This is a genomic window from Hominiventricola aquisgranensis, assembly GCF_040096225.1.
Classification (GTDB): Bacteria; Bacillota; Clostridia; order Lachnospirales; family Lachnospiraceae; genus Hominiventricola; species Hominiventricola aquisgranensis.
Window position 1 is genome coordinate 57,672 of the sequence record NZ_JBBMFC010000005.1, and the last position, 57,671, is coordinate 115,342.

Consider the following 57,671-nt stretch of genomic DNA (forward strand, 5'->3'; position numbering starts at 1 on the left):
GCAAAGATAACTACATCTGCAAATGCAAGTGCCTCATCTACCGGAGTAACTTTTAATCCACGCTCTTTTTCGATACGCTCTACTGCAGGCGGGAAAGTCTCAACTAATTTGACATCAAATTTGTCCGGGAATTTTGTTACCAGGTTGTTAGATGTACGGGTACCCATTTTTCCGCCAGCACCAATGACTGCTACTTTGATCTTTTCCATTTTTATGCCTCTTTCTTTTAATAAGATATTATTTGATAGGAATTACTTTCCTAAAGTTTCTTTTACAGTTGCTGCGATCTTCTCCGGAGCATATCCGTAAGCATCAGCAAGCTCTTTTGCCGGACCGGACTCTGCAAAGTCAGTCAGTGCGATTCTCTTAACCTTAACCGGCTGATTCTCAGTTGCCAGGCGGCTGATGTAAGAACCAAGTCCACCATTGATATTGTGATCTTCAACGGTTACGATCTGGCTGGTCTTAGCCATAACATCAAGGATCTTGGACGGATCTTTGCCGTACAGGATATTGATATCTGCAACAGTTACGTTGATTCCCTGCTCTTTCAGCAGATCTGCTGCTGCAAGTACACGATCAAGTACATAACCATTAGAGAACAGTACTGCATCTGTGCCATACTCTTTCCAAACGGTGATACCATCTTTGGAGAATGGAGCATCTTTTGCATATACATCAACTTCACGTCCGCTGCCGCCACGGATATATACCGGACCCTGGATCTCTGCTGCATATTTAACAGCCTCGTATAACTGTTCCGGATCTGCCGGGGTCAGAACAGTGAAGTTCGGGATGCTGGTTACAAATGCCAGATCCTCGTAGAACTGATGGGTAACACCCTCACGCTCTCCACCAAGGATACCTGCGTTAACACCGATGAATTTTACATTCAGATCAGTATAACCAACGAATGTACGCATCTGCTCTCCAGCTCTCATGGTAAGGAATCCACAATAGGTTCCAACGAACGGAAGCATTCCTGCGGAAGCAAGTCCTGCAGCTACATCAACTGCGCACTGCTCTGCGATACCACATTCGATGTAACGATCCGGATAAGTCTCTCCAAAAGGAACTGCTCTCATAGCTTTCAGTGAATCCGGGAATACTCCAACTACTTTATCATTCTCTGCTGCCATCTCGTACAGTGCTGCAGCAAAAGCTTCTCTCGTACCCTTAAACTCTGCCATTATTCCTCACCTCCAAGTTCTTTCTTGGCAATCTCCCACTGCTCATCAGTCGGAACACCTTTATGCCATGCATTGTTGTTCTCCATAAAGCTCAGGCCCTTACCTTTGATACAATCACAAACGATTGCGTGTGGTTTTCCTTTGTAGCCCTTAGCGATTGCTACTGCTGCTTTGATTCCATCAATGTCATGTCCGCTGATTTCCTGTGTATGCCATCCGAAAGCTCTGAAGCGATCTGCAATGTTGTTCTGTCCTACAGTGAAATCTACGCTCTTGTAAGACTGCCATCCGTTACGGTCAACAAATACTACCAGATTGTCAAGCTTACGGCCAGTTGCCATATTCACGCCTTCCCAGCAAACACCTTCCTGAAGCTCTCCATCACCACAGATAACATAGGTGAAATAATCTTTTTTCTGAATCTTGGCTGCTGCTGCCATTCCTGCTCCGATTGCAATTCCATTTCCAAGAGAACCAGATGTCATATCGATTCCTTTGGTGCTGTGCATTGACGGATGTCCCTGGAATGTAGAACCAAGTGCACGAAGATGGAAGTGCTCTACCTTCGGCTCAAAGTATCCTTTCTCATTCAATGCTGCGTACCAGATCGGGCAAGCATGCCCTTTGGAAAGGATGAAGCGGTCACGATCTTCCCACTCCGGATTTTTCGGATCAACGTTCATAGCGTCAAAGTAAAGTGTTGCAACGATGTCTGCGATGGATAATGCCGGACCCGGATGACCGTCTTTTCCTTCATACACCATACGCACTGCTTCGAGACGAAGCTTGTTGGCAAGTTTTTGTAACTCCTGTGTGTTCACTTTCTCTTCCTCCTTTAGAATAATTTAATTATTAAATTTTCTATTTTCACATCATCATTCAACAATCAATTTATGTCTTTTGTTTTAAGTTTGTTGTTAAACATCTGATGTTTCCTGTTGATGCTAATATACACCACGCTGTCAAATATGTCAATTGTATTTCTAATCATTTTTTCATTTTAGATGTTTTGCACAATTTACGCATACCCTTTTTATACACAATGCCGTTTAGGTTCTGTTAAGACGCCAGCTGTAATTCATCCACTTTTTTATCTTCTATGTTCTTACCTTCTTTCTACATCCATTACCCTAAAAATGAGTAAAAAAATAGTCATCTGGATGGTTAGTCCAAATGACTTATGCAACTATCGCTTATCCTATAATATTTCTTTGCCGTACATTTCTAATAATTAATCCGCTTTAATCGAATACGCATTCACTCTAGCCGTAGTTCTACATCTGTTTCTTCCTGTATGAATCTTTTTATTCTGCCATCGCTTTTACGCCTTTTAGCATACCTAAACATCTGACTCTCATCTATAATGTATGAACCAAATGCTTCTTCATATATTGTCGGGAACTCTGACTCGCTAAACGTCGCTTTTATCAAGTTCTCCGAAAAGATATCTACCAGCATTTTTTCTAAATCAGTATGCCATACCTCATTTTTCCCTTTTGGTGATTCTGTTAGAAGATTTCTTACAACAATCATATCATCTCTTCTGTAATTGAAGAAATCATCTTCCGTCGGGTTTATAAGTATATTACCCGCATACTCTTTCTTCAAACGCTCAAATGCAGAAGTGCTAAGTTCCTTTTCTACAAACACAAAAATTACATTATGTGCAATCTGGTGGTTAAGAAAACAATTCATTTGATACAGTTCTGAAATTCTAAAATCCAAGTCATAAAATTCATCATTCAATATTTTTGCTATATGGATCGACAAATCAGAATAATCATATTTATAATCTCTTAAATTTCCCCTGACGCAGTATGCATTCCGTCCGACACGTGCTATTTCACCAGATTGCAGATATTTTTTCAGATGTTTTTCCATTATGTGAAAAGATAAATTATTAACTATGTCTATAAGACTTAAAAAGACCGTTACTCCATAGATGTGATTGCTCATCTATGGAGTAACGGCCCATGACTACAGGTTCTTTAATCGCTTCTCGTTTTCTTTATATAAATTGATTTGATTTGCTGTCATATTCATAATCAATTGAACGTAGCTTCTCTTCTATTTTCCTAGAATCCAGTTCTTTATCCTTACATAAAGCTTCAAAGTCTGGATAAAAATCACGTAATTGTGTATTCACAAAACTTAACAGCATCACAGGATCTTTCGGTATCATATCAGTTTTCCTCCTTCTTTCAATGATACCTCTTATCATGGGGAATTTTTCCAAAAATGTCAAGCGTCGAACAGATGACAGTTTCCTTCCGCATCAAAAGGAATTTCCTCAAGTTCAGAAAGGATCTCAAACCTTGGATCATTTTTCACTTCATCCAGCAGTGCTTCAGAAACCCATATTTCATTCAGATCCAGAGTGTTCTTTATCGCGATCACTTTTTCTTTTCCTTTCTCTACACGACAGCATAAACGCAGCATAACGCCCACTGCCTCTTGATCCGTCTGTGCCACGATCGGAATCTTTACGATCGGAGTTACCATTTTTGATGTAAATGCATTCATATACATCTGCCGGAAATCCGCTTTTGCCAGCAGTTTCTGCGGAATTACATCTGCAAGTCCCATTCCCACAGCATTTCCATGAGATTCCTCTGAAACATCCAGAAGTGCCATTCGCTGATAATCCGGGCCGCCTGTCATTCCCGGAACCGCAAATCTTCCCATGATGTTCGGATCCATACCATCACCGCTGTAATTCTTTCCTGTCTTGTTCACCAGCAATGCATCAAAATGATCAATCATGATCTTAGACATCCACTCATTTGCTTTCACCAGCAGTTCTGCTTCTCTCTGCTGGAATGTAGCACCTGGAATCGCCTCGATAAGTGCTGTATCCTCATATGCATTTTCAACAATTCCCAGACCAAACATCAGCTTTGCCTTTTTTCTGATCACATTGTATGCATCTGGCAACAAAGTGGCAAATTTATCTGCACCATAAGAATGCAGAGACTCAGCACCTTTCTGCTTACCGGCTCCGATTGCCATCATCTTCATCAGACCACTTTCTGTCTTTCCACGGAAGGCCGTATGACATTTAATACGGTTCACCGGAATGATTCCATCCGCAGCCAGTGCATTGCGGTCAAAATAGATCTTTACGCCATAATCTGTCTCGCCCACAAGTTCCGGATCCATATTGCATCGAATCTCGACTCCCATGGTCTCCTCTGTGATTCCATAAGACTCCAGCAGCAGTCGCTGACCTTTTTCCGTAGCTCCTCCATGGCTGGCCATTGCCGGTACAATAAACGGCTCTGCACCTCTTTTTTTCAGTTCCTGGATCAATGTATAAATAATGGTGTTAATATGCGCGATTCCTCTGCTTCCAGCAAGAACTGCAATCTGCATTCCCGGTTTGATCAACTGATTGATTTCCGGCTTTGCCACTTCTCTTCTTACACATTCTTCCACATCATCCACACTTGGACAATCAAAAACCTGTTTTACCTTTACCATCTTTGGAAAGCTTTTATAATCCAGATCTCCAAACATGTTTTCTCCAAATGTTACTTCCATGTTTCCATCCTCCTACACAATTGCAATCACACGAACTGGTGATCCGGTTGCTCCTTTTATTTTCAAGGGTGATGCTATAATGCTGCATCTTGGTTTTCCAATCTTCTCCAAATTTTTAAGATTCTCAATAATATAAATGCCATTTGGTAGAAATGTCCTGTGTCCGATAAACTCAGATGTTGACAGATCATATGGATCTATGAGATCCAGATCCATACTCTCTACTCCGACCAGACGAATCTTTTTCTCCAGAAAATAATCTGCCACACTTCTGGTGATATAGGGCCATTTTCTGTTCAGGAATTTTTCCTCTGGATCATTTAATTCCCAATATCTCGAAAATCGTGTCATAAGAAGAACTGCATCACCTTCACGAATAGTTTCTCCGGATTCTTTTTCCCATTTTTCCACATCACTTCGCTCAATGGGTGCACCATCTTCCAGATGACGCAGATCTACTACCACTGCTGTTCCCATAATGACTCCGGGATCTACCTGCTCCACTGTGATACCATCCTGTACAAAATGAAACGGAGCATCAATATGAGTTCCGGAATGAGGACAGAATGTAATCTTCTCAACATTAATCACATTTCCTTCATCCATTCGCTTGAAAAATTCAAGTTTAGGATCTGGAAAACCAACCGGTGCCGGGATTCCCGGTTCCAGCATCTGGCTCAGATCGACAATACGGTCTCCAACAATTTCATATCTCATGCGTTTTCCCTTCCTTTCCTGATCTCTGCATTTTTCTCATCCTTGATCTTAGTTGCGCGGTTCCGCTTGGTGATCACAGCCCAGGATACCGCAACGATCAGCATTAAGCCCTGAAGCAGCGGCTCAACAAAATATGCCGCGCCCATCTGCTGCAAGCCGGATACTACCGTTGCCATCAGAAGAACAGAGCAAACAGTTCCCCACACATTAGACTTACCTGACTTAAACGCAACCGAACTCATCAATGCACCGGCAAATGAATTCATCAGGTAATTAGGTCCTACGGAAGTCTGTCCTACACGAAATACGGATGCCATCATAATAGATGCCATAGCTACGATAACTCCGGAACATACAAATGCCAGCAGCATATATTTCTTGGAAGAAATACCTGTCAGATTTGCCGCTTTCTCATTGGATCCCAGAAAATACAGGCAGCGGCCAGCCGGCAGAAATTCCATACAGATGTAGACAATGATCGCAATCATCATTGTAATAATAAATGTTGTCGGAATAATTCCCCATGTTGAGTTAATACTTAAAAATGCCTGGGGAAGACCTGAACCCAATACCTGCTTTCCGTCTGTGTACCAGTACGCAATACCATACACTACATATCCGACACCAAGCGTTGCGATGAAAGAATGGATTCCGATCCTGGTAATCAGAATACCATTGATCAGTCCGATCAGTGCTCCGCATACCAGAATGATCATAACAACCACCGGCCACGGCAACCCCTGCTGGCAGATCAGTCCTACCGTCAGAATATGAAGCAGACACGAACTGTATCCCGCAGACAGATCAAAGTGTCCTGCTGCTATGGGAATGGTTACTGCGATTGCCAGCAGCACTACAATTGCCTGATAATTTAAGATTGATTTTAAATTATATAAGGTAGGAAATGAATTGGGCAGTAAAATAGAAAATACAATAATTACACCTGCCAATATGATCAGCAGATTGTAAGTATTAAATATGTAGCTTAAACTGATTCCTTTTTTCTTCAACGTCGTTTCCTCCTTAAGCCTCAAACTTCAGTGCGCCTGCAGCAAGACCATTCAAATATGGCGCATTTATCTTTTCACCGGTTACTTCTCCTATTACACCGCCTCGGTCAAACAACACTACGCGATGTGCAATATTACATACTTCTTCCACATCAGACGAAATTAAAATAACGCCTTTTCCTTCCTGCAGTAACAGCTGCATGAATTTATAAATGTCCATCTTGGCACCAATGTCGACACCTATGGTCGGCTCTTCAAAGATCAGGATCTCACTTTTTGCCTCAAACCATCTGGCCACCATTACTTTCTGCTGATTTCCACCACTTAAGGTTCCGATTGCAGCTTCTTCATTCGGCGTTTTAATAGAAAATTCCTTGATGGCTGCCTTGCTTGAATCGCTCTCCTTTTTGGGATTCAGAATACAAAAACTTTTTTTATAAATTGCATATGGATTGGCATACAGATTTTCTTTTACGCTCAGGTCTGCCGCCATTCCCTCCTCTTTACGTTTGCTGGATACAAATCCTATATTGTTTCTGATGGCATCTGATGGTTCCTTGATCTTCACAGGTCTTCCATGGATCAGAATTTCTCCACTGTCCTTTGGCTCCACTCCCCAGATACATCTTCCCACTTCATGATGTCCTGCTCCGCGCAGGCCAAATAATGCCAGGATCTCTCCCCTTTTCAGCTGTATATTTACCGGACCTACAAACGTCGTATTCAGCTGTTTCAGTTCAAGCAACACATCTCCAGAGGCCGCTGCAGGTTCTGTCTTCTTTACAGATTCGATTGCTTTTCCAAGCAGATCATAGACCAACTGTTCCGGTGTCATATCACATGTATTTGATGTTTTTACCAGCTTTCCATTTCTGAGAACCGTAATTTTCTGAGATATTTCAAATATTTCATCCAGTCTGTGACTGACATAGATAATCGCAATGCCCTGTTTCTGAAGCTGCTTCAACATTTCAAACAACTTGTCAACATCCTTTTGAGGCAGTGTAGCCGTCGGTTCATCCAGAATCAATATATCCGTCTTATTGATCAGTGCTCTCGAAATGGCCACCATAGATTTTTCTGCTGCAGATAAAGACGATACTTCTGCATCCGGATTGATCCCACAATCCAGCTTTGACAATACCTGCATTACCTTTTCCCGTGTTTTTTTCCATGAAATAAACAGACCATTTTTCTGGTAGCCTACAACCTGTGCAATATTTTCAGCAACACTCATCTCATCTACCAATCCAAGATCCTGATGCACCACAGACAATGAAAGCTTATTTACATCAAGTCCGATATTGTTTCCTTTATATATAAACGTTCCTTCGGTGCAGTCATATACACCGCATAAAATCTTGATCAACGTCGATTTTCCAGCTCCGTTTTCTCCCAGAAGTGCATGAATCTCTCCTGGATAGATATCGATGCTCACATCGTCTAACGCCTTTGTCTCTGTAAAGGTCTTGGAAATATTTCTGATCTGCAAAAGCGGATCTTTTCCTGTATTCATATAATCTTCCTCCTTCTAACACAGGGAGCCAATAAATAGCTCCCTGCGAAAATCATCTGTCAATGTTGTTGTGGAAGATTAATTAACTCCCCATATCTTTGCATATTCATCTGCAAAATTGTTGCTCGGAACAAATTCATTATTGTCTCCGCCTTCTGCTGTAATGTTGTCAGCGGTAACAATAAATACATTCATATCAAATACATACGGATCCGAATTATTGAAGAAACGGTTGATCTCATCCACTGCAATATAACCGATCAGACTTGCTGATTCAGGAATGGTCGCAGCCTGATATTCACCATTTCTGATTCGATCGTATGCAGCGCCGTCTCCATCAGATCCCACCAGAATAATATCATCCGTAGACACACCTGCACTTCTCAAGGATGCAACAATATAATCATAATAGCAGTCTGCAATCGACAGTACATAGATCGGTTCATCCGTTCCATAAGTACTGATCCAGGAAGAAGCTAATGACGGCATATTTGTTGCGATCTCAGACAGTGGAGAATTGACTACATCAAGAAGTTCCATTGTCGGGCACTCTTTGATCCGCTCTTCCATAGCTTCTGCTTTCTCACGGGCAATTGCATACTGAGAATCATATAAGATGATCACTCTTCCGGTTCCGTTGCTTTTGGCAATCGCGTAATCAGCCAGTGCATGACCGATCTGTGTACCGGTCGTTGTGATATTATAGTACAGATTCAGATTCTCAGCCGGTCCGCTCGTCGCACAGGAATGAATTCCAACTGTCGGGATTCCCGCTGCCATTGCATCTTCAATACTTGCCTGCAGAGACTCCGCATCTGCCGAAGTTACGATAGCACCTGCCCCAACGGAAATCGCCTGGCTGAATGCCTCGATCTGTCCCTGAGTGGTTCCTTTTCCATCAAGTACAGAGCAATCCCATCCGATTCTGTCACATGCTGCTTTTACAGCATCACCCCACGCTGCTTCAGATGGATTGGCGGAATTGGCATTGATCATAACGATGGACTTATTCTCTGCTGCTTTTGGTCCGTCAGTCGGTCCATACCACTCGCTCTGCGTACCTGTACTGTTTTCTATATTTGCAATCGCAGCTTTCAGAACTTCATCATCTGTCTGTTCTGCACTGTCTGTCTGTGTCTCTGCTGTCTCAGTCTGTGCCGGTTCGGTGTCTGTTGCTGTGGAAGTCTCTGATCCTGCATTACTGTTTCCACATGCCATTGTGCCAACTACCATTGCTGCTGTTATAAGAAATGCAAGTACTTTTTTCTTCATTTGTTTTCCCCCTTTTAATATGTTTTATTCGTAGTTTCAATTTACCAAGACAGCTTTTAACTGTGCATTATACGCCTGTGCCCATTAACCCCGGAAGGAACAGTGATAGCTGTGGGAACAGTGCAATACAAATCAGTACGATAAGTAATACCCCTAAAAACGGCATGGTTGCTTTTGCGATTCTGGTAAATGCAACTCCTGAAATATTTGCCAGCGTATAGGTTACAAGACCAACCGGCGGAGTGATTAGACCAATCATCAGTACCAGGATCATAACAACACCAAAATGTACCGGACTATATCCCATGGATGTAGCGATTGGTAATAATACCGGTGTCATAATGGTAATAGCTGCAATCGTCTCCATAAAGCATCCCACGATAAGCAAAATACCCATGGACAAGAAAATAAATACGGTCGGCGAATCGGATAAGGACAGAAACCAGTTTGCCGCAATCTGCGGAATTCTCTCATATGTAAGTACCCATCCGAACACTGCGGATGATGCAATGATACATAATGATACGATGGTCTGCTCTGCCGTGTTCAGAAGAAGTGCCTTCAGATCCGATAATTTCAACTGCTTATAAACAACAAAGCTCAGAAATCCTGCATACAAAGATGCAACAATCGCTGCTTCCGTCGGAGTAAATTTACCACTCCAGATTCCTCCGATAATAATTGCCGGTGTCAGCAGTGATAAGAAACCTCTCTTGGTTGCGATCCAACGCTCTTTCCAGGTAGCTTTCGGATCTTTTTCATAGTTTTTGATCTTTGCCCAGATATATACGACCACGCACATGGATGCTGCCATCAGAAGTCCTGGAATAATACCTGCCATGAAAAGCCCGCCGATGGAACAGCCTGCAGATACTGCATATACAACTGCCGGAATACTGGGTGGAATTACCGGCCCAATGGTGGAAGAGGCTCCTGTTACAGCCAGTGTAAAATCATCATCAAAATGTGCATCTCTCATGGCTTTGAGCTCCAACTGTCCAAGTCCTCCGGCATCTGCCACTGCAGCACCACTCATACCGGCAAAAATCACGCTCGCCAATACATTTACATGTCCAAGTCCTCCGGTAAAATGTCCTACCCATTTCCGGCAGAATGTAAACATTCTGTCTGTCACTCCGCCGTTGTTCATCAGGTTTGCCGCCAGAATAAAGAAAGGAATTGCGAGCAGTGTAAATGAATTAGGGCCTGTACAGAATTTTTCAACAATAATCCGGGCTGAAATATCATTTACAATAATGTAAAGTGCAGAACTTCCCAGCATGCAAAAGCAGATGGGTACGCCTATCAACATCAGGACAAAAAATGTGACTAAAAAAACAACCATCTTTATTTTTCTCCTTTCACCTGTTTAACAATGTCCAGTGCAATCTGAATCAAACACAGAACAAAACTTGTGGGAACGACAATCGCCACATATCCCATATGAATCGGAATTGTTGCAGCTTTTTGTGAACACTGAGATACAAAATACTCCCAAGATGGTCCCAGTAAATAGATGAACAGGAGAATCAGAATAATGTCTCCGACGATCAGCATCAGTTTTTTGATTACTGGCGGCATTTTTTCTTCCAGTAATTCCATCCGAATATGAAGTCCTTTTCCAATGCCGTAGCACATTCCAATAAATACGACCCATACAAAGATGTATTTCGCAAGTTCTTCACTCCAGGTCAGTGCAAAAAAGAAGAGCCGGAAAAATACCTCTAACGTCATTATAACTCCCATCGCAGCGATTCCGATGACCATAAACCAGCCTTCTATCTTATTTAATGCATCTTCGAATTTTAAAAGCATTTTTCCCTCCAACATTTTTTGCTTCAAGGAACAGAAGTCTCGCTTCTGCTCCCTGAGTTCAAAAATCGTTTATTTTACTTCTGTTGCGGAAAGAGCATCGTATACGCCTTCGCCCCATACAGACTCATTCTGTTTGATGTAATCAGCAAGTGCAGCTTTGAAGCTGTCGATATCAACATCATTGTTGATCTCCATGGAATCGCCATTTGCGATCTCATCGATCATAGAGTTCTCATATTCAACCATGCTTGCGGTAATCTCCGGCATGTACTTAGCCACGCACTCATCAAGAATCTGTGCAAGTGCCGGATCCAGCTTTTCATAGGAAGCAGAAGAGATAAACAGTGGGCAGTTCTGTACAGAATGATAAGTCATGTTCATGTAACTGCATACTTCCTGGAATCCCTGGCTCAGGATCGTTGCAACCGGATTTTCCTGACCATCCACAACACCGGTCTGCAGTGACAGATATACTTCAGATAAGTTCATCGGAGTCGGCGATGCACCCAGCGCCTGCCATACTGCCACAGAGTTTTCCTGACTCGGTACACGAATCTTCATACCTGCCAGATCACTTACATTGCTTACCTTCTTATTAGTAGTAAGCTGACGAGTTCCATAATAGATTGGGCTTAACATCTTGATTCCAGATGCCTCTTCATAGGAGTTCCACAGTTCCTGTCCAACTTCAGACTCATTCGCTGCCATCATCTGATTCACATCTGTGAAAATGAACGGAGCATCCATAACCATAACCGGCTCGTAATCCTTACCTGCTTCTGAAATACCCATAACCGCCATATCAACGGTTCCATTCTTCAGACCTTCATGAATCGATGGCTCATCACCTAACTGTGCTGCTGAGAAATGCTTGATCTCCAGTTTTCCGTCCGTTGCTTCAGAAACCTTCTGAGCAAAATCATCCAGACCAATGGTAAATGGATGTTCTGCCGCATAGATATGTGCCAGTGTCAGTGTAGCCGGTTCCACATTAGACAGGTCAACCGCATCTGTTGAAGTATCGTCAGTCTCCGTTGCTGCCTCTGTCTCCTGCTCCTGTGCCGGTGCTGTTGCAGCAGTATCTCCTGATTTGGATAATCCACATGCCGCCATGCTCATCGCCATTGCTCCAACTAAAAGTAATGCAAGTGTTTTCTTTTTCATTTCGTTCCTCCTGTTTTGTTTTCATCTCTCATTTTCTTCTGACAAATTATTTAGCGCTTATTCATCTGACAGACATCTGATGTTTTACATATATCATATATTATTTTAGTTGTCAATATTATATCAGAAAAACAGATAAAAAATATGTTGATTTGTTAAATTTTAACGTTAATGCATTAATGTTTTTGTGCTTTTTCACGAATATCATTCTCTTCTCCGTATTATTCATTTGACATCTTATCTTTTGCATGCTAATATTGAAATAAAAAGTATTGTATTTGATAAATAAGAACATATTAGGAAAAAGGTAATTACTATATGGACGTTCATAAACTTTTTAAAACTAATAAACGAGAATCCGCTGTGGACATTGTCGTCAATAATATCAAACAGCTTCTCGTCGAGCAAAAACTAAAGCCAGGAGACCGACTCCCAAATGAGTTGGAAATTTCTGAAGGACTTGGTGTCAGCCGTGGTTCCGTCCGGGAAGCCATGAAGATTCTCTCCGCATTTGGACTTGTAGATGTCAAAGTCGGCAATGGAACTTATGTATGTGAGAAGCCAGGATCCACCCTGATGGATTCTCTTCTTCTGAGTTTTTTTGTCACTAATCCGGATCCGGAAAAGCTGTATGAACTCAGACAGGTGATTGAGATTGATGTTCTGGAAATGATACTAAGACATTATGATGAAAATACTGCTGAGAGAAAAGCGCTGAGGGAAAACCTGAATTTACTTGGAAAACTGATAGACAAGAATCTGTCACTGGAACAGCTGAAAACCATAGACCTGGAATTCCACCATCTGATGGGAAGCTGTACAAAGAATGTTCTGATGGAGCGGATCTACAGTATTGTTCTTGATTTTATGGAACCGACAATCACCGCTACCCTAAAAACTCACCATGGTGAGATCACTTACCAGGAACATCAGAAGATCCTGGAAGTTATTGAAACGCAGGATTATGATCGCATTCATGATGTCATCACAGATTCTGTGAACACCTGGTCAACACGCCAACAAGCTTCTAATCTTTAACCCTATTAAAAATCCCGTGAACTGCACTCGGCATTCACGGGATTTTGCTTTTCTCATATTAGTCTTTGATCACTCTGACTGCTTTCACTGGACTACGATAACTTACACCAGAGATCGTGATGCCCACACGCGGGTTGCTGGCATGTACAACCTGTCCACCACCCACGTAGATTGCTACATGGTTGATACCTGAACGGTTGCCATAGAATACCAGGTCTCCCGGCTTCAGCTCAGACAGACTGATCTTGGTTCCACAGTTCGCCTGTGCACGGGATGAATGTGGAAGGCTGATACCATAATTCCGGAATACAGAAAGTACAAATCCGGAACAATCCGCTCCCTTAGTCAGACTGGTTCCTCCCCATACATATGGATTACCAATATACTGTTTTGCAAAGTTACTGAGTGCCATCCGCACATCAGATACACCTGCTCCATACATGACTTCAGAAATCGTCAGTGCTTCATCAAGCTTGGCACCTACATTTACATAATCTTTGAAAAGATATCCTTCCTCACCGTCCAGATCAATCTTGACCCACTCATCCAGCTCTTCCAGAACATCAAAGCTCTGATCGCTTCCTACAATATCCAGCACTTCGCTGTCAGTGCTCGGCTGGGTGCGAACCTTCAGGCCTTCTGTGTTCACATCTGCTACTGTCTTCAGCAGAGAACCTGCTTTCTCCAGTGCCTCGCTTCCGGTGAGCACATATTCTGCCTTAATGTATCCTTCTACTTTTCCAGATTTGATCTGCAGCCATTCGCCCTCTTCTCCAAGCACGTCACAGCCTGCATTATTACCGATCTTTCCAACGATCTTTCCATCTGTTGAGGCACTGTCTCGAATGTTTACTTTTCCTTCAGATACGGTCACGATTCCCAGATTGCTGTATCCGTCCAGGTGAAAGGCATCCAGAACGGTCTGATTCATTGCATTTTCAACATCCGTAGTCTCTGCCGCATCCATATCTGCAGAAAGTCCGATCTGTGAACTGATCCCCAGTGCAGCAGATGCCTGTGCATCCATAGGTGCTGCAGTGAATGCCACAGCTCCAGCCAGTACCAGTGCAAATCCTCCTGTTATAATCTTATGGTAAATGTTATTCATATTGATTCTCCTATACTATCATCACATCATTCAGAGTCCATTCGCAAAATCACCTCTTCAAGGCTTTCCTTTTGCTCACATATAGTTCTGAATTATTACAGAATTGTTACATTTCGAATACGATTCTATAACAAATACGAGGATTTGTCAAGTAAAGCCGGCATTTCTGCCGGCTTTTCAGATTTTAGATTTTATTTGCTCATTTTATCGACTACGGACATGAGCTCGTCGATTTTTTCATCTCCATTGCCCTCCAGGATTGCTGTTTTCAGGCAGCCTTTCATGTGAGCACGGATAACTTCGTTATTTACCTTTTTCAGAATGGCTTCAGTGGCAGTCACCTGGGCGGAAATATCCATACAATAACGGTCCTCCTCCACCATCCGAAGGATTCCGTCAATCTGCCCTCTTGCTGTCTTCAGCAGCCGTTCAATTTTCTTTCTGTCAGCCTGCATGCATCTACCTCCCTGTGGCCCCAGCAGATTACTCGATTCCGGTAACTTCGTATCCGGCGTCAACCACCGCCTTTTTCAGTTCTTCATCAGTCACCGCACCGTCTACTGTCACATAAGCAGCCTTATCTTCCAGGCTGACAGTTGCAGTCACACCATCCAGTGCGTTCAGTGCCTTGTCTACTCTTCCTGTACAATGAGAGCACATCATTCCTTCGATTTTAATTGTTTTTTTCATGGTTAGTTCCCCTTTCTTTTTCTCTGCCGATACGGCAGTTGTTTTTCCGCCACGTTTCTTACGGAAGCCTGGCTGAAATCCTTTTAATCGCAGTGCGTTACATACCACAAATACAGAGCTGAAGCTCATGGCTGCGCTTCCGAACATCGGGCTTAACTGCCAGTTCAGCAACGGATAAAATACACCTGCTGCCAGCGGAATACCGATGGCATTGTAGCAAAATGCCCAGAACAGATTCTCTTTGATGTTGCGGATCACTGCACGACTCAGCTGTACAGCCGTCACCGCATCCAGCAGGTCACTCTTCATCAGAACAATATCTGCGGACTCAATGGCCACATCTGTTCCTGCTCCGATGGCAATACCAACATCCGCTCTGGCCAGTGCCGGTGCATCGTTGATACCATCACCTACCATGGCAACTTTATGACCTTCCTCCTGCAGTCTGCGGACTTCCCTTTCCTTATCCTGCGGAAGTACCTGTGCGATCACGCGGCTGATGCCAAGCTGCTTTTGAATGGCTCTTGCCGTCTTCTCATGATCACCGGTCAGCATGACCACATCAAGTCCCATCTGCTCCATCTCGCGGATTGCTTCCGCACTGGTCTTCTTCACCGGATCTGCCACTGCGATCATACCAAGAAGCTTCTGATTCGCTGCAATATACAGCACTGTCCTGCCTTCCTCTGATAATTTTCCTGCTTCTGCATCCATTCCGTCAAGTGTAACTTTCTGCGCATCCATCATTTTCTGATTTCCTGCCAGCACTTTTCTTCCGGATACCATTCCTGAGACGCCCTGCCCCGCTTCTGCGGCAAATTCCGTTGCCTGAGAAACTTCAACTCCTGCTTCCTCTGCATATCTTACAATAGCCTCTGCTAACGGATGCTCACTTGCTTTTTCCAGAGATGCTGCCAGTCCTAAAAGCTCTGCTTCGGTCACACCCGGAGCCATTCTCACTGCTGCCACTGCCGGATGACCTTCGGTAATGGTTCCTGTCTTATCCAGCACCACGGTATCTACCAGATGCGCAGTCTCCAGACTTTCACCTGACTTGATGAGGATTCCCTGCTCTGCTCCCCGACCGGTTCCAACCATAATGGCTGTCGGGGTTGCCAGACCCAGTGCACACGGACAGGAGATCACAAGCACTGCAATACCAGATGCCAGTGCAAAACTGAAGGTTGCTCCTGACAGCAGCCAGACTATGATCGTAATCACTGCAATAGTAATAACTACCGGAACGAAAATACCGCTGACCTTATCTGCCAGTTTGGCAATGGGCGCTTTACTTCCACCAGCTTCCTCCACCAATCGAATGATCTGCGACAATGTGGTATCCTCACCGATCCGGTCTGCCTTCATCTGAAAATAACCGGCCCGGTTAACGGTTGCGCCGGTTACCCGGTCTCCGACCTTCTTCTCTACCGGAATGCTCTCACCAGTGATCGCTGACTCATCCACTGTTCCGGTTCCCTCCAGGATCACCCCATCCACAGGGATCCCTTGTCCTGGTTTTACGATAACCGTCTCGCCTACCTGTACCTGATCCGCAGGAATCTCTGTCTCCCGACCATTTCGTACCACCAGTGCCGTCTTCGGAGCCAGATCCACCAGCTTGGTGATAGCATCAGAAGTCCGGTTCTTGGAGCGGGATTCCATATATTTTCCAATGGTGACCAATGTCAGGATCATGGCTGCAGATTCAAAATAAAGATTCATGGCTGCCATATGTGCCATATCCGTCTCGCCACGCCCCATAGCATATCCCATCACATACAGGCGGCTGACACTGTAGACAAATGCTGCCGTGGAACCCATAGCCACCAGAGTGTCCATATTCGGTGCTCCGTGGAACAGCGACTTAAATCCGTTCTCATAGTATTTCCGGTTCAGATACATGATCGGAAGTGTCAGGAACAGCTGGGTCAGTGCAAATATCATCATATTCTCATGTCCAAGTAAAATGCTAGGCAATGGCCATCCCAGCATATGTCCCATGGAAATGTACATGAGTACAATCAAAAATACAATAGACCAGCCCAGGCGATGCTTCATCTTTTTGGCTTCTTCTGCTGTCCGCTTCTGCAGATCATTCTCTGCTTTTTTCGCCGGCTCATGGGCATCCTTGACAGATGCACCATATCCTGCATCCTCCACTGCATGAATGATCGCTGCCGCATCGGTGGCTTCATCTTCGTATTCCACCACCATGGAATTCTGCAGCAGATTGACCTGCACCTGATCCACGCCCGGGACCCGGCTCACAGCCTTCTCCACATGGGCACTGCATGCACTGCAGCTCATGCCGGTCACATCAAACTTTTGCTTCATTTTATCTATATCTCCTCTCTCAGGTCTTATTGATATTTGTTATCACAACACCCCACCTGGGTGTCCTGTTAAATCTGTTATAACATGAAGCAAATCACATGTCAAGGATGTAATCTTACTTTTTATTTTTCAAAGCCTGGGACAATAGCATTCCATGAACTACAAACAGCTCCGAAGGATAGCAATAAACTGCGCTGCTATGACTTGGAGCGAACAGAGTGAGCTTTCGTGTATCGGCTGGTGCGTACACTAAAAATGTACGTATCCAGACGATACACGAAACTTACTTTGTCCGATACACGTCATACGAGCTTTTATGCTATCCTTCGAAGCTGTTTATAATTCTAAAGTATTCTATTATATCTGGCGTGCCACACTCTTGCCCCAGTTCATATCAGACAGAATATGCGCCTTCAATTCATCCAGTGACTGAAACTTCTGCTCAGGTCTGCGGAATTCAATGAATTCTACCATGAGATCCTGTCCATACAGATCTCCATCAAAATCAAAGAGATAGGTCTCCACTCCTCTGCGGGTCTCGCCGCCGACCGTAGGCTTATACCCCACATTGGTGATACCGTAATACTCATCCTCTTTCACAAATGTGCGGGTCAGATACACACCATCTTTTGGCAGCAGTTTTTCCTGCGGTGGAAGCAGATTGGTCGTCGGCATTCCAATGGTACGACCGATCTGCCTGCCGTGGAGCACAATACCGCTCACATAATACCGGTATCCAAGCAGCTCATTGGCAAGCTTCACATTACCGTCATGAAGGGCTTCCCGGATATAGGTACTGCTGATATCTCTGCCGTGGCTTTGTTCCTTCTCTACCACTTCCACGGTGTATCCATATTTGGGTGCCAGCTTCTGAAGCATTGCATGATCTCCTCGCCGCTGATATCCAAAATGAAAATCTGTTCCCACAGCTGCAAACTTCATTTTCAGCTGTCCCACCAACACCTCTTCAATAAAACGTTCCGGCTCCATGTGGGCAATCTCCGGCACAAAGGGGCACTCCAGCAGATTGTCAACACCTGCTTTGGCAAGCATCTCCCGACGTTCTTCATTGGTCAGAATATTCTGTGCAGACAAACCTGACAGCATACGGGTCGGATTGCTGGCAAAGGTAAAGATCGTTGCCTCCAGACCATTCTTTTTCTGCTCCAGGATGTGCTGCAGCAGCTTCTGATGCCCTCTGTGGAGTCCATCAAATTTTCCAAGGCTGACTGCCGAAGGTGCCATCACTCCAAAGCTGGTCTTTCCTGTAATATAATTCATGGTAATTCTCTTCGTTTCCTTCTATCTACTCATAGCCATCCATCCCATATGCGGCATGTACATGGCTCTGAATTATTATTTCTCATAAAACATTTTTAATAGTCTGAAATGCTGTCTGTCCCGTTCTTTCTCATACTGATAAAGTCCTACAAATGCACCATCTGCATCATAGACTCTGATTTTCTGACCGGCTGCAGGCTTTGATTCCGATACCCCCAAGGGGAGTGCATTTCCATTATGAGCTGCCTTTGACAGTTCTTCATTCAGATGGACTGCAGGCTCTTCATCAAACATCCGGTCGATGGGAATGATGATCTCCTCCAGGCGTTCTTCGTCCCGGATGGTCTCGATCTGTGATAAAGTCAGGCTATCTTCGACACAGAACCGCTCTACCCTGGTACGGAGCAGCTTGTCCATGCAGCCATGGCAGCCCAGCTTTTCGCCAATATCATGACACAGAGTTCTGATATAAGTTCCGCTGGAGCAATGTATCCGCATCTTCACTCTGGGCAGATCCATCTCAAGAATCGTAATCTCATGGATCACCACCGGGCGGGCTTTCCGCTCCACTTCTTTTCCAGCTCTCGCCAGATCACAGAGCTTCTGCCCATTGACTTTCAGCGCGGAATACATGGGCGGTATCTGCTCATAAGGTCCCTCAAAGGAAAGGACCGCTTCCCGCACTTCCTCTTCTGATGCAGTGACCGGTGCAGATTCCAGCACAGTTCCTGTGGTATCCTGAGTATCTGTAGACTGTCCCAGAAGCATCACTGCCTCATAAACTTTATCATGTCCGGCCAGCAGGTCACACAGCTTCGTTGCTTTTCCCAGACATACAGGAAGAACTCCCTCCGCTTCCGGATCGAGAGTTCCTGTGTGTCCGATCTTTTTCTGTTTTAAAATACCACGCAGCTTCGCCACTACATCATGTGACGTATAGCCGCGCTCTTTATATACATTGATGATACCGTTCACTATTCCTCCTGATGCAGCATCTGGCGCTCAATATGCAGCGTCAGATTGTTAATGATGTCATGGAAGGTTCCTTTCATGGTCACTCCGGCTGCACGCACATGTCCGCCGCCGCCAAAATAGGAAGCGACTTTGCTCACATCTACCTGTTCCTTAGAACGAAGAGAAACCTTGAATTCCATATTTCCCACTTCATACAGGAAAATAGCAACTTCCACACCCTCTGTCAGCTTCAGCTGGCTGACGATTCCATCCAGATCTGTGGTTGTAACGCCGAAGAAATCCATTTCCCGCTTTCTCATGACACTGATAATGATCTTTCCATCCATGAGCCGCATGCTCTCCAGCAGTGCTTTTCCCATAACCTGATTCTGACGGTAGGTCTTTTTGTAGTATGTCTCTTCCAGAATATATGTATGCGGAACACCCTTTTCCATCAGCATGGCTGCCACCCGCATGGTATCCGGAGAGGTACAGCTGTACTGAAAGACGCCTGTATCATGGGCAATTCCCATATACAGTGCACAGGCTACCTGTTTGTTGATCTTTTCCGGATCCATCAGGCTGCACAATACTTCACATGCGGAACTTGCATCCGGCAGAATCACATTTTCATCGGCAAATCCATGATTGCTCACATGATGATCCACGCAGAAAGTACGCTTTGCCTTCTGAAAATACGGCAATGCATCACCCAGACGATCCAGAGCTGCACAATCCACACTGATAAACAGATCATAAGTCCGATCCTGTCCGTCCGGCTGCTTCAGTTCTTCATATCCTTCTATGATGGAAAACTTGTTATCTGGCTGTTCCAGCCAGATATCTGCTTTGATCTGCGGATAATTATCCCTCAGATACTGCCAGAGACCAATACATGATCCAACGCTGTCACCATCCGGATGAATATGTCCGGCAATGGCAACATTGGAGACATCCTGCAATTCTTTCTCAAGCTGCGTCATACTTCCTCATCCTCTTCTTCATCATCACTGATATCTTTGGTAACTTCGTCAATAAGTTTCGACATATTTACACCATATGCAATAGACTGATCCAGAATAAATGCGATCTGCGGCGTATTTCTCAGGTTCAGCTCATGAGCAAGCTGTCTGCGGATATATCCTTCCGCACTCTTCAGCCCTTTCATGGTGCTCTGCTGGGAGGCTTCGTCTCCCAGCACGCTGATATATGCTTTACAGGTCTTTAAGTCGGGCGCAACTTCCACTGTGACTACAGAAGTCATAGGGTTGATGCGCGGGTCTTTGATTTCCTTACGGATGATCTCAGACAGAACTTTCTGGACTTCACCGTTGATACGGGTATTTTTAATACTGTTTTTTCTCATATTCTATCTTGGCACCTCTACCATGATGTAGGCTTCTACCATATCAAGCTCCTGGATCTCGTTGAACTTGTCAAATACAAGACCACATTCAAATCCGGCTTTTACTTCCTTCACATCGTCCTTGAAACGCTTCAGGGAAGCCAGCTCGCCCTCGTAGATCTGTTTTCCTTCACGAGAAATACGAACCTTGCATCCACGCTGGAACATACCGTCAAGCACATAAGAACCTGCGATATTTCCTACGCCGGAAGCCTTGAAGATCTGACGGATCTCTGCATGACCGATAACTTTCTCCTCAAATACCGGATCCAGCATACCCTTCATAGCACGCTCTACATCTTCAATTGCACTATAAATGACACGGTACAGACGAACATCTACTTTTTCTCTGTCCGCAGTTTCTTTTGCTGTTGCATCCATTTTTACGTTAAATCCGATGATGATTGCTGAAGATGCACTTGCCAAAGTCACATCAGACTCATTGATGGCACCAACACCACCGTGGATACATTTTACAACGACTTCTTCATTGGAGAGCTTAAGCAGGGACTGCTTTACAGCCTCTACAGAACCAGCCACATCGGCTTTGATGATCAGGTTCAGTTCTTTTAAGTTTCCAGACTGGATCTGGGAATACAGATCGTCCAGAGACATACGAAGCTTGGTATCCTCCAGCATCTTCTCACGGCTCTCTTTGATAAAGGTCTCGGCGAATGTCTTAGCCTCTTTGTCACTTTCCGGAGAAATGAAGATTTCACCTGCCATAGGCACATCGTTAAGACCAAGGATCTCAACCGGAGTGGACGGACCTGCCTCTTTCACACGACGTCCCTTATCATCCATCATCGCACGGACTTTACCATAAGAAGATCCTGCTGCGATGAAATCTCCGACGTGCAGCGTACCTTTCTGTACCAGAACGGTTGCAACCGGTCCTTTTCCTTTATCAAGCTCCGCCTCGATGACCAGACCTCTTGCCTGACGCTTCGGATTTGCCTTCAGCTCCAGAACATCTGCGGTCAGCAGAACCATTTCCAGAAGATCTTCAATACCCTCTCTGGATTTTGCAGATACCGGTACACAGATGGTGTTTCCGCCCCAGTCCTCTGCGATCAGACCATACTCAGTCAGTTCCTGTTTTACACGTTCAATATTTGCACCTGGCTTATCGATCTTGTTGATCGCAACAATCACCTCTACACCGGCCGCTTTCGCATGATTGATTGCTTCGACAGTCTGCGGTTTCACACCGTCGTCTGCTGCAACTACAAGGATTGCAATATCGGTAGAATTAGCACCTCTCATACGCATAGCTGTGAATGCTTCATGTCCCGGAGTATCCAGGAATGTGATCTTTCTGCCAGATACCGTTACCATATATGCACCAATGTGCTGGGTAATACCGCCAGCCTCACGGTCTGTTACATTTGTATGGCGGATCGCATCCAGAAGAGAGGTCTTACCATGGTCTACATGACCCATAACACATACGACCGGTGCTCTCTGTACCAGAGTGTCTTCCGGATCTTCCGTATCCTCCAGAAGCTTTCCGATTACATCCTCTTTTACTTCCGGTTCCGGATCAAAATTATATTCCAGTGCGATCTCTCCTGCTGCCTCGAAGTCCAGCTCAGAGTTCACAGTCAGCATCTTTCCTTCCAGGAACAGCTTCTTAATGATCGCAGACGGCTGGATCTTCATGCGGTCTGCCAGATCAGAGATGCTGATCATCTCCGGAAGCTGCAGTTTCTTCGGCTCGGAAGAATCCTTCTTCACTACCGGCTGCGGTTCCGGTTTGATGAACCGTCCCGGTTTGTTCTTCAGCTTGCTGATATCCTCATCTTTGTACTGCTTTTCCTGCTTCTGATGATTACGGTTATCATATCTTCTGTTTTCCGGTTTGGTCTCCACCGGTGTATCGAAGGAACGGTTCATCTGACGGCCTGCACCACCTCTTGCACCCTGTCCTCCACGGCTGTCACGTCCACCATTCTGCGGACGGTCGCCTCTGCTATATCCTGGACGATCTCCACCACGTCCCTGTCCGTCACGGTTGTATCCCGGTCTGTCTCCACGTCCCTGTCCATCACGGTTACCCTGCGGACGGTCTCCTCGGTTGTATGCTGGTCTGTCTCCGCGTCCCTGTCCGTCACGATTGCCCTGCGGACGGTCTCCTCGGTTATATCCCGGTCTGTCTCCGCGTCCCTGTCCATCACGGTTACCCTGCGGACGGTCGCCTCTGTTGTATCCCGGTCTGTCTCCGCGTCCCTGTCCATCACGGTTACCCTGCGGACGGTCGCCATAGCTTCTGCGCTCACCATTTGCAGGACGATCAGCTGCCGGTCTTGCAGGTCTTGCTGCAGGTGCTGCTGCGCCTTCGCGTTTCGGTGCTGCTGTTGATGCTGCAGGTGCTGCCGTTGTCCCTGCGGACGCTGTTGTTCCAGCTGGTGCTGTTGCCGGCTTTGCCGCTGCCGGTCTTGCCGCAGGTTTTGCTGCGCTTTTCTGAGTCTGCGGACGACGCTCCGGACTCTTCTTGTCTCTGCTGTTCTCCGGATTGTGTACCACTACGAATTTTTTCTTCTTTGCCGGAGCTGCTCCTTCTTTTTTAGCTTCCTGCTGCCCGGAACCTACTGCTCCGCGCACCAGTTCTGCCTGATTATCTTCAAGTGTTGCCATATGTGTTGTCACCTCAATATTCTTCTCTGCCAGTACGGCCATGATTTCTTTGCTTGTTTTGTTCAGTTCCTTTGCGAGTTCATAAACTCTGATATGCTTGTTTGGCATGATTTCCGATGCCCCCATTCCATGTATTTACTCTAATGCCCGGATCGCCGCAGCGGCCAGTCCTTCGTCTTCCACTGCTACAGACATTCGGAATTCCTTCCCACATGCTGATCCCAGTTCTGCGCTGCTGCACGCTACATACAGCGGTACTTTGTAATACTCGCAGAGACTGCGGATCTTCTTCTTTGTATTTTCAGAGGCTTCCTCTGATACCACAACCAGCTTCGCTTTGCCCTTGCGGACAGAATTCTCCACAGAAAATTCACCGCTGACACTTTTGCGTGCTCTGGTCGCCAGCCCGATATAAGAGAGAACTTTAGCTTTCTGCAATTGCTTCCATCTCCTTTTCCAGGGCTTCGTATACTTCTGCCGGGATCTGTGCCTTCAGGGATCTCTCCAGTCCTCTGGATTTTACTGCTTTCTGGAAGCATTCCCTGCTTCTGCACAGATATGCGCCGCGACCGTTTTTCCGGCCAGTGGCATCCAGCACGATTTCATTCTCTGTTGTGCGTAAGATGCGTACCATATCTTTCTTGTTCTTCATCTCACCACAGCCGGTGCACTGACGCATCGGTACTTTTTTCACTGTTCCCAAACTGTCCGCTCCTATTCCTCTGCGTTCTCGTCTTCTACAGTACCTTCCGCATACTCATTTTCATCATATGCTTCCTCTTCATCCTCATCTTCATCGTAGAATCCTTCGTAGAATCCCTCGATGGCATTTGCCTGACTCTCGCTCTTGATATCAATCTTGAAGCCAGTCAGACGTGCTGCCAGACGTGCATTCTGTCCCTCTTTACCAATAGCAAGGGAAAGCTGATAATCCGGAACAACAACTTTTGCTGTCTTCTCTTCCACATCTGCCAGAACCACAACAACCTTTGCCGGGCTCAGTGCATTCTCGATCAGGAGTGCCGGGTTCTCATTCCAGTTAATGATATCGATCTTCTCACCGCGAAGCTCATTGACGATAGAGTTGACTCTTGCACCATTCATACCAACACATGCTCCTACCGGGTCAACGTCCGGATCATTGGACCATACTGCGATCTTGGTTCTGGAGCCAGCCTCTCTGGCAATGCTTTTGATCTCTACGATGCCGTCTCTTACTTCAGTAACCTCAGATTCGAACAGTCTCTTTACCAGCTCCGGATGCGTACGGGATACCAGGATCTTCGGTCCTTTTGTGGTGTCCTTAACTTCCAGAATATAAACCTTGATACGCTCGGTCGGAGTATATACCTCTCCTTTGACCATCTCGTTCTCGTTCAGGATCGCATCTACTTTACCAAGATTTACGCTGACATTTCTTCCAATATAACGCTGTACCACACCGGTAACCACGTCTTTTTCTTTTGCATAATACTGATTGAACAGAACTTTACGCTCTTCCTCACGGATCTTCTGAAGAATCACGTTTCTTGCATTCTGTGTGGTGATACGGCCGAACTCTTTGGATTTGATCTCCTCACGGACGATATCTCCCAGCTCGTACTTCTTATCCAGAAGCTTCGCTTCTGCCAGGCTGATCTGAGTATCCGGATCTTCCACCTGCTCCACAACAGTCTTCTCTGCATATACATGGAAATCACAGGTATCTCTGTTGATCTCTACACGGAAATTCTCTTTTTCTTTTCCGAAATGGCTCTGACATGCAGTGATCAGAGAATTTTCGATAGCATCCAGCATAACATCCTTGCTGATATCTTTCTCTTTTTCCAGAATCTCCAGTGCCGTTTTCAGTTCAGTGTTCATTTTTTGTTCTTTCCTCCTTAAAAATCAAACGCCAGCCGGATCAGCGCGATGTTCGACCGCTCGATCACCAGTGTGGCTTCATCCTCAAACTCCAATGTTACTGTATCTTTATCCCATGCTTTTAAGATACCGGTGAATTCCTTCTGTCTGTCGATTGCACGGAACAGTCTCACATCTACGGACTCTCCAATACTTCTCTCAAGATCTTTGTCTTTCTTCAGCGGTCTTCCAAGCCCTGGGGAACTTACCTCAAGAATATAGCTTTCCTCAATAAAATCCTGTTCATCCAGAAGATCTGACAGTCGTCTGCTGACGGTCTCGCAGTCATCCACGCCAATTCCACCCGGCTTATCAATGTAAGCTCTTAAGAACCAGTTGCCGGCTTCCTTTACAAATTCCACATCCACCAGTTCAAACTGATGCTCTTCCATGATTGGAAGCAGGAGCTGCTCTGTCTTCTGTTCATATGTCTCTCTCTTAGTCAATCTTATCCTCCTTCTGAAAATCTCCTATACAACTAAGAAGGAGTGGACTTTTGTCCACCCCTTTCTTCAGTCTACGTATCATGTTATTTCCAGTATAACACAACATCCACTAAAATCAAGCCTTTTCGCAAAAAAAGTTACTATTCACAGCGAAACTGGAGCCTCTTAACAGAGGCGACGAGTGCGCATGTGGGTGGAGTTCTGTGAATATTCTTTAAATCCTTGCTTACAGTCTTGCCACTCCGGTCTTTCTTGCGGCATCTGCAACGGCAGCAGCCACTGCCTTGCCCACTCTCGGATCAAATGCTTTCGGAATGATGTAATCTTCGCTGAGTTCTTCATCTGTGATCAGCTCTGCCAATGCGCGGGAAGCTGCAAGCTTCATCTCATCATTGATATCTTTGGCACGTACATCGAAAGCCCCACGGAAGATACCCGGGAAAGCCAGCACATTGTTGATCTGGTTCGGAAAATCGCTGCGGCCGGTGGCAACCACTCTTGCACCACCTGCTTTTGCATCATCCGGGAAGATCTCCGGTGTGGGATTCGCACATGCGAACAGGATTGCATCCTGATTCATGGTCTTCACCATCTCAGTTGTTACCACACCCGGTGCGCTGACTCCGATAAATACGTCTGCACCAACCAGCATATCTGCCAGGCTTCCGCTGCGTTTCTCCAGATTGGTCATTTTTGCCATCTCTTCCTTTATTGGATTCATACCTTCCGTACGTCCCTCATAGATAGCACCTTTCCGGTCACACAGTGTGATATGTTTCACGCCCGCAGTCAAAAGCAGTCTGGTAATAGAGATTGCTGCCGCACCTGCCCCATTGACAACCACTTTTACTTCCTCTTTCTTCTTGCCAACCAGTCGAAGAGCATTGGTCAGTCCCGCCAGTGTGATAATGGCAGTTCCATGCTGATCATCGTGGAAGATCGGAATATCACATTTTTCTTTCAGCTTTCTCTCGATCTCAAAGCAGCGAGGTGCAGAAATATCTTCCAGGTTCACACCTGCAAAGCTGCCGGAGATCAGATAAATGGTATTGACGATTTCATCCACATCATGGCTCTTGATGCACAGCGGAAATGCGTCCACATCACCAAATGCCTTGAACAGTACACATTTTCCTTCCATAACCGGCATACCTGCCTCCGGTCCGATGTCTCCAAGACCAAGGACCGCACTTCCATCGGTCACTACCAGGCAAAGATTGTGACGGCGGGTCAGTTCATAGCTCTTCTCCACATCCTTCTGGATCTCCAGACAAGGCTGTGCCACACCCGGCGTATAAGCCAAAGACAGGTCATCCTTTGTAGCAACCGGAACTGTTGCAACAACCTCGATCTTACCTTTCCATTCCTCATGAAGTCTCAGTGATTCTTTTGCATAATCCATATAAATATATCCTCCAATATTTTTTCAGTTAATCATCAGCGGGAATTTGCCAATGCAAATATCGCCAGCACCCCCACACCGGTATGCGCACCGATAACCGGTCCCACATACTCGATCTGCACATCTTCCATTCCGTAATCTGTGATCAGCTTCTGTTTGATGGCCTCTGCTTCCTCCAGACAGTCCCCATGACTGATAAATACGGTCTTCTCTCCGTCCCTGATCCGTTCCATCAGATCTTTGATAATTGTCTGAATCGCTTTTTTTCTGCCGCGAACCTTTCCGATCACTTCCAGTTTTCCTTCTTCATTGACCCGGATGATCGGCTTGATCCCCACCATAGAACCAAGTACTGCACTGCTTCTGGACACTCTGCCACCACGGTAAAGATGAAACAGATCATCCACTGTCACATAAGAAGCGATGTAGTCTTTATTTTTCTCACACCAGTCAGCTACTTCATCCATAGAGGCACCCTGTTCTTTCAGCTGTACTGCTTTATATACAAGAAGTCCCTGACCCAAAGCCGCCAGCAGCGTATCGATCACGACAATTTTACGCTCCGGATACTCATCCTGCAGCTCTTCCGCTGCGATCCGGGCACTCTGACAGCTTCCGCTTAAGCCTGAAGAAAATGCCAGATGCAGAATATCTTTTCCTTCTTTCAGCAATGGTTCAAATGCTGCTTTTGCCTGCTCCGGATTCACCTGTGATGTTGTTGGCATGGCTCCTTCCCGAATATTGTCATACAACTGTTTTGGTGTGATCGGATTCTCTGAATTGTAAATCTTTCCGTTTAAGATGCAGCTCAAAGAAATCATGGTTATCTGATGCTCTTTCAGATAAGCTTCTGAAAGGTCTGCACTGCTGTCGGTACTGATCACATAAGATCTCATGGTTTCTGTCCTCCTCCATATATACAATTAATAGTTTCCAAGAATCTTGAAATTAACAGCCTCTTCCATAATACCGCGGATCGCATTTTTCACCGCACTGTCATCCAGATTGCCTTCAAAATCCACAAAGAAATGGTATTCCCAGTTTCTCTCCGGGATCGGTCTGGACTCAATCTTACACATATTAAGATCGTTATAAATAATATGAGACAAAATATTATAGAGACTTCCACTGGTATGGGGCAGTTCAAAACAGATGCTCACCTTCTTCGCATCCGCCTCATACATCTTCCGGTTGGTAACAATGATGAAACGAGTGGAATTGAAACGGTTATGATTGATCGGCATCTCAAGCACTTCCAGACCGTGATAGCCAGCTGCTGCCGGGCTTCCGATAGCTACCTGGCTTCTGTCCTTGTCTTCTGCCACTTTCCTGGCCGCCATGGCCGTATTGGAAAGACTGATCCGCTGCCAGTCAGAATGCTTATCCAGATAGACAGAGCACTGCATCAGTGCCTGCGGGTGGGAATAGACCGTCCGGATCTCATCCAGAGATGTTCCCGGCAGTCCCAACAGGGCATGGTTGATCTTCAGGATCTGTTCTCCCACAATGTAATTGTCATATTCTTCCAGCAGATCATAGATATCATTGACTTCTCCTGCTGATGAATTTTCAATAGGAAGCACAGCATAATCTGCCACACCTTCCTTAATAGCTTCCATACAGTCCCGCCAGGTCGGAACATGAAACGCATTGGCATCTTTGCCAAAATACTGCAGGGTTGCTTCATGTGCATAAGCACCTTCCACACCCTGATACACCACACGACAGTGCTTTCTGTCAATATGGTCAATTCTTGTAAATGGAAGGTTTCCGGAGACTCCTTCCTCTGCCAGCAGCTGATATTGAAGCTTCCTGCTCATAGCCATAATCTGCTGAAACAATTCCTGGATTCCATGACGGTTGAAGCTGTCATTGGTAAGATTTCCCAGAGTTTCCAGCTTCTCCAGCTCTCTCGCCCGGTCCAGCACTTTCTTTCCATTAGCAATCTTATATTCTGCCACCTGACGGCTGACACCCATTCGTTCCTCAAAAAGCTCCACGATCTGCCGGTCGATCCGGTCAATATCCTGCCGAAGCTTGCTTAAATCTTCCATCTTACTCCTCTCTGCCCGTCTTCTTCCACACCAGACGGGTCATCTCGCCCAGATAGGATAACGAACCGAATGCCACAATGGCATCCTCTTTTTCTGCTTTCTCATATGCCAGATCCACAGCTGCCGCAAGGCTTTCTGCAGCCTGCACATGAGAGTTGTATTTCTTCACCGTATTGGCCAGCTCTTCTGCCGGCAACGCCCTCGGATTGTCTGGTGTCATAACTGTGATCACCTCTGCTGCCAGCGATACTGTCTGCCGGACCACCTCTTCATATTCCTTATCTGCCAGCACACCCATGATAAAGATCAGCCTCTTGCCCGGCAGATCCCGCTCTACACTTTCACGGAATACCCTTGCTGCATCCCGGTTGTGGGCGCCATCCACGATAAACAACGGATCTCTGGCAATGGCACTGAACCGTCCCAGCCAGACTGTCTTCTTCATACCGGCTTTCAGTGCTTCCTCAGATATCTCATAGCCTTTTCTCTTCAGCTCATCCAGCACTTCCAGTGCCAGTGCCCCGTTCAGAAACTGATATTCTCCTGCAAGGGCGATCTCCACCTGCGCATGTTCTTTGTAACTGAAGATCTGACCTTCCAGTCCACGCTTCTCAATCTTTATCTTCTCTGGCTCTACACAGATCAGTTCACAGCCTTCCTGCTCTGCTTTTTTCCGAACAGACACAGCTGCTTCCGGCTGCTGACTTGCACTGACCACTGTACATCCAGGCTTTATGATCCCTGCCTTATGCTCAGCAATCTCTCCCAGCGTATTCCCAAGGAATCCCATATGATCCATACTGATGGATGCCAGTACAGCCACCTTCGTATTCCTGATCACATTTGTCGCATCCAGCCTGCCACCCATGCCGACTTCCAGTACCACCAGATCACAGTTCTGTTCCAGAAAATAAAGAAATGCAATGGCAGTCTCCATCTCGAACATGGTCGGATGCTGTCTGCCTTCTGCCAGAAGCTGGTCTCCTGCAGCCTTCACCTTCTCTGTCAGCCGGATCAGATCTTCTCTGGAAATATAGGATTCATTAACCTGGATCCGTTCCCGGTAACTGAAGATTGTTGGCGAAATATATCTTCCTACTTTATATCCTGCTTCCTTCAGAACCGTCGATACATAAGCCAGCACGGAACCCTTCCCATTGGTTCCTGCAATATGCACAAAAGTCAACTGATCCTGCGGATTTCCAAGCAGGCTCAACAGATTCCGGATCGGTTCTACACTGAATTCACCAGAATACTGATTGCAGTCTGCAAGATATGTTTTTGCTTCTTCATATGTCATGTCTGTCACACTTTCATCTGTTTACTATCAAATAATCCAGGACCTCATTTGTAAAAGCCCGAATCATTATCAGTATAGTATAATCTGTCACATATTTCAAATACTACGGACATGATGAAACGAAATTTTTTATTATGTGGACTCCTTGGATGGTCCCTTGAAATCTTCTGGACCGGTCTTCATTCTCTGTTTAAAAGAGACAGACAACTCATGGGCCACTCTTCCCTGTGGATGTTTCCCATCTACGGAAGTGCCGCTTTCCTGGCTCCTCTCATGCACAGACTCCAGAAGAACTGCATCTGGAAAAGAGGCCTTATCTATATGTTATGCATCTATCTGGGTGAATATATCAGTGGAAGACTGTTAAAACGCAAAGATATGTGTCCCTGGGATTACAGCGATTGCCCGCTCCAGTATCAGGGTGTGATCCGCTTTGATTTTGCACCGCTGTGGTTTCTGACAGGGCTTCTGTTTGAACGGGTGATCCTGTACAGATCAAGCAATCAAGATTCTGAATTTCCGCAAAATTAGGTCTTGCTTTTTAAGATGTGATAGTGTATTCTCTTGGGTTAGGGAGATTTGAAGAATACACTCCCACATCTTAAAAACACACTTAGGAGGTATCTATGAGACATCTGATGAGTCCTCTGGATTTCAGTGTCGAAGAACTGGATCAGTTATTGAATCTGGCTCATGATATTGAATTACACCCGGAGAAATACGCCCATGCCTGTGACGGCAAAAAGCTCGCCACACTGTTTTATGAACCGAGTACCCGTACACGTCTTAGTTTTGAAGCTGCCATGTTAAATCTTGGAGGCAGTGTTTTAGGTTTTTCTTCTGCGGCAAGCAGTTCCGCTTCCAAAGGTGAAAGTGTTTCCGATACCATTCGTATGATTTCCTGTTACGCCGATATATGTGCTATGCGTCACCCAAAGGAAGGTGCTCCGATGGTAGCAAGCATGGCTTCTTCTATTCCGGTCATCAATGCCGGCGACGGCGGTCATCAGCATCCCACGCAGACATTAACCGATCTTCTTACGATCCGTTCCTTAAAAGGACGGCTTGATCATTTTACCATTGGTCTGTGCGGAGACTTAAAATTCGGTCGTACTGTTCACTCTCTGGTACGTGCACTGTCCCGCTATGAAGGTGTAAACTTTATCTTCATCTCTCCGGAAGAATTAAAAGTACCGGATTATATTAAAGAAGATGTATTGGAAGCAAATAACATTCCATACCAGGAAGCAGAACGTATCGAAGACGTAATGCCGGAGCTGGATGTTCTTTATATGACCCGTGTGCAGAAAGAACGTTTCTTCAACGAAGAAGACTATGTACGTCTGAAAGATTTCTACATATTGAATAACCAGAAGATGAAGCTGGCCAAAGACGATATGATCGTTATGCATCCGCTCCCAAGAGTGAATGAGATCTCTGTAGAAGTGGACAAGGATCCGCGTGCTGCTTATTTCCGTCAGGTACAGTACAGTGTCTACGCACGTATGGCTCTGATTCTCACATTGTTGGAGGTAAAAGTATGTTAAATATTGGCGGACTTCACGAAGGCTTTGTACTTGACCATATCGAAGCCGGTAAAAGTATGGAGATTTATAAATATCTGAACCTGGACAAATTTGACTGCTGTGTAGCGATCATTAAAAATGCACGCAGCAACAAGATGGGAAGAAAGGACATCATCAAGATTGAATGCCCGATCGACCAGATCGATCTGGATGCTCTTGGTTTTATTGATCACAATATTACGATCAATATCATCAAAGATGATAAAATTGTGGAGAAAAAGACCTTATCTCTTCCGAAAGAGATCCACAACGTAGTCAGCTGCAAAAACCCGAGATGTATCTCCTCTATTGAGCAGGAGCTGGAACAGGTATTTGTTCTGACAGATCCGGTAAAAGGGATCTACCGCTGCAAATACTGCGAAGAGCAGTATCACAGACATAAGAAAATTACCAAATAAATACTACGAAAGCCAGTGTCTACCTGTATGGCAGACACTGGCTTTATTATCATCTACCCTTTCGCCAGCGGAAGTTCCATCTCAATGGTAAAGGTATTTTTCTGTGTATCAGTTCTCCACGCAAAGGTTCCTCCATGATTTTCAATGATCCTTCTGCATGTCTTAAGACCGATCTGGGTGCTCTCTATCTGGTTCTTTTGCTCAAGAACATGGTTCTTGAGCAGGATGTGCAGCATATCCTGGTGCTCGTCGATCTGAATCTGTAATGGATACGCGGGATCTCCATATTTTTTCAGATTGGACAACAGATTGTCCATGACACGCTGCATATATTCACTGTCCACCTGAACTGCTCCTGGCAGTTCACCAATCTGACAGTCGATCGTTCCACCCCGATCCTGCCAGTCAAAGAACTGCCCATTACACAGATCCTCTGCCATCTCCTCACAGGGAATTGTCTGCAGCTGCAGTTCTTTTTCTTCTTTTCCATAGACCAGAAAATATTCAAAGAGCCGGTCAGAGACTTTCTTGATCTGAAATGCTTTCTTTCTGCAATATTCCAGATACTTCTGAAGCTGCTCCTCATTTTCATAGCGATGCATATTAAGGAGTTCCAGATAACCGATCAGCGAAGTCAACGGTGTCCTCAGATCGTGAGACATGGCTGTCACCAGCTCCATATTGGCCTTCTCCGCCTCCGCCTTCATCTGCTGCTCTTCCAGAAATCCATTTTTCAGTGCCGTAATTCCTTCTGCCAGACTGGTGATCTCATCGTTTCCTTTGATTGTGATCGGATATTCCAGATTGCCTCCGCCTAATATCTTAAGTTCACTCTCCAGCCGATTGATATAACGGATCTTATGATGGATCATCAGCAACAGCAATAACAAAAAGACGATTCCTCCGGTCACATACATGGCAGCATCTGCCCAGTACATATAATTCATATCCAGATAAACTTCCAGCTGAACCTTTATAGGCGTTCCATCATAAAGATTGACTGTATAATACATGGATTCATATTCCGTATCTACTTCATAAGGCTCATCCCCGGAGTTCGCCATAAATGGTCCCAGCAGCTCGTCAATATCCCGGTAAAAGGTCACATACACATTTTTCTGTTTCCGGACCCAGTTTACCAGCTGCTTAATATTATCCTCTGTCACCTGCTCTTCCTGCACATAATCCTGCAGGCTCTGCAGCATATCTGTTATATCCTGCTCATATTTTTCATCGGAATATACCACATTATAGATCCAGTCGACAGCAATATTCCGTGCAAGATTCGCGGCGGCGATCGCAATTAGCAACGCTGCCGCACACATACCAAGCAGTTCCAGCGTCAGTCGGTTTTTCCAGATATTTTTCTTCTTAGTTGACACAGTAACCCCTTCCCCAGATATTCTGGATATAAGATTCTCCCTTCTTCTCCAGCTTCCGGCGGATGTTACGGATATGCACCATCACCGTATTACCGGAATTAGGCAAAAATTCTTCCTTCCATACCAGTTCATAGATCTCTTTGACGGAAAATACTTTTCTCGGATGAGAGATCAGCAGAAGAAGGATCTGATATTCCATCTCCGTGAGAGCGATCTTCTCTCCCGCCGTCTGCACCGTCTGCAGATCCGGATCAATCGTAATATCCCGATAACACACCAGCTCTTCTTCCTTCTCTTCCTGCTTCTGATACACTTTATAGCGGCGGATCAGCGCTTTCACTCTGGACAACAGTTCCATATAAGAAAATGGCTTTACCAGATAGTCATCGCCTCCTGCAGAAAAACCAAGTACTTTATCATGTTCTCCTGATTTTGCAGTCAGAAACAGGATAGGCACATTATTTTTCTCACGAATCTTCGTACATGCAGCGATTCCCGATTCTCCGGGCATCATAATATCAAGGATCACCAGATCCTTTCCAGACGCTTTTTCTACTGCTTCCTGCGCATTACAGGCTTCTGTAATCTCATAGCCCTCACTGGACAGCATCATCTGCAGCACTTCCCGGATCTCCGGTTCATCATCAACCACAAGAATTTTCTGTTTTTCTGCCATCTGTGCACGCTCCTCTCCTCATATTTTCTCCAGTGTAACATGTATCTCACCTGCAAATAAAGACCTTTGAAACATAATTAAGATTAATTAAGAAAATGGAGCATCAGACTTCTGATGCTCCATTGCCGGTCTCCATAATGTAGAACTCAGCAGTTCTGCCAGTTCTCTCTTTATAATGTGATCCTACCCTGGACACAAATTCATTCACTGCATCGTTCTCCACAATACTGATGGTACAACCTCCAAATCCAGCTCCCATCATACGGGATCCCAGGACTCCCTCGATCTCCCAGGCTTCCTCCACCAGAATATCCAGCTCCTCACAGGACACTTCAAAATCCTCTTTCAATGATAGATGAGACGCATTCATCAACTGTCCGAATTCCCGGATATCTCCTTTATTCAATGCTTCTACCGCCTGGATCGTCCGCTGATTCTCTGTCACTGCATGTCTGGCCCTCCGCAGACACACCGGACGGCGAATCATCTCCTGCACCTGTTCAAACACATCTGCGGTCAGCTCACTTAAATTCTGAATGGCGATCACCGTCTGCAGATCATGAAGAGCTTCCTGACACTGTGCCTGCCGTTCCTGATAGCGTTCATCCACCGCAAGACGCGCTTTCTGACTGTTTGTTACAATAATCTTCTGATGCGGCAGCTCCAGCGGTGCATATTCATAAGAAAGATCACTGGTATCCAGCAGGATCGCATGATCCTTCTTACCCATGGCAATGGCAAAAGGATCCATAATCCCACTGCTCATGCCAATATATTCATTCTCTGCAAGTCTCGCAAACAATGCCAGATCGATCATGCTCAGATCTTTGATCTCCATCAGGTCTCTGATGATCAGTCCGGTCACCACTTCCAACGAAGCAGAAGAGCCAATCCCCAGACCTTTTGGAATATCTCCATAATACAGCAGATCCATTCCGCAGGCCACTGGCACCCCTTTCTTCATCAATGTACAGATCATTCCCTTTGGATAATTGGCCCATCCATGTTCCCTCTTCCAGTCCAGCTCCCACACGGGCAGCTCCAGGACTCCCTGATCCGGATAATTCAGAGAACAAAAACGAAACCGGTTGTCTGTCCTTTTTCTTACAAGTGCATAGGTTCCCATGGTGATCGCACAGGGAAATACATGACCTCCATTATAATCGGTATGTTCCCCGATCAGATTTACCCGGCCGGGTGCAAAAAAGATGCCCGTCACTGCACCGTCCCCATAAATCTGTTGAAATTTGTCCACAAGTTGTTGTTTCATTGCACTCTCCTCACCGCTTGTTTTGTCTATGGGCGTATCATATCATATTTTGTCACTTTTGTTAATATGCCCATCGCATTGACTTTTTCATCTTAGGTGATACAATGGAAAAAAATATTTTATTAAGGAGTATTCTCATATGTTAGAATTTTTAAAAGTAATTCTTCTGGGAATCGTTGAGGGAATCACAGAGTGGCTCCCCATCTCCAGTACCGGACACATGATTCTTGTGGAACAGTTTGTAAAACTGAATGTTACAGACGAATTTCTGGAAATGTTCCGTGTTGTGATCCAGCTTGGTGCGATCCTGGCAGTCGTCGTTCTCTATTTTCCGAAGCTGTGGCCATTCTGCAGCCCGAGAGACGGATGGATCAAAAAGGATACCTGGATCCTCTGGTTCAAGGTGCTGGTAGCCGCACTGCCTGCAGCCATCATCGGACTTCCTTTTGATGATCTGCTGGATAAACTGTTTTACAATTACCAGACAGTAGCTGTCACTTTGATCCTCTACGGTGTTCTGTTCATAGTCGTTGAAAACTATAACAAGAATCGTCGTCCGCGAACCAGGAAGCTGGAAGCACTTCCCTGGTCCACCGCTTTATTGATCGGTGTCTTTCAGATACTTGCCCTGATTCCTGGCACTTCCAGATCCGGTTCCACGATTCTCGGTGCGATCCTGCTTGGCTGCTCCCGTTCTGTAGCTGCTGAGTTCAGCTTTTTCCTTTCCATTCCGGTCATGTTCGGAGCCAGCCTTTTAAAACTGTTGAAATTCGGACTTCACTTTACCGGATCCGAAGCAGCGATCCTTCTTGTCGGCATGGTAACCGCCTTCGTAGTATCCATTCTGGCAATCAAATTCCTGATGGGATACATCAAGAAAAATAACTTCAAACCGTTCGGATATTACCGGATCGCTCTTGGAGTTCTTGTTCTTGCATACTTCATTTTCCTCGGCTGATGCCGTCCATAGTACATACAATGGAACCTAAGAGCCGCAAACAGCGGCTCTTTTTTATATCACAAACACATAGGAGAGACCTCACATGTACAAAGAAATAGCAAAACTTATTTTATACCGCGACCTTGGCGAGGACAGCATTTTGTTGAAGCTGGGTGGAATCTTTGAAGATTTTGAACTGAACCGGGCCGGAAAGGCAGAACTGACCAAACGAATCTATGAACAGATGAAAGCGCTCTTAGACCTGTCCACCAAATATGGATTTGACAAGAACCTGTGGCACAACTATCTGACCTTTATCCTTCTGACCAACGAAAACTCTTTCAGCATGACCAGTGAAAAAGTCGGTGCCAACGATGGAACTGTCAACCATTTTGCAAAAGCAGATTTTGCCGTATTTAAGAAGCTGTTTGATTTTGATTTCGGACCGATTGAAGAGGCTCTTGGTATCGATTGCTTCACTACTGTATGCAACTACAAAGCGATCCAGAAAAAAGAGCATATGTACAACCGGAATGTAAGTGAAAAAGTGCAGGCTGTCAGTCAGCAGATTGAGAACGCTGCCAACGAAGAAGACATTTTCCGCATCATCACTGATTTTTATGAGGCATATGGCGTTGGTATGTTCGGTCTGAACCGGGCTTTCCGTATCCGTCATCTGGACAATGACGTAGAATTTATCCCCATCAATAACACCGAGCGTGTGATGCTTGATGATCTGATCGGTTATGAGATCCAGAAGAAGAAACTAGTAGATAATACCGAAGCATTTATCAAAGGGCTGCCTGCCAACAACGTGCTGCTGTGCGGTGACGCCGGTACCGGTAAATCCACCAGCATCAAAGCCCTGCTCAACGAATATTACGATCAGGGTCTGCGTATGATCGAGATCTACAAGCATCAGTTTCAGGATCTGTCCAATATCATCAGTCAGATCAAAAACCGGAACTATCGCTTTATCATCTACATGGACGACCTTTCTTTCGAGGAATTTGAGATTGAGTACAAATTCCTCAAAGCAGTCATCGAAGGCGGTATGGAGACCCGCCCGGACAACGTGCTGATCTATGCCACCTCCAACCGCCGTCACCTGATCAAGGAGACATGGAATGACAGAGATGACATGGAGACCGATAACGGCATGCACCGTTCCGATACCATGCAGGAGAAGCTTTCCCTGGTTGCCCGCTTCGGTGTAACCATCTACTATGGAAAGCCAACCCCGAAAGAGTTCTTTACCATCGTCAAAGAACTCCGGAAACGCTACCCGGAGATCACCATGAGCGACGAAGAGCTCTGCGCAGAAGCCAATAAATGGGAACTGAGCCACGGTGGTGTCTCTGGAAGAACTGCACAGCAGTTTATCAATTATATTGCCGGAAAATCTGCGGAGAAATAATTCCTTTTTCTATATGTCCTCTGACAGCGGCAGATGAGTAATGCTCGTATGAAGATCAAAAGACAGAATGTTCCGCATGTTCGTGTGAACCGGATTTAAAAGTCCATCTCACACGAACACGCAAGACATTCTGTCTTTTTTCAATTCATACAGCGCTATTACATCATCCACCCTCGTCAGGAAATTTACAGGCATCGAAAAACTGCCCCAACAGATTTTCCATCGGGGCAGTTTTATAAGCACTATATATTTATTTCGTTTCCAGCAGCTTCTCCACGCTTGCGAGTTTTACGCACAGGGTGAACAGTTCTGCGGTGATCTTCAGTTCTTCCAGTGTTGGATAGGACGGAGCGATACGGATATTGGTGTCATGCGGATCCTTTTTGTACGGATAGGTTGCACCAACAGTAGTCAGTGTAACTCCAGCCTCTTTACATTTGTTGTAAATGGCTTTTGCACAGCCTTCCATGGAATCGAAGGAGATGAAATATCCGCCCAACGGTTTGGTCCAGGTTCCGATACCCAGTCCGCCCAGTTCGCGTTCCAGAGTCTCCAGTACCAGCTCAAATTTCGGACGCATGATATTTGCATGTTTTCTCATCTGCTCTTTAATGCCGTCCAGGTTCTTGAAATAACGTACATGACGAAGCTGGTTGATCTTGTCATGGCTGATGATCTGGATAGTCATAGATTTCTTCACCCAGTCAAGATTTGCCTTGGAGGCTGCCAGACAGCTGATACCTGCACCTGCAAAGCTGATCTTGGAAGTAGAAGCAAATTCCAGAACCATATCCTCTTTACCATTTGCCTTGCACATACCAAGGATCTCCGGCAAAGTGTCCTGTTTGTCCTCATAAAGATGATGTACGCAATATGCATTATCCCAGTATACTCTGAAATCCTCTGCTGCAGGACTTAAGTCTGCCATACGGCGGCATACTTCCTCAGAGTAAGTGATTCCCATAGGGTTCGTATACATCGGTACACACCAGATACCTTTGACTGCCGGATCTTTTACATACTCTTCCACCAGATCCATATCCGGTCCTTCCATGGTCATCGGAATGTTGATCATCTCGATACCAAAGTGCTCGGTAATAGAGAAATGACGGTCATATCCCGGAGCCGGACATAAGAATTTTACTTTTTCCAGACGGCACCACGGAGTGCTTCCCATAATACCATGTGTGTATGCACGGGAAATGCTGTCATACATTACATTCAGGCTGGCCGTACCAAATACGATCACATGCTCCGGATCCACGCCCAGCATATCTCCAAGAAGCTTTCTGGCACTGTAAATACCCTCCAGACATCCGTAGTTTCTGGTATCTACACCCTGATCATCCTTCATATCGCAATGACTGCTGAAAATATCCATCATAGGCATTGTCATATCAAGCTGATCCGTGGAAGGCTTTCCTCTGGACATGTCAAGCTTCAGACCTTTGCCCTTTGCATCCTCATATTTCTGAGTCAGTTCCTTTTTCAGTTCCAGCAATTCTTCTCTTCCAAGTTCACAATATGGTGTCATCTTATGTCCTCCTCTTTATAAAAATGGGGCTGTAAATACAGCCCCCTAAATGAGATCCTCATGAAATACTCTGCGAATCAGTCGATCATATTCCTTCCAGGCCGGATATTCTTCCAATTCCCGCAAAACTTCTGCTGTCTGACGATAAAGCCAGCCATGCATCTTCTTGTCTTTCTGGTGAAACCGTTCCCATACCTGATCACCAATACTGGTCACATCCCGCTCAATTGCTCTGAGGTTGGAAAGCTTGTCCGCCAATGCCAGTATTCTGGCATTCCGATCTGCCTTGTCTCTCAGGAATGTAAGCATCTCCTGCTTACGAACCAGCCAGGTCTCCTCTGCCGGCAGATCCCGACGCTTATCCTCGGTCTCATAACCTACGTAGGCGGCGATCCGTTCTCCGAAATACTGTTCCACCTCTTCCAGCGTAACAGGCGTGTCCTCCACTACATCATGAAGCACCGCCGCTGCGATCAGTTCTTCATCATCTGTCAGTTCAGATACGATCGCTGCTGCTTCAATCGGATGAGAAAGATATGGAATCCGACTTCCTTTTCTATGTGCTCCCTGATGAGCAATCGCTGCAAATACTACAGCCTTCTCATACAATGGCAGCCCGCTGTCCGAAAGCATCTGATTCATCTGTTCTGACATTTCTGTTGTCATTCCTCTAACACCCGTTACCCTTCAAACCCCAATTTCGTACCTAAATATATCACAGGTGTTTTCAAATGGCAACCCTATTTTTCGGATAAATGCCTGTATATCCTTATTTTTCGGACAAGTGACCATAAAAAGAGATCAGATATAAGCCACAGATTCCAACCAGTCCATAAATGATCCTGGACAGCCAGGTCATATTTCCAAACAGCCAGGCAACCAGATCAAAACTGAAGAACCCGATCAGTCCCCAGTTGATTGCCCCAATGATCGTAATGGTAAGCGCAAAACAGTCCAGACCTTTATTCATAACAGTCTACCTCCTTTTGCACCTAGTATATCCAGACCACTTTATCTTATGCGTGACTCCACTCCAGACTTATTGTGCTTCTGCCATGGCAGTGGTTCCACATTTGATCTCTTTCAGTACAAAATATGTTTTTGTATTGGATACGCCTTTAATGCTTTTGATGATCCGATGAAGCTGCTCCAGTGTCTCCGATGATTTTGTCTGGATCTTCAGCATAAAATCATAGTCACCGGTGAGATAATCGCAGGCTACGATGCTCGGGTTATCATGCATGACTTTTGTAAATTCATCGTAATACTTTGGATGTTCCAGCGAAACTTCCATGAGTGCTGTCACATCATTACCTATTTTATGCTGATCTGCAACAACTGTATACTGTCTGATGATTCCATTCCGCTCCAGTTTTCGGATTCGCTCGATCACAGCAGCCACTGAAAGATGCACTGTCTGACTGATCTCCGTTGCAGACTGCCTTGAATTCTCACTGAGACATTTTAAAATACTACGATCCATGCTATCCATATTCATTCCTCCTGCACTAAAATCAATGCAAAAAGGGCATGGAAAACCAATCATTTCCATGCCCATTCATGTACATTTTTTAATTTTTATCTACTATACAATAATTTTTTTTGTTATGCAAGAGATATTTTCCACAATTTTCAAAAAAATGATGGATTATCCTCTATGAAACAACGAAAATCCCTTCTTTTCATAAGGTTCCGTCTTCATATCCAGCACATCGTAACCGGAAGCCTCGATAACTGCTTTCAGCTTATCCGCATCAAGCTCCGTCTCTGAAATGATCTCCGTTCTTCCTTTACTGTGGGAAGATGTTACTTTTTTCACCTGGAATGCTTTTCTTACTGCATCATTTACATGAGCCTCACACATTCCGCATGCCATTCCATCTACATCTAATGTGATCTTATACATCATATGCCTCCTCATAAGCCGACTTCATTCAGTAAGTCTACTCTAACACTTTCCAGTTCTCTCGTCAATCAGCTTTTCTTTGGAAGTTCATCGATCAGTTTCTCGATCACCTGCTTCTTCACATACACATCAAAGCTCAGCAGACAGATAAAGGAAAAGATTCGAAGAAACTCCTGGTCCTCCGCTTCTGCTTCCGGGAAGATGCGGGATGCAGTCTCATACTTCTCCGTCACGTCCTGCTTCATCTTCTCCACCTGTTCTTTTTCCAGACTGAAGACTTCCTCATAGATGGACTGCATGTTCATCTCTCCATCCTTATGGAAATACCGCTGGGTCAACGGTTCCAGCAGACTCTGGATATCGCCGATGGACAGAATGGATTTGTAATAATAAATATAGATCAGAAGCAGCAGATGCTCCTTGGAATATTTCTTCTTATCTGGTGCCGGCAGCAGATGATTCTTCGCATAATTATTAATCATAGTCTTGGTCAGAATCTTATCATCCGGATACCGCTTGGATGACTGCAGGTGTTCTTCCATAAAAGTCGTCACCTGATCCATGTAAAGATCGATATTCGGAATCTCCGTCGGTTTAATATAATCGATCCTCTCAAGGCTTGAGAGGATACTGTTTAAGATATTTTCAGAATCAATGGTCATTTTTCTCTCACCTCATGATTCATTATATAGTATTCAAAACTACATAACAAGTTTTTTTTGTAATTTGTGAGTTTTTTCCATCAGGATCATGTATATCTTTCCATCTGACGGGTATACTGTAAATGTACCAAAGAGAAGTTGAATACTTATCCTCCCCTTTGAAAAGATCCGCCTGCTGTGCTCTCACACAACAGGCGGATCTTACGTTATCTATTCTTTTGTGTCTTTTTGTTCTTCTGCTTCCATTCTCCGGAATACCATGTCATATCCATCATTGCCATAATTCAATGATCGGTTCACACGGCTGATCGTAGCGGTGGATGCACCTGTCCGCTCTGCAATCTCAAGATAAGTCTTCTTCTCTCTCAGGAGTCTGGCCACTTCAAATCTCTGTGCCAGTGACTGGATCTCATTGATCGTGCACACATCTTCAAAAAATGTGTAGCACTCATCCATATCCTGAAGACTTAGGATTGCCTGAAACAAACCATCCGTAGATTCGTTACGAATATTTTTACTCATGTCCTGCCTCCTGACTTTATTATCTGACTATGCCATTTTAGCACAGTAAAATCATAAAGTCCAGCCGTTTTTCTATACTTTCTGATACTTATTGATAAATGGATACAGCTTCTCCCGGTCTGTATTGACCACCAGTTCTTCCGGGAACCCTGTCTCTTTGATCACGTCAAGAGCAAGCTCATGATTCAGGATATCCTCATAATAATGAGCATCGCTTCCCATGACAATGGGCACCTGATATTTCTTGCAGAGACGCAGCATCTCCATATCGTTTTCCCTGGCATTCTGACGGGTACAGCGGGGATTCAGTGAGTTATTGTTAAGCTCCAGCAGTGTATGATATTCTTTTGCCGCCTGAACGACTGCTTCCATGTCAACCATATATCTTCCATCATCCGGATGTCCGATAATATTGATATGTGGATTTTTCATGGCGCTGATCAGGCACTGAGTATTATACTCCCGGCTTCCCGGCTGAATACATGGTTTGTGAAGGCTGGCGATCGTCACATCCATATCTCCCAGATGTGGTTCTTCCAGATCCACCGTTCCATATTCATCCAGAATATTCAGTTCCACGCCAAGCAGCAGTTCCAGATCGCCATGCTTCCTTGGAACCACCTTCAGATTATGAAAATAAAAATCTGTGCAGGTTCCCTTCATGCGCGGTGCATGCTCTGTGATTCCATATACATCCAGTCCCTTATTCTGTGCCTCATGAATCATCTCCATCATGGTATTGTACGCATGACCACTGGCGATGGTATGAGTATGCAGGTCTAATACATCTCTCATCTTCTGTGTCCTTTACAATAAAGTCTCCAGTTCTTTCTTCGCCTGCTCCTGGCTGGTCACAACAATGCCCGCAATACCAAGAGCCTGCGCTGCCTCTACATTTCGCACTGTATCATCCAGGAATACACACTCCTCTGCCTTCAGACCATACCGGTCCAGCAGTGTCTGATAAATGGCCGGATCCGGCTTTGCCAGATGAACCGTATAGGACATGATGCCGCCGTCCATATGCGACAGGAAAGACAGTTCCTTTGATGCTTCCCTGCGGATCCGTTCACCATAGTTGGACAGATAATAGGTGTGATAGCCTCTGGCTTTCAGAGACTCGATCCAGTCCACAGAGCCTTCATACTCGCGGACGATCGTGCTTAAATCACTGAATACCAGACGGATCTCCTGCTCCAGCTCCGGCGTATGCGCCACAAACTGTTCCAGAATATCCTCATCGCTCTCCAGCCCCAGGTCAAGCTTTGGCCAGATGGGACCAAGCATCATCGCCTGGGCGATGCGGTCTGCTTTTTCCCCCTGGAATCCAAATCTTGCAATGTGATCCTTCCAGCAAAAATCAAGAAGCACGTTTCCAATATCGAAAATCACATTTTTGATCATAAGATGATCCTCTGCTTATTTATTTCTGTAGATAATATCGTCACGTCCCGGTCCGTTGGAGATCATCGTGATCGGGCACTCGATCTGTTTCTCGATAAACTCGATATATTTACGGCAGTTCTCCGGCAGATCCTCATATTTCTTGATGCCACGGATATCGCATTTCCATCCCGGAAGAGTCTCGTATACCGGTTTTGCTTTCTCCAGCAGATAGGTGGTCGGGAAATCTGTCGTTACTTCGCCATCAATGTCGTATCCGACACATACCGGGATCTCATCCAGATAGCCCAGTACATCCAGTACGGTAAATGCTACGTCAGTTGCTCCCTGCAGACGGCATCCGTATTTGGAAGCCACACAGTCGAACCATCCCATTCTTCTCGGACGTCCGGTAGTTGCACCGAACTCTCCGCCGTCTCCACCGCGGCGTCTCAGCTCATCAGCCTCGTCACCAAAGATCTCGCTGACAAATGCACCTGCTCCAACTGCACTGGAGTAAGCCTTGGAGACTGCGATGATCTGTTTGATCTCATATGGCGGAATACCTGCTCCGATGGCACCATAAGCTGCCAGAGTGGAAGAAGAAGTAACCATCGGATAGATTCCATGATCCGGATCCTTCATGGTTCCCAGCTGGCCTTCCAGCAGGATGTTCTTTCCTTCTTTGATCGCTTTCCACAGATAAGCAGATACATCACATACATACGGCTCTACCATCTTCTTGTATTCCATCATCTCTTCGTAGATATCCTCTGCCTTCAGAGCCGGTGCATGGTACAGATGCTCCAGAATAACATTTTTCTGAGCCAGTACACTGTTAATCTTCTCCATCAGATCTTCTTTGCTTCTGAACAGCTCGCTCACCTGGAAGCCGATCTTTGCATATTTGTCTGAATAGAACGGTGCGATACCGGACTTGGTGGATCCGAAGGACTTTCCTGCCAGACGCTCCTCTTCCAGTTTATCAAAAAGAATATGATAAGACATTACCATCTGAGCACGATTGGAGATCAGGATCTTCGGCGCCGGTACTCCTCTGTCCACAATGCCTTTTAACTCATTGAAAAACACCGGAATGTTCAGTGCCACACCATTTCCAATGACGCTGGTGGTGTGTCCGTAAAAGATTCCTGAAGGAAGTGTATGCAGTGCAAATTTACCATAGTTATTAACAATGGTATGTCCCGCATTTGCTCCACCCTGGAACCGGACGATGATATCAGACTCCTGGCCAAGCATATCTGTGATCTTTCCTTTGCCTTCGTCTCCCCAGTTTGCTCCTACTACTGCTCTTACCATAATATAATGTTCCTCCATTTCGCAGGTTTTTCCTGCTTTGTACATACTAAAGTGGGAAATCTTTCTGTTTTTTCCCACACACTGCTAAGTATAGCTTAAAAATATTTATAAGTAAAGTGCTATATCGTGAACAAATCATGCAAAATCAAATAAAGAAAGCTGGTTGGATTCGGGCAATCCATCCAAAAGTCCCAGATCTCCCATCAGATCGATGACTGTCTTACTTAATTTGCTTCTCTGTCTTAGATCATCTCTGGAAAGAAATGGTCCCTCTGCCGCCGCCGTAACAAATGCATCGGCTGCCTTGTCTCCCAGCCCATCGATGGTGGACAGAGACGGCATCAGTTTTCCATCAATGATCTGAAACTCATGGGCATTTGCCCGGTAAATATCGATCTTCATGAATTCAAAGCCTCTGGCATACATTTCCTGCACGCTCTTCATATCCTTCAGAGTCTCCTGTTCCTTCTGTGACAGGGTATCGCTCCTGCGCTTGTAGTCATCCATATAACGCTCCAGCCGCTCTCGTCCCTGGCACATAAGCTCATAGTTAAACGCATCCGCACGAATGGAAAAATATGCCGCATAATAGGCCAGCGGATAATTGATCTTGCACCAGGCGATGCGCCATGCCATCATAACATAGGCTGCCGCATGTGCTTTCGGGAACATGTACTTGATCTTCTCACAAGACCAGATATACCAGTCCGGCACATTGTGGGCGATCATCTCTTCCTTCCATTTCGGCCAGTTATCACATTTTCCTTTCGCAACCGTACCCTTACGGACTGCCTCCATGATCTTGAAGGACATCTCACTCTCCAGCCCCATACCGATCAGATAGGTCATAATATCATCTCGAGTACAGATGGCCGTGGAAATGGTTGCTTTCCCTTCCTGGATCAAGGTCTGTGCATTACCCAGCCATACGTCTGTTCCATGTGCCAGACCTGCAATCCTGACCAGATCGGAGAAATGAGTTGGATGAGTATCAATAAGCATCTGCATAGCGAACTCTGTACCGAACTCCGGGATTCCAAGGGAACCCAGCCTTGTGCCGCCGATATCCTCCGGCTTCACACCCAGCGCCTCTGTACTCTGGAACAGACTCATCACCTGCGGATCATCCAGCGGAATCGTGGTGGCATCCACACCTGTCAGGTCCTCCAGCATACGGATCATAGTCGGATCATCGTGTCCAAGAATATCCAGCTTCAACAGGTTGTGATCGATGGAATGATAATCAAAATGGGTAGTTACAATATCCGTGGTCATATCATTTGCCGGATGCTGTACCGGTGTAAAGGAATAGATGGTCTCTCCCAGCGGAAGAACGATGATACCGCCCGGATGCTGTCCGGTGGTCCGGCGCACTCCGGTACACCCCATAACGATCCGGTCGATCTCGCAGTTCCGTTTGCTGGTTCCCCGTTCTTCATAGTATTTTTTTACATATCCAAATGCAGTCTTGTCTGCCAGTGTACCAATAGTCCCTGCACGGAAGGTCTGACCTGCGCCGAAGATAACCTCCGTATATTTATGCGCCTTGGACTGGTAATCACCGGAGAAATTCAGGTCGATATCCGGCTCCTTGTTTCCCTTGAAACCAAGGAACGTCTCGAACGGAATATCAAATCCTTCCTTATTTAACTTGTGCCCGCACTTGGGACAGTCCTTATCCGGCATATCGCAGCCCGCCATACCGGCAAATTTCCGCACATCTTCCGAATCAAAGTCACTGTAATGACACGCCGGGCAGATATAATGAGGCCGCAGCGGATTTACTTCAGTGATTCCTGCCATGGTCGCTACAAAAGAAGATCCTACAGAGCCTCGGGATCCTACCAGATAGCCGTCATCATTGGACTTCCACACCAGCTTCTGGGCGATAATATACATAACGGCGAATCCATTACCAATGATAGACTTCAGTTCTCGCTCCAGACGCTCGGTTACCACCTCCGGCAGATCATCTCCGTAGATCTCATGCGCTTTATTGTAACAGATCTCACGCAAGGTCTTATCGGAATCCGGAATGACCGGCGGACATTTATCCGGACGCACCGGTGACAGATGTTCACACATATCAGCAATCATATTGGTGTTGGTGATGACCACCTCTTCCGCTTTCTCCGTTCCTAAAAATGCAAATTCCTCCAGCATTTCCTCTGTGGTCCGCAGGAACAGCGGGGCCTGTTCGTCCGCATCGGAGAAGCCTTTTCCTGCCATGATGATCCGTCGGTAGATCTCGTCCTGCGGGTCGATAAAATGCACATCACAGGTGGCAACAACAGGCTTGTGGAACTCTTCCCCCAGCCGGACGATCTTTCGTACATTTTCCCGAAGGTCTTCCTCTGAGTTCACTGGATTCTTGGAATCCCTCAGCATAAACGCATTATTTCCAAGAGGCTGGATCTCCAGATAATCATAGAATTCCACGATCCGTGCGACCTCCTGATCTGGCGCGCCTCTGAGGATCGCCTGATAAAGCTCTCCCGCCTCACAGGCAGAACCCACAATCAGACCTTCCCGGTACTGATTGAGCTCACTCTTGGGAATACGTGGTCTTCTGGCAAAATGATTCAGATGGGACAAAGAGACCAGCCGGTACAGATTCACCCGGCCAATATCATTTTTCGCCAGAATGATCACATGATAAGTAGGCATCTTGCGGATGGCACTCTCATTGGATTTTCCCATCTCGTTGACCTGATCAAGATCAAAGGCATCCTTATCTTTGAACATCTGAATAAATTTCACGAAGATCTCTGCGGTACAGGCCGCATCGTCCACCGCCCGGTGATGATGATCCAGGGAAATGTTCAGTGCTTTTGCCACGGTATCCAGCTTGAATTTATTGAGGGCAGGCAGCAGGATACGCGCCATGGCAACGGTGTCTCCCACCGTGAAATCTGTGTCGATTCCCATGCGCCTGCAGTTTTCCTGGATGAATCCTGCATCAAAAGAAGCATTGTGGGCGATCAGCACACAGCCTTCACAGAACTCCAGGAATTTCGGCAAAATATCTTCGATCACCGGCGCATCAATGACCATCTCATCGCTGATACTGGTGAGCTGTTCGATTTCAAATGGAATGGGCTCCCTTGGGTTTACAAAGGTGCTGAACCGATCCACGATCTTACCTTCAATGACTTTGACTGCACCGATCTCAATGATCCGGTTGTTGACCGCCGACAGACCGGTGGTCTCCAAGTCAAACACCACATATGCACCGTCCATGCTCTGACCTTTGGAGTTTTCCACAACTTCCTTCAGGTCATCCACCAGATATCCTTCCACTCCATAGATGACCTTAAAGTCCTCATCCTTGGAAATGGTATGGCTGGCCTCGGTAAATGCCTGCACGCAGCCATGATCTGTGATCGCCAGTGCCGGCATTCCCCAGGATTTTGCACGGTTCAGAAGGACAGCTGCATCGGTCACTCCATCCATATCGCTCATCTTCGTATGGCAATGCAGTTCCACTCGCTTCTTATAAGAATAGTCCATGCGATGAGTGGTAAAATCTGCAATCTTTTTGATTCCCACCACGGAGCTGATGGTCAGCTCATGGTCAAACCGGTCAAGAGTCGTCATACCCTTTAATTTCACAAAGGCTCCGGCCTTGATCTTGCCCCTGATATCCTCCAGGAACTCATTTTTCACAAACATTTTCACATGAATGGTATCGGTAAAATCGGACAACGTCATTGTAATGATCGTACGCTCTCCACGGATCTCCCGTTCTTCCACATTGAAGATCTTGCCTTTGACAGTGACTTCTCCCATCTCTTCCTGCACCTGTTCCAGCGGGATCGGTTCATCTTCAAAATCTCTTCCATAGAGTACATCCGGGTTATCGCTTCTGCGGTAGCTTCCGCCAGAACCGAAGGATCCTCCCTTGCGGCCTCCGCCAAAGCCTCCACCATTGCCGGAAGAGCCGCCCTTCTGTCCGCCACCAGCTTCTGCAGCCGGTGCGCTCTTTCCTGCTGCGGCTGCTTCCGCCTTCTTCTCTTCTCTGGCAGCTTTTGCCTCTGCCTTCGCTTCTGCTTTGGCGGCCTTCTCTTTCCGCAGATTCTCACTTAAGAAGCTGATCCTCTGCTGCAGCTCTGCCTCGCTCTTCTCCATGGAGATGCTTTCCTTCGGCTCCCGATATTCCACATCAACCTTTACCCGAAAGCCACAACGCTCGTTGAATACCCGGTCCAGAATGCGGATAATATCCTCCACTGCATCTTTGTCATAGACCTTACTGGAGATACCTACCAGCACATTTTCTTCATCAGGAAATTCCACGGCTGCATTTTTCAAAATGCTTCGTTTATATGGACTGTACGCTTCCAGTTCCGTCAGAACACTGTCCTCATACAGAGACCATAACTTCTGCGGTGTATACTGACTGGAGAGCTGAAACTTTTCAAAGATCAGCACCTGTACTTTCCGATATCCGAAAATCTGTCTCTGAATCTGTTTTGCCAAGTGAAAAAGCTGATTTTTTGCAATCAGCTTTTTACTCGTAATATAGACCCGCAGCACATCCTGAGAAGGAGATGTGGACACTCGTGTCACCACCACCTGCTCGAACAATGCCCGTGTCTGGTTATCTACTTCCAGTGTGCGAAATACCTCAAAAAACGGTTTTTCAGTCATTCCAGTTCTCCAGTTCATGCCGGAGTGCATCAAGGAGCTGATCTTCCGGCAACTTCTGTACGATCTCGCCATGCTTGATCAGAAGACCGATGCCGTCTCCCCCGGCAATTCCGATGTCTGCTTCCTTTGCCTCTCCAGGTCCGTTTACCACACATCCCATAACAGCCACCTTAATATCCAGTGGGAAGCCGGATACCATGGTCTCTACTTTATTTGCCAGACCGATCAGATCGATCTTCGTACGTCCACAGGTCGGACAGGATACCACCTCGATCCCGCCTTTGCGAAGTCCAAGAGTACGAAGGATCAGTTTTGCGGATTTGATCTCTTCAACTGGATCCCCAGTCAGGGAGACACGGATCGTATCACCGATCCCCTGGCTTAAGATGATGCCAAGACCCACAGCAGATTTGATATTTCCGGAAAACAGAGTCCCTGCTTCGGTAATGCCTACATGAAGTGGATGATCGGTCTTGTCTGCGATAAGCTGATGCGCCTTCGCACACATCATAACATCTGAAGATTTAATGCTGATGACCAGATTGTCATAGCCCAGGTCCTCAATGATCTTTACTTTATCAAGCGCACTTTCCACAATGCCTTCTGCAGTCACACCATGGTATTTCTCCACAAGCTCTTTTTCCAGAGAACCGCTGTTCACCCCCACACGGATAGGGATATTGCGCTCCCTTGCAGTGTCTACCACTGCTTTGATCCGGTCAAGACTTCCGATATTTCCTGGATTGATGCGGATCTTGTCTGCTCCATTTTCCATGGCTGCAATGGCCATCTTATAGTCAAAATGAATGTCTGCCACCAACGGAATGGTGATCTGCTTTTTGATCTCCTTGATCGCCTCTGCCGCCTCCTTGGTGGGTACGGTACAACGGATGATCTCACAACCTGCTTCCGTCAGTCTGTGGATCTGCTCTACCGTCGCTTTTACATCTTCTGTTCTTGTATTTGTCATAGACTGGATCAGGATCGGATTCCCTCCGCCAATGACCCGGTCTCCAATCTTCACTACTTTTGTATGATCTCGATACATCTTAAACTTCTCCTTCCCTTATCATTTTTATAAATGAGCTTCCCTGGCTTCATCCAGGCGCTTCTGAATACTGTATTTATTAACGCTTAGCACCAGCCCGATCTCCATCAGCAAAAATACGGATGCAGAACCTCCGTAACTGAAGAATGGCAAGGTAACTCCTGTAGTCGGAAACAGCCCTGTCACGACCAGCAGGTTCAGGATCACCTGCAGTGCAATGTGAGAAAATACACCAATAGTGAGCATTCTTCCCAGCATATCCTCTGCAGTCTGTGAAATGATATAGATCCGGTACAGCAAAAAAATGAACAGTAAGATTACCAGACCTGCGCCGAAGATTCCCAGCTCCTCGCAGATAATGGAAAATATGTAATCATTGTAAGGTTCCGGGATCTTACCCAGCTTCTGGATACTGTTTCCCAGGCCCTTGCCCCATAATCCACCGCTTCCGATGGCATAGAGTCCCTGCAGCGCCTGCATGGCTTTTCCGGTCTCATATTCATAAGGATCCAGCCATGCGCGGATACGCTCAAAACGGAAGCTCTCTGCTGCCTGTGCCGGGTCCATGCTGGCCACATAGTAGACAATGGCCGTCACTCCAATGCCGACAATCAGAATCGCCACAATGAATTTCCAGTATTCCGGATGTACCACAAACATCATAAATGCTGCTGTCCCCAGAATGATCACAGCAGAACTCATGTTATCGCTGACTTTCCAGATCAGCACTGCAATAATGCCTGCTGGAATCATGATCTTGATCATGGACAGCCAGCTCTTGATATGTCTCCCTTTTGCCGTCAGCAATGTTGCCATAAAGACGATCATCAATATTTTGACAGGCTCTGCCACCTGTACCTGTACTGGTCCCAGCTGTACCCACCTGGTCGCCTCATTTGCCGTAATTGCCAATGGCGTGAACAACAACGCCACGAACCCAAAGCAGGCAAGATAGCCCACACCTGCAAACCGGCAGATCAAGTGATAGTTAACGCCAGCCACCATCAGCATGGCCAACACTCCCACCATACTGAATACCACCTGTCGTTTCAGGAAGTACATGGAATCGTTGTTAAAAGCAGAACTCATTCCTGCTTTATAATAACTGGCACTATAGATCATGATAAAGCCAAATACCATGATAAAAAAAAGCACAACCAGAAGGTTCGTATCCATCCCTAACGGGCCGAACTGAAAGATCCGGTTCCTTCTTTTACGAGCCATCTATCAGGCCTCCCGTCTCTCATACCGGCAAAAACGGAATTCCAGATCAAAATAAGTCTTCTCTTCACTTTCACCGGTCAGTACCCAGGCCGGATCCTCTTCCAGATTCGGGAACCAGGCATCTGCATCATAGACATGATCCGTTCTTGTCACATGTGCCACGTCACAGTACGGAAGAAATTCCTTATAAATAGAATCTCCGCCGATGATATACACGTCTTCGCTGTTATATTTTTTCAGTTCTTCCAGAACTTCCTCTACGGAGTGGCAGATAATGGCACCCTTCACCTGATAGTTGGGATTTCTGGTCAGAATAATGTTCGTACGGTTCTTAAGCGGCTGTCCACCCGGGAAGGTATCCAGTGTCTTTCTTCCCAGCACCACTACTTTTCCGGTAGTCTCAGAACGGAAGAATTTCATATCCTCCGGTATGCTCACTAAAAGTTTTCCTCTATAGCCAATGGCCCAGTTACTGTCCACATTTACGATCAGATTCATCTTTTATCCTCCTGAATTTCTCTTTGTTATGCTGCGGTTATTATACTGCGATCGGAATGTTTTTCACCTGCGGTCCTGCCTGATAGTCTTCCACGATCAGATCCGCAGTAGTAAATGCATAAAAATCTTTAACTTCCGGGTTCAGGGATACCTTTGGCGCCGGGTAAGTCTCTCTGCCTATCAGCTCTTTTACCACATCCACGTGGCGGTCATAAATATGTGCGTCCGCAATCACATGAAGCAGTTCGCCCGGAATCATATTGCAGGACTGTGCCACCATCATAAGCAGGATCGCATACTGACATACGTTCCAGTTATTTGCTGCCAGCACATCCTGAGAGCGCTGGTTCAACACCATATTTAAGGTAAGCCTGTCCTCTCCCGGTGTCTGTGTCACATTCCATGTGGTGCTGTAGGCACAGGGATACAGATGCATCTCACTTAAGTCCGCATGCACATAGGTGTTCGTCATGATCCGGCGGCTGAACGGATTATTTTTCAGATCATACAGGACCCGGTCCATCTGATCAAACATGCCTTCTTTGTATTTGCTCTTTACGCCGATCTGATAGCCATAAGCTTTTCCGATGGAACCGGTCTCATCTGCCCACTCATCCCATACATGGCTGTTCAGGTCATGAATATTAGCTGATTTTTTCTGATAGATCCACAGGATCTCATCCATACAGCTCTTCAGTGCTGTCTTTCTCAGTGTGATCGCCGGAAATTCCTTTCTCAGGTCATAACGGTTCACTACTCCGAATCGTTTGATTGTATATGCAAAGCTTCCGTCTTCCCATTTAGGACGAACCTTTTCTCCTTCCGTACTGGTCCCATGTTCCAGAATATCGTGACACATATTGATAAAAAGCTGGTCTGCGTAACTCATGGATCGTGATCCTCTCTTTCTTCTATGACAGTTAAGTACAATTATATCGCATCCCCCGGAGGCTTGCAAGAGTTGTCGTTTGGAGTATGAGAGAGGGAGAGGCACTGGTTGCTGACAGTTGTGCAGAGGGACCGCTTCCGCTAAGTCCTCGTCCAATGGTACTAACCTTCGACTATCGCCAAAGGCTCAGTCTCAGGAAGTACCAGGACTGCGGGACGTCCCCTGCACAATCTGTCAGCAACCACCCCTCCCTCTCTCATTTACAAATCTTCGCCACGCATGAATTGTCCAAAGTCTTTCACCTGACTTTTAAAGGAGGAAAAATCCGGCAGGGCTTTGACACGATATGCGCAGGAGCGGTGCAGGCACAGACAGATTGTAAAGGGGACGTCCGCAGTCCCGGTACTTCCTGAAATCAAGCGGGAAGCGCAGATTGAAGGTTAGTACCGCTGGATCGAGGACCTAGCGAGAGCGGTCCCTCTGAACAACTGTCTGTGCCTGGCATCGCTCCTGCTCACAATAAAAAAGGAGCCCTGCCACGCAGATGTTTCATCTACAAGGCAGGGTTCCATATTCTCAGGAGACTTACTCTCCCAGCACTTCTTTCATAAATTGCGCGATATATTCTGCCAGTGCCATACGGACATTGCACATGCAATGATTGCAGTCGAAAGTGATCTGCTTCTGCACAGCCACTGTATCGTGTTCTTTCAGGCGGTTCCACAAAGGCATTATCATATGTTTGCCAGGTGCGATATCATCTCCACCTCCAACTACGATACACATATTCCGATCCTTCACATCTTCAAAGGCATCTGCAAAGCAATACGCTTCTTTATGTGCATCCGCATCCTTGTAGATGGCTTCCAATCCGTCACTTTGAAGAACACTTCCTTCCTCTATCAGTCCCCGGAACCGTTCCCCCTGCCCATGAAGCAGATAATAGGAAGGATCATAGGGGGTCATCAGGATGATTCCTTTTACCCACTGCAGACGTCTGCCGCTCTGAAGTGCGGTATTGCCGCCCATACTATGTCCGCACAGGAAAATGCTGTCAGGATCGATCTTCCATTTTTCACAGATTTCAGGACTTCTACAGTATCAGCAACCCTAATTTTCGATTTCCTTAAATTTTTTCGACCATATTCGATCTTATTTTTCCAGTTCAGAGGTACAGAACGGGCAGCGGATCGCACTTTTGTGTTGTTCTCCTCGTAATATTTTTATCGATTTACCGAATATGCCATCCGGCGGTATGCATGTCTGGCTCCACGGATCGCTTTGGAATAAGCCAGAATGTTTTCCGGCAGTGCCATGCCGGTGTAGCCGGAATCTCCCAGATGATGGATATCTGTTCCTGCCATCTTGCACATAAGAGCGATCTGGCGGATGGTCTCCGTATCAGCTCCCTCCTGAGAGGTTCCGATAGAAGTCATGGTCAGCACGCCTCTGCTGTGGGCTTCTTTGACCAGGCTTCTTACATATTCCATGGTGATACCTGGAACTGTACCAGGAGCCGGGAACAGGACAATATCTGCCCCTGCGCCGATAAATTCTTCCACATCCCGCGCTGTGATAATATGCTCGCCAGCCTCCGACGGAATTCCCGATGCATGCATCTTGCCTGCTGCCAGGATCACCTTATCTCCCACTGCCGCTTTCAGCCGACGCAAAGTGTCAGTAATCGCTCCGTTAGAGACGCCGTTACCGGGATTTCCGGTAAGAAGGATCATGTCCACACCCATCTCACAGGCTTTCACTGCATTTTCCACTGTCGCCCGGCGTCCCGGTGACATTTTCCACATATTATCCGGATCTTCTCCACCGGCATTATCCTCCACCGGTTCCAGATTGATGCCAACCATGCGGCCCGTCAATCGCTTCAGTTCCCGGACACAGTCTTCCGGCTTCACCTTTGGCAGACCCTGGATCACCGGATTCTGCACATCAAAGATGTTGAGCAGTAGAATGTCTGCTCCCATGGATGCCGTAAACTCCGCATTGGTAATATTTCCAAGCATAGGCAGCACGGTTCCGATGCTCTCACAGGCGATCACTCGCCCCTCGCTTCCACTGATACTAGACAGCCAGTCCTCTTTTTTGAAGGTCACAAAATCTGATGTGACACAATCCAACATTCTCTTTGCCATAGTTACCCCTTTCTCTCCCTGCTCTTTGCCTCTTCCCAGATGGTGCACGCTGCACTGTTGGGACATTTCTCCGGATTGCAGTCAAATTCCGTCAACGTCACGCTTCCATCATCCCCCTGCTCATATTCACAGCAGATGGTCCGCGTCTCGTTGCTGGTCCGGCAGAAACCGCTGATAAATTCTTCCAGGATCTCACCCATACTTTTTCCTCCTGTTCCATAGTTCCTCTTTTCTGTATATACTATACCATGAAACCATGTTACAATGAACAGGCAATCCCGAAAAAAAGAAAGGCAATTTTTATCTATGGAACATCTTTTTTATTATTATCTGATCGTGATCAATGTTCTCGCATTTGCGCTGATGGGCATTGACAAGTCCAAGGCAAAACGGCATCTGTGGCGGATTCCGGAGAAGACTTTATTCCTGTCCGCACTACTTGGAGGCGGCGCTGGAGCCATTATCGGCATGTACTTTTTCCATCACAAGACCCGTCACTGGTACTTTGTGATCGGCATGCCAATGATCTTAATCGCAGAAGTTGCTATTTATTTGTATTTTATCCGCTGAATCGCTTGAAAAAAGCAGTGGTATCTATTATTATCATTACTAAGAATACATAATTTTCATAAGGAAGACTAATAAAATGGATATCAACTACGAACTCTATAAGGTATTTTACTATGTGGCGATCTCACTGAGCTTTTCGGAGGCGTCCAAAAAATTATACATTTCCCAGTCTGCAGTCAGCCAGTCTATCAAAGTACTGGAGAAAAAGCTGAATCAGCCTCTGTTCATCCGAAGCACCAAAAAGGTGCAGCTGACTCCGGAAGGCGAGACTCTGCTCCGTCATGTGGAACCAGCCATGAACCTGATCCGCAGAGGGGAAGCACAGATCCTGGAGGCAAATACTCTGGGTGGCGGGCAGCTCCGTATCGGTGCATCCGACACCATCTGCCGCTATTTTCTGGTGCCCTACTTAAGCCGTTTCCACAAGGAATACCCGAACATTCACATCAAAGTAACCAACCAGACTTCCATTGGATGTGTGGATCTTCTGGAAAATGGCAGCGTGGATCTGATCTTTACCAATTATCCCAATTCCCGGCTTGGGAACGGAAAACAGGTACAACATATCAAGGATTTTCAGGACTGCTTTATTGCCAGCCGTAAATACTATGGCGAACTGGAACATCAGCCTTTATCTTTCAAGGAACTTTTAAATTATCCGATCCTGATGCTGGACCGGAACAGCACCACGAGCGAATTTCTTCATGCCCTGTTCCAACAGCATCAGCTGGATCTTGTCCCTGAGATCGAACTAAGTTCCAATGACCTGTTGCTAGACCTGGCAGATATCGGTCTTGGCATTGCCTTTGTTCCGGACTTCTGCCTGGCGAGGGCTGGCGGCGATCTGTTCCAGATCCCCTTAAAAGCAACA

58 protein-coding genes (2 of these 58 cut by a window edge) are annotated in these 57,671 nt (G+C 46.0%); 8 read left to right on the forward strand and 50 right to left on the reverse strand.

From position 1 onward, the window contains the following. The 13 genes from WMO62_RS03870 to WMO62_RS03930 all read right to left on the reverse strand — a co-directional run. Positions 1-209 carry the beginning of a phosphogluconate dehydrogenase C-terminal domain-containing protein gene (locus tag WMO62_RS03870; protein ID WP_117496486.1) on the reverse strand. It extends 688 nt beyond the left edge of the window, so only the first 209 of its 897 coding nucleotides appear in the window; it begins with the start codon at positions 207-209; the stop codon falls past the left edge of the window. Between the two features lie 42 nt (positions 210-251). Further along, positions 252-1,190 carry a transketolase family protein gene (locus WMO62_RS03875; protein ID WP_118438184.1) on the reverse strand — a complete coding sequence of 313 codons (939 nt, stop codon included), beginning with the start codon at positions 1,188-1,190 and terminating at the stop codon, positions 252-254. After that, positions 1,190-2,011: a transketolase gene (locus tag WMO62_RS03880; protein ID WP_117496484.1), complete on the reverse strand. Its 822-nt coding sequence runs from the start codon at positions 2,009-2,011 to the stop codon at positions 1,190-1,192. Before WMO62_RS03880 ends, WMO62_RS03875 begins: the two co-directional genes overlap by 1 nt. Before the next feature lie 436 nt (positions 2,012-2,447). Continuing rightward, positions 2,448-3,146, reverse strand: coding sequence for a DUF6577 family protein (locus WMO62_RS03885; protein ID WP_349143866.1), 699 nt, complete (start codon positions 3,144-3,146; stop codon positions 2,448-2,450). Positions 3,147-3,198: 52 nt separating this feature from the next. Next, positions 3,199-3,372: a DUF4250 domain-containing protein gene (locus WMO62_RS03890; protein ID WP_349143867.1), complete on the reverse strand. Its 174-nt coding sequence runs from the start codon at positions 3,370-3,372 to the stop codon at positions 3,199-3,201. Between the two features lie 59 nt (positions 3,373-3,431). Continuing rightward, on the reverse strand, positions 3,432-4,730 hold the full coding sequence (locus tag WMO62_RS03895; protein WP_349143868.1) for a nickel pincer cofactor-dependent isomerase, group 22: 1,299 nt from the start codon (positions 4,728-4,730) through the stop codon (positions 3,432-3,434). 12 nt (positions 4,731-4,742) lie between these two features. Further along, the gene (locus WMO62_RS03900) at positions 4,743-5,447 is read right to left on the reverse strand and encodes a cyclase family protein (RefSeq protein WP_349143869.1); all 705 of its coding nucleotides are present in this window, start codon (positions 5,445-5,447) and stop codon (positions 4,743-4,745) included. Beyond that, positions 5,444-6,457, reverse strand: coding sequence for an ABC transporter permease (locus tag WMO62_RS03905; RefSeq protein ID WP_349143870.1), 1,014 nt, complete (start codon positions 6,455-6,457; stop codon positions 5,444-5,446). Before WMO62_RS03905 ends, WMO62_RS03900 begins: the two co-directional genes overlap by 4 nt. A 13-nt stretch (positions 6,458-6,470) precedes the next feature. Continuing rightward, positions 6,471-7,973 (reverse strand): sugar ABC transporter ATP-binding protein, encoded by a 1,503-nt coding sequence (locus tag WMO62_RS03910; RefSeq protein WP_349143871.1) that lies wholly within the window; start codon positions 7,971-7,973, stop codon positions 6,471-6,473. Between the two features lie 78 nt (positions 7,974-8,051). Beyond that, positions 8,052-9,245 carry a substrate-binding domain-containing protein gene (locus WMO62_RS03915; RefSeq protein ID WP_349143872.1) on the reverse strand — a complete coding sequence of 398 codons (1,194 nt, stop codon included), beginning with the start codon at positions 9,243-9,245 and terminating at the stop codon, positions 8,052-8,054. A 67-nt stretch (positions 9,246-9,312) separates the two neighbouring features. Beyond that, positions 9,313-10,590, reverse strand: coding sequence for a TRAP transporter large permease (locus WMO62_RS03920; RefSeq protein ID WP_349143873.1), 1,278 nt, complete (start codon positions 10,588-10,590; stop codon positions 9,313-9,315). 2 nt (positions 10,591-10,592) lie between these two features. Continuing rightward, on the reverse strand, positions 10,593-11,060 hold the full coding sequence (locus WMO62_RS03925; protein ID WP_349143874.1) for a TRAP transporter small permease: 468 nt from the start codon (positions 11,058-11,060) through the stop codon (positions 10,593-10,595). Positions 11,061-11,129: 69 nt separating this feature from the next. Beyond that, positions 11,130-12,224, reverse strand: coding sequence for a DctP family TRAP transporter solute-binding subunit (locus tag WMO62_RS03930; protein WP_349143875.1), 1,095 nt, complete (start codon positions 12,222-12,224; stop codon positions 11,130-11,132). 363 nt (positions 12,225-12,587) lie between these two features. Here WMO62_RS03930 and WMO62_RS03935 point away from each other — a divergent pair, with 363 nt between their 5' ends. Continuing rightward, positions 12,588-13,262: a FadR/GntR family transcriptional regulator gene (locus WMO62_RS03935; protein WP_349143876.1), complete on the forward strand. Its 675-nt coding sequence runs from the start codon at positions 12,588-12,590 to the stop codon at positions 13,260-13,262. Between the two features lie 58 nt (positions 13,263-13,320). Here WMO62_RS03935 and WMO62_RS03940 read toward each other — a convergent pair whose 3' ends face one another. The 16 genes from WMO62_RS03940 to WMO62_RS04015 all read right to left on the reverse strand — a co-directional run bounded on the left by WMO62_RS03940 (position 13,321) and on the right by WMO62_RS04015 (position 30,775). Further along, positions 13,321-14,370, reverse strand: coding sequence for a C40 family peptidase (locus WMO62_RS03940; RefSeq protein WP_118596154.1), 1,050 nt, complete (start codon positions 14,368-14,370; stop codon positions 13,321-13,323). A 191-nt stretch (positions 14,371-14,561) separates the two neighbouring features. After that, positions 14,562-14,825, reverse strand: a complete 264-nt coding sequence (locus WMO62_RS03945; protein WP_117496477.1) for a metal-sensing transcriptional repressor — start codon at positions 14,823-14,825, stop codon at positions 14,562-14,564. 28 nt (positions 14,826-14,853) lie between these two features. Then, positions 14,854-17,394 carry a heavy metal translocating P-type ATPase gene (locus WMO62_RS03950; RefSeq protein ID WP_349143877.1) on the reverse strand — a complete coding sequence of 847 codons (2,541 nt, stop codon included), beginning with the start codon at positions 17,392-17,394 and terminating at the stop codon, positions 14,854-14,856. A 357-nt stretch (positions 17,395-17,751) separates the two neighbouring features. Beyond that, on the reverse strand, positions 17,752-18,675 hold the full coding sequence (locus WMO62_RS03955; RefSeq protein ID WP_349143878.1) for a bifunctional riboflavin kinase/FAD synthetase: 924 nt from the start codon (positions 18,673-18,675) through the stop codon (positions 17,752-17,754). Positions 18,676-18,750: 75 nt separating this feature from the next. Beyond that, positions 18,751-19,653: a tRNA pseudouridine(55) synthase TruB gene (gene truB, locus WMO62_RS03960; RefSeq protein WP_349143917.1), complete on the reverse strand. Its 903-nt coding sequence runs from the start codon at positions 19,651-19,653 to the stop codon at positions 18,751-18,753. After that, a complete protein-coding gene (locus WMO62_RS03965; RefSeq protein WP_349143879.1) occupies positions 19,650-20,612 on the reverse strand; it encodes a DHH family phosphoesterase in 963 nt (320 codons plus the stop codon). The genes truB and WMO62_RS03965 overlap by 4 nt, the downstream gene beginning before the upstream one ends. Further along, positions 20,609-20,995 carry a 30S ribosome-binding factor RbfA gene (gene rbfA, locus WMO62_RS03970; RefSeq protein WP_349143880.1) on the reverse strand — a complete coding sequence of 129 codons (387 nt, stop codon included), beginning with the start codon at positions 20,993-20,995 and terminating at the stop codon, positions 20,609-20,611. Before rbfA ends, WMO62_RS03965 begins: the two co-directional genes overlap by 4 nt. Before the next feature lie 3 nt (positions 20,996-20,998). After that, positions 20,999-23,779 (reverse strand): translation initiation factor IF-2, encoded by a 2,781-nt coding sequence (infB, locus tag WMO62_RS03975; RefSeq protein WP_349143881.1) that lies wholly within the window; start codon positions 23,777-23,779, stop codon positions 20,999-21,001. A gap of 27 nt (positions 23,780-23,806) precedes the next feature. Further along, positions 23,807-24,109, reverse strand: coding sequence for a L7Ae/L30e/S12e/Gadd45 family ribosomal protein (locus WMO62_RS03980; RefSeq protein ID WP_349143882.1), 303 nt, complete (start codon positions 24,107-24,109; stop codon positions 23,807-23,809). Further along, positions 24,096-24,374: an RNase P modulator RnpM gene (gene rnpM, locus WMO62_RS03985; protein WP_117496469.1), complete on the reverse strand. Its 279-nt coding sequence runs from the start codon at positions 24,372-24,374 to the stop codon at positions 24,096-24,098. The genes WMO62_RS03980 and rnpM overlap by 14 nt, the downstream gene beginning before the upstream one ends. A gap of 11 nt (positions 24,375-24,385) precedes the next feature. Beyond that, positions 24,386-25,534: a transcription termination factor NusA gene (gene nusA, locus WMO62_RS03990; protein ID WP_147601834.1), complete on the reverse strand. Its 1,149-nt coding sequence runs from the start codon at positions 25,532-25,534 to the stop codon at positions 24,386-24,388. Between the two features lie 17 nt (positions 25,535-25,551). After that, entirely contained in the window at positions 25,552-26,019 is a 468-nt protein-coding gene (rimP, locus tag WMO62_RS03995) for an LSm family protein (RefSeq protein WP_147601833.1), read from the reverse strand. Between the two features lie 226 nt (positions 26,020-26,245). Next, positions 26,246-27,421, reverse strand: coding sequence for an NAD(P)-dependent malic enzyme (locus tag WMO62_RS04000; protein ID WP_349143883.1), 1,176 nt, complete (start codon positions 27,419-27,421; stop codon positions 26,246-26,248). A 35-nt stretch (positions 27,422-27,456) separates the two neighbouring features. After that, positions 27,457-28,317 carry a DegV family protein gene (locus WMO62_RS04005; RefSeq protein WP_349143884.1) on the reverse strand — a complete coding sequence of 287 codons (861 nt, stop codon included), beginning with the start codon at positions 28,315-28,317 and terminating at the stop codon, positions 27,457-27,459. A 27-nt stretch (positions 28,318-28,344) separates the two neighbouring features. Continuing rightward, a complete protein-coding gene (gene pheA / locus WMO62_RS04010) occupies positions 28,345-29,475 on the reverse strand; it encodes a prephenate dehydratase (RefSeq protein WP_118438192.1) in 1,131 nt (376 codons plus the stop codon). 1 nt (position 29,476) lies between these two features. Then, positions 29,477-30,775, reverse strand: coding sequence for a bifunctional folylpolyglutamate synthase/dihydrofolate synthase (locus WMO62_RS04015; RefSeq protein ID WP_349143918.1), 1,299 nt, complete (start codon positions 30,773-30,775; stop codon positions 29,477-29,479). Between the two features lie 114 nt (positions 30,776-30,889). On the opposite strand from WMO62_RS04015, the gene WMO62_RS04020 reads away from it, so the two are divergent. From WMO62_RS04020 to WMO62_RS04030, 3 genes are all read left to right on the forward strand, one after another. After that, positions 30,890-31,306 carry a putative ABC transporter permease gene (locus tag WMO62_RS04020; protein WP_349143919.1) on the forward strand — a complete coding sequence of 139 codons (417 nt, stop codon included), beginning with the start codon at positions 30,890-30,892 and terminating at the stop codon, positions 31,304-31,306. A gap of 95 nt (positions 31,307-31,401) precedes the next feature. Continuing rightward, the gene (pyrB, locus tag WMO62_RS04025) at positions 31,402-32,322 is read left to right on the forward strand and encodes an aspartate carbamoyltransferase (protein WP_349143885.1); all 921 of its coding nucleotides are present in this window, start codon (positions 31,402-31,404) and stop codon (positions 32,320-32,322) included. Then, entirely contained in the window at positions 32,316-32,759 is a 444-nt protein-coding gene (locus WMO62_RS04030) for an aspartate carbamoyltransferase regulatory subunit (RefSeq protein WP_117496462.1), read from the forward strand. The genes pyrB and WMO62_RS04030 overlap by 7 nt, the downstream gene beginning before the upstream one ends. A gap of 53 nt (positions 32,760-32,812) precedes the next feature. Here WMO62_RS04030 and WMO62_RS04035 read toward each other — a convergent pair whose 3' ends face one another. The 3 genes from WMO62_RS04035 to WMO62_RS04045 all read right to left on the reverse strand — a co-directional run bounded on the left by WMO62_RS04035 (position 32,813) and on the right by WMO62_RS04045 (position 36,087). Then, complete coding sequence (locus WMO62_RS04035) at positions 32,813-34,141, reverse strand: sensor histidine kinase (RefSeq protein WP_349143886.1); 1,329 nt, start codon at positions 34,139-34,141, stop codon at positions 32,813-32,815. Continuing rightward, a complete protein-coding gene (locus tag WMO62_RS04040; protein WP_117496460.1) occupies positions 34,131-34,817 on the reverse strand; it encodes a response regulator transcription factor in 687 nt (228 codons plus the stop codon). Before WMO62_RS04040 ends, WMO62_RS04035 begins: the two co-directional genes overlap by 11 nt. A gap of 103 nt (positions 34,818-34,920) precedes the next feature. Continuing rightward, complete coding sequence (locus tag WMO62_RS04045) at positions 34,921-36,087, reverse strand: galactokinase (RefSeq protein ID WP_349143887.1); 1,167 nt, start codon at positions 36,085-36,087, stop codon at positions 34,921-34,923. A 139-nt stretch (positions 36,088-36,226) separates the two neighbouring features. Here WMO62_RS04045 and WMO62_RS04050 point away from each other — a divergent pair, with 139 nt between their 5' ends. Both WMO62_RS04050 and WMO62_RS04055 read left to right on the forward strand, forming a co-directional pair. After that, a complete protein-coding gene (locus tag WMO62_RS04050) occupies positions 36,227-37,045 on the forward strand; it encodes an undecaprenyl-diphosphate phosphatase (protein ID WP_349143888.1) in 819 nt (272 codons plus the stop codon). 85 nt (positions 37,046-37,130) lie between these two features. Next, positions 37,131-38,444, forward strand: a complete 1,314-nt coding sequence (locus WMO62_RS04055) for an ATP-binding protein (RefSeq protein ID WP_349143889.1) — start codon at positions 37,131-37,133, stop codon at positions 38,442-38,444. A 250-nt stretch (positions 38,445-38,694) separates the two neighbouring features. Here the strand turns inward: WMO62_RS04055 and WMO62_RS04060 are convergent, their stop codons facing one another. The 18 genes from WMO62_RS04060 to WMO62_RS04145 all read right to left on the reverse strand — a co-directional run bounded on the left by WMO62_RS04060 (position 38,695) and on the right by WMO62_RS04145 (position 56,430). Next, positions 38,695-39,978, reverse strand: a complete 1,284-nt coding sequence (locus WMO62_RS04060) for an aspartate aminotransferase type Ic (protein WP_349143890.1) — start codon at positions 39,976-39,978, stop codon at positions 38,695-38,697. A gap of 45 nt (positions 39,979-40,023) precedes the next feature. Then, the gene (locus WMO62_RS04065; protein ID WP_349143891.1) at positions 40,024-40,644 is read right to left on the reverse strand and encodes an HD domain-containing protein; all 621 of its coding nucleotides are present in this window, start codon (positions 40,642-40,644) and stop codon (positions 40,024-40,026) included. 103 nt (positions 40,645-40,747) lie between these two features. Beyond that, positions 40,748-40,948 (reverse strand): DUF378 domain-containing protein, encoded by a 201-nt coding sequence (locus WMO62_RS04070; RefSeq protein ID WP_117496455.1) that lies wholly within the window; start codon positions 40,946-40,948, stop codon positions 40,748-40,750. A 69-nt stretch (positions 40,949-41,017) separates the two neighbouring features. After that, a complete protein-coding gene (locus tag WMO62_RS04075; RefSeq protein ID WP_117496454.1) occupies positions 41,018-41,470 on the reverse strand; it encodes an Lrp/AsnC family transcriptional regulator in 453 nt (150 codons plus the stop codon). A 156-nt stretch (positions 41,471-41,626) separates the two neighbouring features. Continuing rightward, positions 41,627-41,884, reverse strand: coding sequence for a heavy-metal-associated domain-containing protein (locus WMO62_RS04080; RefSeq protein WP_117496453.1), 258 nt, complete (start codon positions 41,882-41,884; stop codon positions 41,627-41,629). A gap of 68 nt (positions 41,885-41,952) precedes the next feature. Beyond that, complete coding sequence (locus WMO62_RS04085) at positions 41,953-42,546, reverse strand: DUF1836 domain-containing protein (protein ID WP_117496452.1); 594 nt, start codon at positions 42,544-42,546, stop codon at positions 41,953-41,955. A 210-nt stretch (positions 42,547-42,756) separates the two neighbouring features. After that, complete coding sequence (locus WMO62_RS04090) at positions 42,757-43,068, reverse strand: YerC/YecD family TrpR-related protein (protein ID WP_117496451.1); 312 nt, start codon at positions 43,066-43,068, stop codon at positions 42,757-42,759. A gap of 72 nt (positions 43,069-43,140) precedes the next feature. Next, positions 43,141-43,863, reverse strand: coding sequence for a PHP domain-containing protein (locus WMO62_RS04095; protein ID WP_147602572.1), 723 nt, complete (start codon positions 43,861-43,863; stop codon positions 43,141-43,143). A gap of 12 nt (positions 43,864-43,875) precedes the next feature. Continuing rightward, positions 43,876-44,472 (reverse strand): HAD family hydrolase, encoded by a 597-nt coding sequence (locus WMO62_RS04100; protein ID WP_118438200.1) that lies wholly within the window; start codon positions 44,470-44,472, stop codon positions 43,876-43,878. A 15-nt stretch (positions 44,473-44,487) separates the two neighbouring features. Continuing rightward, positions 44,488-45,771 (reverse strand): adenylosuccinate synthase, encoded by a 1,284-nt coding sequence (locus WMO62_RS04105; RefSeq protein WP_349143892.1) that lies wholly within the window; start codon positions 45,769-45,771, stop codon positions 44,488-44,490. 135 nt (positions 45,772-45,906) lie between these two features. Continuing rightward, positions 45,907-50,421, reverse strand: a complete 4,515-nt coding sequence (locus WMO62_RS04110) for a PolC-type DNA polymerase III (protein ID WP_349143893.1) — start codon at positions 50,419-50,421, stop codon at positions 45,907-45,909. Continuing rightward, entirely contained in the window at positions 50,414-51,469 is a 1,056-nt protein-coding gene (ispG, locus tag WMO62_RS04115) for a flavodoxin-dependent (E)-4-hydroxy-3-methylbut-2-enyl-diphosphate synthase (protein ID WP_117496447.1), read from the reverse strand. Before ispG ends, WMO62_RS04110 begins: the two co-directional genes overlap by 8 nt. A 27-nt stretch (positions 51,470-51,496) precedes the next feature. Further along, complete coding sequence (locus tag WMO62_RS04120) at positions 51,497-52,693, reverse strand: FtsW/RodA/SpoVE family cell cycle protein (protein WP_349143894.1); 1,197 nt, start codon at positions 52,691-52,693, stop codon at positions 51,497-51,499. A gap of 3 nt (positions 52,694-52,696) precedes the next feature. Next, positions 52,697-53,191: a dihydrofolate reductase gene (locus WMO62_RS04125; RefSeq protein ID WP_117496445.1), complete on the reverse strand. Its 495-nt coding sequence runs from the start codon at positions 53,189-53,191 to the stop codon at positions 52,697-52,699. A 40-nt stretch (positions 53,192-53,231) separates the two neighbouring features. After that, positions 53,232-54,080 carry a thymidylate synthase gene (gene thyA, locus WMO62_RS04130; protein WP_117496444.1) on the reverse strand — a complete coding sequence of 283 codons (849 nt, stop codon included), beginning with the start codon at positions 54,078-54,080 and terminating at the stop codon, positions 53,232-53,234. A 585-nt stretch (positions 54,081-54,665) separates the two neighbouring features. Then, positions 54,666-55,109: a hypothetical protein gene (locus WMO62_RS04135; protein ID WP_349143895.1), complete on the reverse strand. Its 444-nt coding sequence runs from the start codon at positions 55,107-55,109 to the stop codon at positions 54,666-54,668. A gap of 194 nt (positions 55,110-55,303) precedes the next feature. Further along, complete coding sequence (locus tag WMO62_RS04140; protein ID WP_349143896.1) at positions 55,304-56,230, reverse strand: DUF7916 family protein; 927 nt, start codon at positions 56,228-56,230, stop codon at positions 55,304-55,306. Between the two features lie 2 nt (positions 56,231-56,232). Continuing rightward, a complete protein-coding gene (locus WMO62_RS04145; protein WP_117496440.1) occupies positions 56,233-56,430 on the reverse strand; it encodes a hypothetical protein in 198 nt (65 codons plus the stop codon). 106 nt (positions 56,431-56,536) lie between these two features. On the opposite strand from WMO62_RS04145, the gene WMO62_RS04150 reads away from it, so the two are divergent. Both WMO62_RS04150 and WMO62_RS04155 read left to right on the forward strand, forming a co-directional pair. After that, entirely contained in the window at positions 56,537-56,800 is a 264-nt protein-coding gene (locus WMO62_RS04150; protein ID WP_147600957.1) for a DUF1294 domain-containing protein, read from the forward strand. A gap of 76 nt (positions 56,801-56,876) precedes the next feature. Further along, positions 56,877-57,671, forward strand: partial view of a LysR family transcriptional regulator gene (locus tag WMO62_RS04155; protein ID WP_118510140.1) — the 5' portion only. The gene runs 96 nt beyond the window's last position; 795 of the gene's 891 nt are visible here — the first part of the coding sequence; the start codon lies at positions 56,877-56,879; its stop codon lies beyond the right edge, outside the window.

Excerpts from the sequence above, each read along its gene's own strand:
- WMO62_RS04040 (WP_117496460.1), bottom strand. The coding sequence starts at position 34,817 with ATGGCAGAAAAACAGAAAATTCTTGTGGTTGATGATGAACCGGAGATC.
- WMO62_RS03890 (WP_349143867.1), bottom strand. The coding sequence starts at position 3,372 with ATGATACCGAAAGATCCTGTGATGCTGTTAAGTTTTGTGAATACACAA.
- WMO62_RS04120 (WP_349143894.1), bottom strand. The coding sequence starts at position 52,693 with ATGGCTCGTAAAAGAAGGAACCGGATCTTTCAGTTCGGCCCGTTAGGG.
- WMO62_RS03925 (WP_349143874.1), bottom strand. The coding sequence starts at position 11,060 with ATGCTTTTAAAATTCGAAGATGCATTAAATAAGATAGAAGGCTGGTTT.
- WMO62_RS04055 (WP_349143889.1), top strand. The coding sequence starts at position 37,131 with ATGTACAAAGAAATAGCAAAACTTATTTTATACCGCGACCTTGGCGAG.
- WMO62_RS04145 (WP_117496440.1), bottom strand. The coding sequence starts at position 56,430 with ATGGGTGAGATCCTGGAAGAATTTATCAGCGGTTTCTGCCGGACCAGC.
- WMO62_RS04100 (WP_118438200.1), bottom strand. The coding sequence starts at position 44,472 with ATGATCAAAAATGTGATTTTCGATATTGGAAACGTGCTTCTTGATTTT.
- WMO62_RS04090 (WP_117496451.1), bottom strand. The coding sequence starts at position 43,068 with ATGAGTAAAAATATTCGTAACGAATCTACGGATGGTTTGTTTCAGGCA.
- WMO62_RS03930 (WP_349143875.1), bottom strand. The coding sequence starts at position 12,224 with ATGAAAAAGAAAACACTTGCATTACTTTTAGTTGGAGCAATGGCGATG.
- WMO62_RS03940 (WP_118596154.1), bottom strand. The coding sequence starts at position 14,370 with ATGAATAACATTTACCATAAGATTATAACAGGAGGATTTGCACTGGTA.
- nusA (WP_147601834.1), bottom strand. The coding sequence starts at position 25,534 with ATGAACACTGAACTGAAAACGGCACTGGAGATTCTGGAAAAAGAGAAA.
- WMO62_RS03885 (WP_349143866.1), bottom strand. The coding sequence starts at position 3,146 with ATGAGCAATCACATCTATGGAGTAACGGTCTTTTTAAGTCTTATAGAC.
- WMO62_RS04150 (WP_147600957.1), top strand. The coding sequence starts at position 56,537 with ATGGAACATCTTTTTTATTATTATCTGATCGTGATCAATGTTCTCGCA.
- pheA (WP_118438192.1), bottom strand. The coding sequence starts at position 29,475 with ATGGAAGATTTAAGCAAGCTTCGGCAGGATATTGACCGGATCGACCGG.
- WMO62_RS03900 (WP_349143869.1), bottom strand. The coding sequence starts at position 5,447 with ATGAGATATGAAATTGTTGGAGACCGTATTGTCGATCTGAGCCAGATG.
- thyA (WP_117496444.1), bottom strand. The coding sequence starts at position 54,080 with ATGAGTTACGCAGACCAGCTTTTTATCAATATGTGTCACGATATTCTG.
- WMO62_RS03895 (WP_349143868.1), bottom strand. The coding sequence starts at position 4,730 with ATGGAAGTAACATTTGGAGAAAACATGTTTGGAGATCTGGATTATAAA.
- WMO62_RS04140 (WP_349143896.1), bottom strand. The coding sequence starts at position 56,230 with ATGGCAAAGAGAATGTTGGATTGTGTCACATCAGATTTTGTGACCTTC.
- WMO62_RS03950 (WP_349143877.1), bottom strand. The coding sequence starts at position 17,394 with ATGAAGCAAAAGTTTGATGTGACCGGCATGAGCTGCAGTGCATGCAGT.
- WMO62_RS04110 (WP_349143893.1), bottom strand. The coding sequence starts at position 50,421 with ATGACTGAAAAACCGTTTTTTGAGGTATTTCGCACACTGGAAGTAGAT.
- WMO62_RS04080 (WP_117496453.1), bottom strand. The coding sequence starts at position 41,884 with ATGTATAAGATCACATTAGATGTAGATGGAATGGCATGCGGAATGTGT.
- WMO62_RS04075 (WP_117496454.1), bottom strand. The coding sequence starts at position 41,470 with ATGGATAGCATGGATCGTAGTATTTTAAAATGTCTCAGTGAGAATTCA.
- WMO62_RS04020 (WP_349143919.1), top strand. The coding sequence starts at position 30,890 with ATGAAACGAAATTTTTTATTATGTGGACTCCTTGGATGGTCCCTTGAA.
- WMO62_RS04045 (WP_349143887.1), bottom strand. The coding sequence starts at position 36,087 with ATGAAACAACAACTTGTGGACAAATTTCAACAGATTTATGGGGACGGT.
- WMO62_RS04095 (WP_147602572.1), bottom strand. The coding sequence starts at position 43,863 with ATGAGAGATGTATTAGACCTGCATACTCATACCATCGCCAGTGGTCAT.
- pyrB (WP_349143885.1), top strand. The coding sequence starts at position 31,402 with ATGAGACATCTGATGAGTCCTCTGGATTTCAGTGTCGAAGAACTGGAT.
- WMO62_RS03945 (WP_117496477.1), bottom strand. The coding sequence starts at position 14,825 with ATGCAGGCTGACAGAAAGAAAATTGAACGGCTGCTGAAGACAGCAAGA.
- WMO62_RS04125 (WP_117496445.1), bottom strand. The coding sequence starts at position 53,191 with ATGAATCTGATCGTAAATGTGGACAGTAACTGGGCCATTGGCTATAGA.
- WMO62_RS03965 (WP_349143879.1), bottom strand. The coding sequence starts at position 20,612 with ATGACGCAGCTTGAGAAAGAATTGCAGGATGTCTCCAATGTTGCCATT.
- WMO62_RS04105 (WP_349143892.1), bottom strand. The coding sequence starts at position 45,771 with ATGGTAAGAGCAGTAGTAGGAGCAAACTGGGGAGACGAAGGCAAAGGA.
- rbfA (WP_349143880.1), bottom strand. The coding sequence starts at position 20,995 with ATGAGAAAAAACAGTATTAAAAATACCCGTATCAACGGTGAAGTCCAG.
- WMO62_RS04060 (WP_349143890.1), bottom strand. The coding sequence starts at position 39,978 with ATGACACCATATTGTGAACTTGGAAGAGAAGAATTGCTGGAACTGAAA.
- WMO62_RS04135 (WP_349143895.1), bottom strand. The coding sequence starts at position 55,109 with ATGGGCGGCAATACCGCACTTCAGAGCGGCAGACGTCTGCAGTGGGTA.
- WMO62_RS03910 (WP_349143871.1), bottom strand. The coding sequence starts at position 7,973 with ATGAATACAGGAAAAGATCCGCTTTTGCAGATCAGAAATATTTCCAAG.
- infB (WP_349143881.1), bottom strand. The coding sequence starts at position 23,779 with ATGCCAAACAAGCATATCAGAGTTTATGAACTCGCAAAGGAACTGAAC.
- WMO62_RS04070 (WP_117496455.1), bottom strand. The coding sequence starts at position 40,948 with ATGAATAAAGGTCTGGACTGTTTTGCGCTTACCATTACGATCATTGGG.
- WMO62_RS04015 (WP_349143918.1), bottom strand. The coding sequence starts at position 30,775 with ATGACATATGAAGAAGCAAAAACATATCTTGCAGACTGCAATCAGTAT.
- ispG (WP_117496447.1), bottom strand. The coding sequence starts at position 51,469 with ATGTATCGAGATCATACAAAAGTAGTGAAGATTGGAGACCGGGTCATT.
- WMO62_RS03955 (WP_349143878.1), bottom strand. The coding sequence starts at position 18,675 with ATGAATTATATTACAGGAAAGACCAGCTTTGGAGTGATGGCACCTTCG.
- WMO62_RS04030 (WP_117496462.1), top strand. The coding sequence starts at position 32,316 with ATGTTAAATATTGGCGGACTTCACGAAGGCTTTGTACTTGACCATATC.
- WMO62_RS03920 (WP_349143873.1), bottom strand. The coding sequence starts at position 10,590 with ATGGTTGTTTTTTTAGTCACATTTTTTGTCCTGATGTTGATAGGCGTA.
- WMO62_RS03915 (WP_349143872.1), bottom strand. The coding sequence starts at position 9,245 with ATGAAGAAAAAAGTACTTGCATTTCTTATAACAGCAGCAATGGTAGTT.
- WMO62_RS04050 (WP_349143888.1), top strand. The coding sequence starts at position 36,227 with ATGTTAGAATTTTTAAAAGTAATTCTTCTGGGAATCGTTGAGGGAATC.
- WMO62_RS04005 (WP_349143884.1), bottom strand. The coding sequence starts at position 28,317 with ATGAGATCTTATGTGATCAGTACCGACAGCAGTGCAGACCTTTCAGAA.
- WMO62_RS04085 (WP_117496452.1), bottom strand. The coding sequence starts at position 42,546 with ATGACCATTGATTCTGAAAATATCTTAAACAGTATCCTCTCAAGCCTT.
- WMO62_RS04065 (WP_349143891.1), bottom strand. The coding sequence starts at position 40,644 with ATGACAACAGAAATGTCAGAACAGATGAATCAGATGCTTTCGGACAGC.
- WMO62_RS03875 (WP_118438184.1), bottom strand. The coding sequence starts at position 1,190 with ATGGCAGAGTTTAAGGGTACGAGAGAAGCTTTTGCTGCAGCACTGTAC.
- WMO62_RS04000 (WP_349143883.1), bottom strand. The coding sequence starts at position 27,421 with ATGGATTATGCAAAAGAATCACTGAGACTTCATGAGGAATGGAAAGGT.